This is a genomic window from Billgrantia gudaonensis (assembly GCF_900100195.1).
In the GTDB taxonomy this organism is placed as follows: Bacteria; Pseudomonadota; Gammaproteobacteria; order Pseudomonadales; family Halomonadaceae; genus Halomonas; species Halomonas gudaonensis.
The window spans coordinates 56,244-111,061 of the sequence record NZ_FNES01000014.1; the positions used below are offsets into that span (position 1 = coordinate 56,244).

The following is a 54,818-nucleotide window of genomic DNA, read 5'->3' on the forward strand; positions in this document are numbered from 1 at the left end:
ACCGCCGGTTCGACCGTTTCCCGGTGGGTCGAAGAGGCCGGCGGCACTCCGGTCAACGTGCCTTCCAGCGAGATGTACAGCGGCCTGGACCGTGGCTCCCTGGACTGCGCCTCCAATGCCGCCAACGACCTCATCGACCGCTCGCTGTGGGAAGTCGCCGAGCACACCACCCTGCTGCCCACCGGCATGTACTGGTCGGGTCCGCAGTGGGGCTTCAATGCCGACTTCTGGGCCGGCCTGAGCGATGCCCATCGCGATGTCTTCAAGGAAGCCACCGCCAAGGCCATGACGCGCATGATCGTCCAGTACCTGGGCACCGCGGAAGCCGCGCTGGAAGAAGCCAAGGCCAAGGGCAACAACGTCTACGAGCCCGCCGACGACCTGATGGGCTCGGTGGAGGCCTTCCGCGAGAAGGCGCTGGAGAGCGTCTATGACACCGCGCGTGACGAGTACGGCGTCGAGGACCCGGAAGCGTTGATCGACGATTTCCTGGCCACCCATGCCAAGTGGGAAGAGCTGCTCGCCGACGTCGACCGGCAGGACGAGGAAGCCCTGGCCGAACTGGCGATGCGCGAGATCTTCGATAAGCTGCCGGCAGACTACGGTATCTACTGATATCGGCGACATCCTGGCCGCCTCCCGGAGGCGGCCGCTGCCCGGAGAGCTCATCATGGCAAAGCGCCAGACGCAAGAAGAACGCTCACGCCAGACCCGACGGCGGGTCATGCAGGCGACCATCGAGTGCATCCTCCAGAAAGGCATCCGCGCCACCTCGACCGTGGACGTCGCCCGCCAGGCCGGCGTCTCGCGTGGTGCGCTCGTTCATCAGTTTCCCTCCAAGGAATCGCTGATGCAGGCGGCCCTGGAAGATCTCCTCAACCGCGAGGTCGACAGCGTCCGCGACATGGCGACACGCGTCCAGGCAGGCGAACTCGACTTCGATACCCTGCTGATGGCACTGCACGAACACTTCAAGGGCGACTTGTACATGGTCACCCTGGAGTATCTGACCACCGCGCGCACCGACCCCGCCATCATGGAGGTGCTGGTTCCGCTGGCGGCCAAGTTCAATGCCTCGCTGGAACGCATCTGGGAGCAGTTGCTGATCGGCGCCGAGCATACGTCCCACCAGAAGCGGGTCGCTCTCAACGCCACCCTGTGCATGATGCGCGGCATGGGCGCTCAGAGCATCTGGCGCGACGACCCCGAGCTCTACCGCGACATGCTGCTGTTCTGGAAGCGGACCCTGCTCGAACTGGGCTTCTCCGCTTCGGACCAAGACACGAGAGACCCCGCATGTATCCCACAACGATCGAGAGACTGAGTGGCTGGACGGCCAAGGGGGCCCTGGCGCTCTCTGCCCTGTTCCTGGTGCTCATGGCACTGCATGTCTCGCTGGACGTGGCGCTACGCTACGCCTTCGGCAGATCCTTTCCCGGCACCCTCGAGGTCGTTTCCTTCTATTACATGGTCGCCGTGGTTTTCCTGCCTCTGGCCTATGTCGAGCTTCAGCAGGAACACATCAGCGTCGACGTGCTGGTCGGGCGTTTTCCCGCCTCGGTGCAGCTGGCGCTTTACCTCTTCGCCGGGCTTCTGGGGCTGCTCTACTTCGGCATGCTCGGCTACCAGAGCTTCCTCGATGCGCTGAACGCCACCGCTCGGCTGGAAACCGCCATGGCCAACTTCCGCTTCTACCTGTGGCCCAGCCGCTGGGCGTTGCCGGTCGGTTTTGCCGCCATGTGCCTGGCCATCCTCGCCAACATGATCAAGGCGCTGCGTCTCCGCCAAGCGCTGTAGGAGTCCCGACATGAGTCACCTCGAGATCGGCATGGCAGGCATTGCCATTGCCCTGGCCCTGATCGCCCTGCGCGTGCCCATCGGCGTCGCCCTGGGTCTGGTATCGATCATCGGCATCAGCGAAATGACCAGCATGCGCGTGGCCTGGGGCATGATCTCGGCCACCCCGTTCGATTTCGCCGGCACCTGGGAGCTGACCGCCGCCCCGATGTTCTTGTTCATGGGCTATTTGTGCACCACCACTCACATGACGCAGGGACTGTTTCAGGCCATGCGCCTCTACCTGGCCAGACTTCCGGGCGGGCTGGCCGTGTCGAGCGTCATGGCGTCGGCATTCTTTGCCGCCGCCTCCGGTTCGAGCGTGGCCACCTCGGCGGCCATGTCTCGCATCGCCGTGCCCGAAATGCTCAAGCACAACTACGACAAAGGGCTGGCGACCGGCACCATCGCCGCTTCCGGCACCCTTGGCTCGCTGATACCGCCCAGCGTGCTGCTGGTGCTCTACGGCGTCTACGCTCAAGTCTCGGTGGGACAGCTGTTCATGGCCGGTTTCGTTCCCGGCGTGCTGTCGGCGCTGCTGTACATCGCCATGATCATGGTCCGCACCAAGCTCGACCCCAGCCTGGCCGGCAATGCCGACGTGCGTTCGAGCTGGGACGAGAAGTGGCAAGCCCTGAAGCACATCTGGCCACTGCCGTTGCTCATCGGAGCCGTCCTCGGCGGCATCTTCCTCGGCGTCTTCTCGCCCACCGAAGCCGGTGCCGTCGGCACCACCATCGCCGCCCTGATCGCACTGGCGCGCCGCTCCCTCACCGGTGACGCCATCCGCGAAGCCCTGCTGCGCACCGCCGTGAGCACCGCCAGCATCTTCATCATCTTGATCGGTTCGTTGTTCTTCACGCGCTTTCTGGCCATGAGCGGCGTACCGGCAGCCTTCTCCGAGATCATCCTCGGCGTGAGTACCGAAACCTGGTGGATTCTGCTCGCCGTGACGCTGATCTACCTGGTGTTGGGAATGTTCATCGACTCCATCGGCCTGCTGTTGCTGACCCTGCCGCTGATACTGCCGCTGGTTCAGGGTGCCGACCTCAACCTGGTGTGGTTCGGCATCATCGTCGTGAAGCTGCTCGAGGTCGGCCTGATCACGCCGCCCATCGGACTCAACGTCTATGTGATCAAGGGAGCGCTGGGCAAGAGCGTCACCCTGCCCGAAGTCTTCAAGGGCGTGAGCTGGTTCCTGGTAATGGACATCCTCGCCCTGCTGCTGATCGTGCTGATCCCGGCTCTCTCGCTCTACCTGCCGCAAAAGATGTTCTAGGACAATCACCAAGAGGAAAATTCATGACCACGACACGCCTGATCAATGCCCACGTCATCGACACTCGCCATGGCAAGGTGCTCCCCGACCGCCACGTCAGAATCCAGGATGGCCGCATCGTCGACGTCAGCGAGACACCGCTGTCGGGCAGCGACGACCAGGTGATCGACCTCCGGGGCCGCTATCTGATGCCCGGCATGGTCGACTCCCACGTTCACGTCACCGCGATCACCCCCAACTTCGCGCTGCTCGAGACGCTTTCGCCGTTCTACGTCGGCGCCAAATCCAGCGAACTTCTCGAGGCCATGCTGATGCGCGGCTTCACCACCGTTCGCGACGCCGGTGGCGCCGACTACGGCCTGGCCAAGGCGGTCGACGAGGAGAGTCTGGTCGGGCCGCGCATCCTGTTCGCCGGCAATGCCCTGTCGCAGACCGGAGGCCACGCCGACATGCGCGGCCCGGGGCAGCAGACCTTCGAAGGCTGCTTCTGCTGTGCGGGCCTGGGTCGCGTCTGCGACGGGGTCAGCGAGGTGCGTCGCGCTGCCCGTGACGAGATTCGCAAGGGCGCGACCCAGATCAAGATCATGGCGTCCGGCGGCGTCTCCTCGCCGACCGATCGCATCGATAGCACTCAGTTCTCCCTGGAAGAGATCGATGCCATCGTCGAAGAGGCCACCGCCGCCAACATCCACACCATGGCCCACGCCTACACGGCACGCGCCATCAATCGACTGATCCCACGTGGCGTCAAGACCATCGAGCACGGCAACCTGATGGACGAAGAGAGCTGCCGGCTGTTCCTCGAGCACGATGCCTACCTGACGCCGACGCTCGCCACCTACGACGCCCTCGCCAAGGAAGGCGTGGAAGCCGGCATGGCCGAGCACCTGCAACGCAAGGTCTTCGACGTGCTCGACGCCGGAGGCAAGGCCCTCGAAATGGCCCAGCGCCATGGCGTCAAGATGCTCTTCGGTACCGACCTGCTGGGACGCATGCAGCGCCATCAGCTCAACGAGTTCCACCTGCGCAAGGATGTCATCCCGGCCGACGACCTGCTTCGCGCCGCCACCTGCAACGCCGCCGACGCCTACGGCCATGGCGGCGACTTCGGCGAAGTCATCCCCGGCGCACGCGGCGATCTCATCGTCCTGGAGGACAACCCGCTCGACGACATCACCGTGCTGACCCGTCCCGACGAACAGCTATTGCTCATCATGAAAGCGGGAAAGCTGTACAAGAACCGGCTGTGACGACGAACCGCAACCCAGCGAGGAGACGTCAAAAAGAGAAGGAAGAGGGCGACGCTCTTCCTTCTCGTTCATGCTCATCGCGGCCGCTTGCCGCAGTCGGTCAGGCGAGACTCTCGGCGGTGACGTTGGCGGCCGGCGCCTGGGTGGAGAGCTTGCGGTTGATGGCGCTCATCACCGCGTTCATCGAGGCGGTGGTGATGCTCTCGTCGATGCCGGCGCCGAACACCGCCTCGCCGTCGATGCGTACCTCCACGTAGGCGACCGCCTCGGCGTCGGCGCCCTGGCCGCGGGAGTGCTCGTGGTAGTCGATGATCTCCACGTCCTGCCCCTCGGCAGCCAGCGCACGAACGAAGGCTGCCAGAGGCCCGTTGCCCTCGCCGCGGATGGTGCGTCGCTCACCGTTCTGGGCAATCTGCGCCTCGAGGTGCACGCGCGGGCTGTCGGGCTCCGACGAGAGGCGATGGCCGACCAGCGCAAAAGGCTCGTTCTGTTCGAGGTACTCGTCGGCAAAGGCCTGATAGATCATCCGTGAGGTGATTTCCTTGCCCGTGCGGTCGGCGACCTCCTGTACCACCTGACTGAACTCGATGGAAAGCCGGCGCGGCAGTTCGATGCCGTGCTCCTGCTCCAGCAGGTAGGAGACGCCTCCCTTTCCGGACTGGCTGTTGACGCGGATCACCGCCTCGTAGCTGCGACCCACGTCCATGGGATCGATCGGCAGGTAGGGAACTTCCCACATCGCCTCGGGGTTGGCGCGGCGCTCGGCCATGCCCTTCTTGATGGCATCCTGGTGAGAGCCGGAGAACGCGGTGAACACCAGGTCACCGACGTACGGGTGCCGCGGATGCACCGGCAGCTGATTGCAGTGCTCCACTTCGCGCATGATCGGCGTGATGTTGGAGAAGTCGAGTTCCGGGTGCACGCCCTGGGTATAGAGATTCATGGCCAGCGTCACGATGTCCACGTTGCCCGTACGCTCGCCGTTGCCGAACAGCGTGCCCTCCACGCGGTCGGCGCCGGCCATGATCCCCAGCTCGGCCGCCGCCACGCCGGTACCGCGATCATTGTGCGGGTGCAGGCTGACGATCAGGCTATCGCGATGCTTGACCTGGCGGCAGAACCACTCGATCTGATCGGCATAGTGGTTGGGCGTGGCGGCTTCGACGGTGGCCGGCAGGTTGACGATCATCGGTGCCTCGACGCTCGGCGCAAAGGTATCCATTACCGCCTCGACGATCTCCACCGCGAAGTTCAACTCGGTGGTGGAGAACAGCTCGGGCGAGTACTGGAAAGTCCAGTTGGTTTCCGGCGCGGCTTCCATGCGCTTGCGGATCTGCTCGGTGGCCTCCACGGCAATCTGCACGCACTCATCCTTGTCGACGTTGAACACCACCCGGCGGAACACCGGGTCGGTGGCGTTGTAGACGTGCACGATGGCGTTCTTGGCACCCTCGAGCGCCTCGAAGGTACGATCGATCAGATGCTCGCGCGCCTGGGTCAGTACCTGGATGCTGACGTCATCGGGAACCCTGTCCTGCTCGATCAACGAGCGCACGAAGTCGAAGTCGGTCTGCGATGCCGAGGGAAAGCCCACCTCGATCTGCTTGAAGCCGATCTTCACCAGCAGGTCGAAGAAGCGCTGCTTGCGCTCGAGATCCATGGGGTCGATCAGCGCCTGGTTGCCATCGCGCAGGTCGACGCTGCACCACTGCGGGGGCGTCTCGAGGCGTCGATTGGGCCATTGGCGGTCGGGCAGATCGACGGCAACGAAGGGGCGGTACTTGTCGGCAGGGTTATCGAGCATCATGGCGGCGGTCTCCCGGAACGCGAGTCGAGGGGGAATGGTCGGAAACGACTTCGCCCCGCCAGGCTTGGCCAGGCGGGGCGAAGTCGATGTCGGCATTGTTGCCCGCTACACGGCGCACGACAGGCGCAGTGACGAAAGCGGAATGGGACATGGGGTGATCGGTGCTGGCAGACATGGTACGACCTCGATGAAACCTGGACAGTGGGCAATGCGGTACGCATCGCCCGGCGCGCTCAGCGGCGGGCTAGTAGTCGTAGGTTTAGATCGAGGCGGTACGTTGTCTGGTTCATGTCTCTAGAGAATCAGCCCTGGCGAGATTTGTCAACTCCAGACGGGCCTTCACGCGAGGCGAGCGACGCCTCAATGCGGTCGAGCTGGCCGCGCAGCGAGCGCACGTCGTCCCGCAGCCCGTGCAGCTCGGCAGCCTCTCCCTCACCGCTCTCCAGTTCGATCGCCAGGTTCTCCTTCTGCATCACGTCGAGCACGATGCCGATCATCATGTTCAGAAAGATGAAAGCCGTCAGAAAGATGAAGGTGAGGTAGTAGATCCAGCTCCAGGCGTAGACCTCCTGAGTGGCGTACATGACGTCCGTCCAGTCCTCGAAGGTGGCGATGCGAAACAGGGTGAGCATGGAAATCGAGATGTTGCCCCACAGGAATTCATCGACATCCGAGAACAGGAAACTGCCGATGGCACCGTAGATGTAGAAGATGATGAACATCAGCAGCGCCACGTAGCCCATGCGCGGGATCGACTTGAACAGCGCCGCGATCAGCATCCGCAGTTCGGGAATCATCGACACCAGACGCAGTACCCGGAAAATGCGCAGCAGCCGCGCCAGCAGCACCATCTCGGAATCGTCCATGGGGATCAGGCTGGCCGTGACGATCAGGAAGTCGAAGACGTTCCAGCCCCGGCGGAAGAAATCGCGCAAGCGCGGCTCCGCCGCCATGCGGATGAGGATCTCCACCAGAAAGAATACGGTGATCGCCACGTCCAGCATCAGCAGCCACTGCTGGAAGGGACCGACTTCATCTTCGTAGGTCTTGGCACCGATCAGCAGTGCCGAAACGACGATGATGCCGATCACCGTCAACTCGAAGAGCTTGTTCGAGCGCAGCCGCTCGAAGCGCTCGCGCCAAGTGACGAAAGAGGTACTCATGGATGCGACAGTCTCACAGCGGGCGTGTATCCGAGGGTCGAATGGCGCCGCCGGCGCACGAAAACGATGCCACGCCGATGCGGCAGAAAACGGCGCGATAGTAGCATGCATGGGCGCCGCACGAACCCTCACCCCGGTTGGCGGGCGCCCCGGGAGACTCATGGATCGAATGGCATGGCCGACGGGCCGGATGACGAGCGAGAGAAGAGAAAAGCCGTTCGGATGATGCGAGAAGGAGAGACGACCATCCCTGGTCGATCATGACTCTGGTGGCCGGTCAGCCCATGAAGGCGACGATGGCCTCGTGAGCGGCCTGCTGAGCCTGGGCATGCGAAACCCAGTGACTGAAGATCTCATGATCCGGGTCGATGGCGTGCTGATGAATTGACATGGGGTTTCTCCCGTTTTTTGACGAACCCCGATCATGCCCCAGCGCGAAGCAGGGCGCAAATTACCGAAACCGGATGCAAAAAATCATGAAAAACCCTTTATTTCATGACATTGCATAACAAGAATCGACCTTCATCAAAGACTCGCCGGAGCACCGCCCCACTATCAGGCCTGACCTGAGTCACGCCCGAGGAGGCGAGCGACGATCAGGTAGTGAGCTCGGGCGCTGTGAGGATGCGCAGCAGGTCCTGAGCGTGGCGAGCCGCATCCACACCCAGCGATGTCAGATAGCCGCCGTCGGCCTGGGTCAGCAGCCCCTTGGCGTGCAGCCGCACCGCTGCATCGACGGCCTCTGCCGGAGCACTGCCGGCATGCACCTTGAGGCCTTCCTGGGTGGTATCGAGATTGAACAGACAGAGCAGGTTGAGTTCGTCGAGCCGCTCGGGGGTGAAGCGCGCTTGGGTCATGGCGACCTCCGGATCGGGTGGGCTTCTCCGAAGGTACGCCAGATGCCCTGGCCACGCCAGCGCGGCTAGCTCTCGCCTTCCTCCAGATCCCCCTGACGGTAGCCCATCAAGTAGAGCACGGCATCGATGCCCAGCGTCGAGATCGACTGACGCGCTTGGCTGCGCACCAGCGGCTTGGCACGGAAGGCGATGCCTAGCCCGGCGGCGGCAAGCATCTTGAGATCGTTGGCGCCGTCGCCAACCGCGATGGTCTGTTCCATGGCGAGCCCCTCGCGCTCGGCGATCTCGTGCAGCAGCTGCACCTTGCGCTCGGCATCCAGAATCGGCTCGGCCACCTCGCCGGTCACCTTGCCATTCTCGATGACCAGTTCGTTGGCGTGGACCTCATCGAACCCGAGCCTTTCCTGCAGGTGACGGGCGAAATAGGTGAAACCGCCGGAGAGAATCGCCGTGCGGTAGCCCAATCGCTTGAGGTGATGCATCAGTCGTTCGACGCCCTCCATCAGCGGCAGGTTCTCGGCGATCTCGGCCAACACCGATTCATCCAGCCCACGGAGCTTGGCCATGCGCTCACGGAAGCTTTGCTGGAAGTCGAGTTCGCCGCGCATGGCGCGCTCGGTGACCGCGGCCACTTCGTCGCCGACGCCATGCCGGCGCGCCAACTCGTCGATCACCTCGGTCTGGATCAGCGTGGAGTCCATGTCGAAGCAGACCAGGCGACGGTGGCGACGCCAGATGGAGTCCTCCTGGATGGCGATGTCGACACCGTGCATGGCGCCCAGAGCCAGCGCCTTCTCGCGCAGGGCGTCGAGGTCGACCTCCTCGCCGCGCAGCCAGCACTCCACGCAGGCGCCGCGCTGATGGGCATTCTCCTGGGCCACGCCGCCGTCCAGCGGCTCACGACCCGAGAGGCGATGGATCAGCTCCACGGTGAGGCCATGACCGGCGGTGAGCGCACCGACCTCGGCCAGGATGCCCGCCGGCAGGTGCGGAGCGAGCAGGGTGAGGATCAGCCGCGGCTGGCCGGCCTGCACGCTCCAGCGCTGGTACTCCTCGGCGCTCACCTGAATGGCCTGGATATCGAGCCCCAGCTCGTCTCCCGTCGCGGCCAGCGCAGCTTCCAGGTCACTGTCGTGATCGAGTCCCACCAGCGCTTCCAGCGACATCATGCCGAAGGTCACGCTCTGGTTGATGTCGAGCAGCCTCGCGCCGCTGCGCGCCATGGCCTGGCCCAGGCCGGCCAGTTGGCCGGGTCGTGCCGCGCCGGTGGCGCGAATCAGCAGTCGTCGTGTCATCATTGCCTCATTTCATGAGTCGCCACGAGATTCGGGCTGCGGGCCACGAGCAGCCCGAATCCCGAATCCCGAATCCCGAATCCCGAATCCCGAATCCCGAATCCCGAATCCCGAATCTCAAGAGTCTACCTCGAGTCGGTCGACTTTCTGCAGACCACGGGGCAGCTTGCTACCGCGCCGGCCGCGCTCGCCACGATAGTAGTCCAGATCGCCGGCCTTGAGGGTCAGATGGCGCTTGCCGGCATGCACCACCAGACTCGCACCGGCCGGCAGCACCACCAGGTCGCGCACGAACTCCTCGCGCCGCGCCGCTCGAGCCCCGGGGATGTCGATCATCTTGTTGCCCTTGCCCTTGGCCATCTCCGGCAACTGCTCGAGCGGGAAGACCAGCAACCGACCCTCGTTGGAGACCGCCGCCACGCTGACGCCTTCGCCCTCGGGGATCGCCTGGGGCGGCAGCACGTTGCAGCCCTTCGGCACGCTGAGCACTGCCTTGCCCGACTTGTTCTTGCCGGTGAGTTCCCCGAGACGCGCCACGAAGCCGTAACCGCCATCCGAAGCCAGCAGATAGCGGGTCTCGGGTGGCGAGAGCATCACCCCGGTCATGTGGGCACCGGCCACCACGTTGGCGCGCCCGGTGACCGGCTCGCCCTGGCTGCGCGCACTGGGCAGGTTGTGGGCCTGCAAGGTATAGGCGCGGCCGGTATCGTCCAGCAGCACCAGCGGCTGGTTGGTCTTGCCGCGAGCCGCGAGATGGAAACGGTCGCCGGCCTTGTAAGAGAGCCCTGCCGGGTCGATCTCGTGCCCCTTGGCGCTGCGAATCCAGCCCTTCTCGGAGAGCACCACGGTAATGGGGTCGGCACCGAGCAGCTCGACCTCGGAAAGCGCGCGCGCCTCCTCGCGCTCGACCAGCGGCGCACGCCGTGCATCGCCGTATTCCTCGGCGGCGGCGCGCAGCTCCTTCTCGATCAGGTCGGTGAGCTTGGCCTCGCTGCCGAGCAAGGCCTTCAGCCGCTTGCGTTCGGCCTCAAGAGCGTCCTGCTCACCGCGGATCTTCATCTCCTCGAGCTTGGCGAGGTGGCGCAAGCGCAGCTCGAGGATCGCCTCGGCCTGGCGGTCGGAGAGCCCGAAGGTGGCCATCAGCGCGGCCTTGGGTTCGTCCTCCTCGCGGATGATGCGGATCACCTCGTCGATGTTGAGGTAGGCGGCGAGCAGCCCTTCGAGGATGTGCAGGCGATCCTCGACCTTGCCCAGGCGGTGCTCCAGGCGGCGGCGTACCGTGGTGCGGCGGAAGGAGAGCCACTCACCGAGCATGTCCGGCAGCGGCATCACCCGCGGCCGGCCGTCGAGGCCGATGACGTTCAGGTTGACGCGAATGTTCTTCTCGAGGTCGGTGGTGGCGAACAGGTGCGCCATCAGTGCCTCGATGTCGACCCGGTTGGAGCGCGGTTCGATCACCAACCGGGTGGGGTCCTCGTGCGTCGACTCATCGCGCAGGTCCGCCACCATGGGCAGCTTCTTGGCCTGCATCTGGGCGGCGATCTGCTCGAGCACCTTGGCCCCGCTCACCTGGTAGGGCAGCGCGGTGATCACCACGTTGCCCTCTTCGAGGCCGTAGCGGGCGCGCAGCTTCACCGAGCCGCGACCGCTCTCGTAGACCTTGCGCAGGTCCGCGCGCGAGGTGATGATCTCCGCGGCCGTGGGGAAATCCGGTGCCGGCAGGAATTCCACGAGATCGGCGGTGGTGGCCTCGGGGTGGCGCAGCAGGTGGCAGGTCGCCTCGACCACCTCGCCCACGTTGTGAGGCGGAATGTCGGTGGCCATGCCCACGGCGATGCCGGTACCGCCGTTGAGCAGCACGTGAGGCAGCCGTGCCGGCAACACCACCGGCTCGTTCATGGTGCCGTCGAAGTTGGGGGTCCAGTCGACGGTGCCCTGGCCGAGTTCGCTGAGCAGCACCTCGCTGAACTTGGAAAGCCGCGCCTCGGTGTAGCGCATCGCCGCGAACGACTTGGGATCGTCGGGGCTGCCCCAGTTGCCCTGGCCGTCCACCAGCGGGTAGCGATACGAGAACGGCTGGGCCATCAGCACCATCGCCTCGTAGCAGGCGCTGTCGCCGTGGGGGTGGAACTTGCCCAGCACGTCGCCGACGGTACGCGCCGACTTCTTGTACTTGGCGTTGGCGTTCAGCGCCAGCTCGCGCATGGCGTAGACGATACGGCGCTGGACCGGTTTCATGCCGTCGCCGATGTGCGGCAAAGCCCGGTCGAGGATGACGTACATCGAGTAGTCGAGGTACGCCTTCTCGGTGTATTCGCGCAGCGAGAGACGCTCGACGTCGCCCTCCGCGACTTGGATATCCATGGTCATAGCACGGTGGCCTTGTTCACACTTGTGGAGTCATTGAGGACTGCGCCCCCTTCAACTGCTGTGATGAGCTGTAAGCTTTAAGCCGTAAGCTGTAAGAAAAACCTGTGCTCATGGGGTTACTTACAGCTTAAAGCTTACGGCTTACAGCTCCCCGAAGGGCTAGACTTCGATATCCGCGAGGTTGCCGTAGTCCTCCAGCCAGCTCTTGCGATCCGCGGCACGCTTCTTGGCCAGCAGCATGTCCATCATCTCCATGGTGCCGTCGCCGACCTCGCGGGTGAGCTGCACCAGGCGGCGGGTGTCGGCGGCCATGGTGGTCTCGCGCAGCTGCAGCGGGCTCATCTCGCCCAGGCCCTTGAAACGCTGGACGTTGGGCGTGCCGCGCTTGCCCTCGAGGCGACGCAGGATCGCCGCCTTCTCGCTCTCGTCCAGTGCATAATGCACCTCCTTGCCCAGGTCGATGCGGTAGAGCGGCGGCATGGCGACGAAGACGTGACCGGCATCCACCAGCGCCGGGAAGTGGCGCACGAAGAGCGCGCACAGCAGGGTAGCGATATGCAGGCCGTCGGAGTCGGCGTCGGCGAGAATGCAGATCTTGTGATAGCGCAGCTTGGAGAGATCGCCGCTGCCCGGGTCCATGCCGATGGCCACGGCGATGTCGTGCACCTCCTGGGAGCCGTAGATGTCGTGGGACTCCACCTCCCAGGTATTGAGTATCTTGCCGCGCAGCGGCAGGATCGCCTGGGTCTCGCGGTGGCGCGCCTGCTTGGCGCTGCCGCCGGCGCTGTCGCCCTCCACCAGGAACAGTTCGCTGGCCGCCGGATCCTGGCCCGAGCAGTCGGCGAGCTTGCCGGGCAGCGCCGGGCCCGAGGTGACCTTCTTGCGCGCCACCTTCTTGGCGCTCTTCTGGCGGCGCTGGGCGGCGCTGATGACCAGTTCGGCCAGCGCCTCGGCCTGATCGACGTGGTGGTTCAACCACAACGAAAAGGCATCCTTCACCACCCCGGAGACGAAGGCCGCCACGGTGCGCGACGAGAGCCGCTCCTTGGTCTGGCCGGCGAACTGCGGGTCGAGCATCTTCACCGAGAGCACGTAACTGACGCGCTCCCAGAGATCGTCTGCCGTGAGCTTGACGCCACGCGGCAGCAGGCTGCGGTACTCGCAGAACTCGCGCAGCGCCTCGAGCAGGCCCGAGCGCAGGCCGTTGACGTGGGTCCCGCCCTGAGGCGTGGGAATCAGGTTGACGTAGCTCTCGAGCAGCGGCTCGCCACCCTCGGGCAGCCATTGGATCGCCCAGTCCACGCCATGCTCGTCGTCGGCGAAGTGGCCCACCAGCGGCGAAGCCGGCAGCACCTCGAAACCGTCGGTGGCCTGAGCCAGGTAATCGCGCAAGCCGTCGGCGTATTGCCAGACGCTCTCGGTGCCGTCGGCCTCCACCAGAACCACCTTGAGGCCCGGGCAGAGCACCGCCTTGGCGCGCAGTAGGTGCTTGAGCCGGCCCATGGAGAGCTTGGGGCTGTCGAAGTAGCCGAGGTCGGGCCAGAAGCGCACCAGGGTGCCGGTGGCTCGCTTGGGCGCGCTGCCCACCACGCCGAGCTCGGCGACCTTCTCGCCGTGCTCGAAGGCCATGGCGTGGCGGCTACCGTCGCGCACCACCTCCACCTCCAGGCGGCTCGACAGCGCATTGACCACCGACACGCCGACGCCGTGCAGGCCGCCCGAAAAACGGTAGCTGGACTGGGAAAACTTGCCGCCGGCATGCAGCCGGGTGAGGATCAGCTCGATGCCCGATACGCCATGCTCGGGGTGGATGTCGATGGGCATGCCGCGACCGTCGTCGGCCACCTCGATGCCGCCATCCTCACGCAGCCGCACGGTGATCTTTCCCGCATGGCCGGCCAGCGCCTCGTCGACGCTGTTGTCGATCACCTCCTGGGCCAGGTGGTTCGGACGGCTGGTGTCGGTGTACATGCCCGGGCGCTTGCGCACCGGCTCGAGGCCGGAGAGAACCTCGATCGAGCTGGCACTGTATTGCGTCATGCGTCGTCTTCCTGATGGGTGATGCATCCGGCGGCCAGACCGTGGCCGCCGTGGGCGAGGATCGCCGGCAGGTAGGCCGCCAAGGCGGAGAAACCGTGATCGCCTCCGGGGTGTATCGCGCAGCGTGCCCCGCGATAGCAGGCGAAGGCCGCAGCCGGATCCAGCGTTTCGTCGGCGGTGCCCAGCAGCAGCAGATAGCGTCGCGGTTCCACCCGTGACGGCGTCAATGCCTGAAGCTCGTCGCGGTGGGTCTCGGTGACCGTGAAACGCTCGCCGGTATACTCGTTGACGAATGCCTGGCCGAGCCACTCCGCCACCAGTCCGGCCGGCTGCACCGCCGGATTGATCAACGCCGCCGGCAGGTCGTGGCGCTCGGCCAGGCAGGTGGCCAGAAAACCGCCCATGGAGCTGCCGACCAGCAACGGTGAAGGCCCCAGCTCGGCGAGCTGCGCTTCGGCCAGTGCGAGCGCCGCCCGCGGCCGATGCGGCAGCTGCGGCGTCGTGCACGGCAGCGCCAACTCGGCACAGGCGGCACGCACCAACGCCGCCTTGGGAGAACCATGGCCGCTGTTGAAGCCGTGAAGATAGAGCACGCCGGTGGCCCGCTTTGCCTGCAACGGCGCACTCAGCATACCCAACACCCTGTATGCATTGCCAGCTCGCTCTGCCATTCATTCATCGCCATCGGCCTCCGCTCGCCACACCGCCTCGACCAGAGCACGGGTAGAAGCATCCATCGCTTCGTGCCCGGCATGACTCGCCAGGATGCGCTCGGTCTCGCCGGCGATCTGCTTGCCGAGCTCGACGCCCCACTGGTCGAAGGGATTGGTGTTCCAGATCGTCGCCTGCACGAAGACCTTGTGTTCGTAGAGCGCGATCAGCGCGCCGAGCGTACCCGGGGTGAGGCGGTCGAGCAGCAAGGTGGTGGAGGGCTGGTTGCCACGGTAGCGCTTGTGGCCGGGGCGCGGACCTTCCTCGTCGATGGCCTCGTCGCCGAGCATCAGCAGGCGCGACTGGGCGAAGCAGTTGGCCAGCGTCAGGCGATGCTGCGACTTGAGATGTTCGCGGGTGGCCTCGTCGGCGACGTCATCGTAGCGGCGCAACGGGGCGATGAAATCGCATACCACCGGCTGGGTGCCCTGGTGCAGCAGCTGATAGAAGGCGTGCTGGGCATTGGGCCCGAGCTGGCCCCACAGCACCGGGCAGGTGGAGTAGTTCACCTGGCGCCCGCCGTGAGTCGCCGACTTGCCGTTGGATTCCATCTCCAACTGCTCGAGGTAGGCGGCGAAATACTCCAGGCGCCCGTCATAGGGCAGGATCGAGTGAGCGCGAATGTCGAGGAAGTTGACGTTCCAGATCCCCGCCAACGCCAGCAGAACCGGCAGGTTGTCGGCCAGCGGCGCCGTGGCGAAGTGCTCGTCCATGGCATGGGCTCCGGCGAGCAGCGCCCGGAAGTTCGTCATGCCCACCACCAGGGCGATGGGCAACCCGATGGCCCCCCACAGCGAGTAGCGCCCGCCGACCCACTCCCAGAATTCGAGCTGGTTGGCCGGCGCGATGCCCCACTCGGCCATCTTCTCGGGGCTGGCCGAGACGCCGATGAAATGCTGTCGCATCACCAGGTCGCCGTCCACTCCCTCCTGGCGTTCGAGTCGCGCCATCAGCCAGTCGCGAGCCGTACGTGCGTTGGAGAGCGTATCGATGGTGGTGAACGACTTCGAAGAGAGCACGAAGAGCGTCGTCTCGGGGTTGAAGCGGCTCAAGTAATCGACGAGTTGGGAGCCGTCCATGGTCGAGGCGAAGTGCACGTCGACGCGATGCACGTCCGCGAGCCGGTAGTCGGCCAGGGCGTGAGTGACCATCAGCGGCCCCAGATCGGAGCCGCCGACCCCGAGGTTGACCACGTCGCGGATGGGGCGCCCGGTGGCGCCGCGCCACTGACCGGCATGAAAGCGCGACACCATGGCGTCCATGCGCGAGAGCGTCGCCTGAACTGCAGGTACCAGATCCTCGCCGTCCACCTCCAGGCTGGCATCGACCGGCAAGCGCAGCGCGGTATGCAGCGCCGGGCGATTCTCGCTGACATTGACCCGCTCGCCGGCCAGCAGGGCACGAATCGCCTCCGGCACGCCCGCCCGTTCGGCGAGCGCCAGCAGGCGAGACAGCGTCTCTTCCGTCCAGCGCTGCTTCGAGAGATCGAGCGTCAGCCCCGCGGCACGGCGCGTGAAGCGCTCGCCGCGGCGCGGCGCCTCGGCAAACAGTTCGCGCAGGTGGCACCGGCCCATCGTCTCGCCGTGAGCCTCGAGCTCACGCCAGGCGGCGCTCTGGTCGATCATTCGCTCCTCCTCGAAACCGGCGGATGCAGCGGCAAGGCGGCACGCGTAGAATGGCGCCCGTTCCCGCTTTCGTGGCTCGATCATGAGTGATGCATCTTACCGTGACGCCATCTATTCGACACCCCTCGACCGGACGGCGCGCTTTTCCTTCGACGAACGCGTGGTGGCCTGCTTTCCCGACATGATCCGCCGCTCGGTACCCGGCTACGGGCAGATACTCGGCATGCTCGGTCTGATCGCACGCCGTCATCTGCGCCACGGCGCCCACGTCTACGACCTGGGTTGCTCGCTGGGAGCCGGCGGCCTGGCGCTGGCCGGCAGCCTCGCTCCCGACGCCTTTCGCTATACCGGCGTCGATCTCTCCCCGGCCATGGTCGCGCGCGCCCGGGAAATACTGGCCACCGAGTGCCCCGAATACGCCATGGAGATCGTCGAGGGCGATATTCGCCGCCTCGACTATCGCCCCGCGGGGATGATCCTGCTCAACTTCACCCTGCAGTTCCTCGAGCCCTCGGAGCGCGACGCCGTGCTCGTCGCGCTCTACGAGGCACTGGAGCCCGGGGGCGTACTGGTGCTTTCCGAGAAGATCGTCGACCCCGACGAAGCCGACAACGCCTGGCGAGTGGAGCGTTACCACGACTTCAAGCGCGCCAACGGCTACAGCGAGCTGGAGATCAGCCAGAAGCGCACGGCCCTGGAGAACGTGCTGGTGCCCGACACCCTCGACACGCATCACGCACGGCTGGCCCGCAGCGGTTTCACCCGCTCGCTGACCTGGTTCCAGTATCTCAATTTCGCCTCGCTGGTCGCCTTCAAGGAGCCCGGCATCGCGCGAGCGGAGGCCGAATGAGTCGACGCAGTCCGTTTCCGCACCGCTCGCTCTACCACGCCTTCGTCGACCAGGGCCTCGACCGCTGGCTGGCACGGCTCCCCGAGCAGCTCGCCGCCGGGCTCGACCGCCAACGCTACGGCGACCTGCCCGCCTGGGAAAAGGCCGTGGCCAAGCTGCCCCCCCTGCCCGCCGCCCGCCGGGTGAATCTCGACGCCGATACCGTCTCGGTCGCGTGCGAACTCACCGACGGCCGGCGCCGCCAGTGCGAGAACCTGCTCAAAAAACTCATGCCCTGGCGCAAGGGGCCCTACTCGCTTGCCGGCATTCACATCGATACCGAATGGCGCTCCGACTGGAAGTGGCAGCGCGTCGCGCCGCACCTGGCACCGCTGGCCGGCCGCCGCGTGCTCGACGTGGGCGGCGGCAACGGTTACCACGCCTGGCGCATGGCGGGTCAAGGCGCCGCCTTCGTACTGGTGATCGATCCCTCGCCGCGCTTCTTCTACCAGTTCCAGGCGCTGCGCCACTTCGTCGGCGACGCCGACGATGGGCGCACGCACTTCCTGCCGGTGGGCATCGAGGATGTGCCGGAACGGCTCGCCTTTTTCGACACGGTCTTCTCCATGGGCGTGCTCTACCACCGCCCCTCGCCACTGGAGCACCTCACGCAGCTCAAGGAAGCGCTGCAACCCGGTGGCGAACTCGTGCTGGAAACCCTGGTCGTGGCGGGCGACGAAACGACCGTGCTGCTGCCCGGCAGCCGCTACGCCGCCATGCCCAACGTCTACTTCCTGCCCTCCTCCGCTGCGCTGTGCCGCTGGCTCGAGCGCTGCGGTTTCGACAACGTGCGGGTGATCGACGAGGCAGCGACCACCACCGAGGAACAGCGCGCCACCGAGTGGATGACCTTCCAGTCGCTGGCCGACTTCCTCGACCCGGGCGACCCGACGAAGACCCGTGAAGGCTACCCCGCGCCGCGCCGTGCCGTGGTGATGGCCAATCGGCCGCGGTGAGATCGCCTAGCGCCGAAGGATCACCAGCCACCGCCCCAGGTTGAGGATGCTGGAAAGGGAAGCCGCGACGTAGGTGAAGGCGCAAGCCGTGAGCACGTGCCGCGCGCCGGGCATGTCGTAGGGCGGCACGTACTCCTTGAGCAGCGGCAGAGCGCGCTGAAAGCTGGCATCGAACTCCACCGGCAGGGTCACCAGGTGCACCAGCGCTGCGGTACCGAAGCTGATCACCGCCGCGACCACCACCAGGGCGAGCCCGCCCGGCAGGCGGGTGATGATGAACAGGAAGGGAGCGGCCATCATCAGCAGCGCGCCGATCTTCTCCGCACGCTGGGCCACCGCTACCAGGCGCGAGCGGGCGAGCAGCGGCGCATAGCCCTGATGATGCTGAATGGCGTGGCCCACCTCGTGGGCGGCCACGGTCACGGCAGTGAGCGAACGCCCGTCGTGGACCTCCGGCGAAAGGCGCACCCGGCGCGCCTCGGGATCGTAATGGTCGCCCTTGTCGCTACGCTCCACCTCGACCCCCTCGATGCCGAGGCGGCGCAGCAGATGGTCGGCCAGCTCCGCACCGGTGCCCGGATAGTCGTTGCGCCCACGAGCGTGGCGCTTGAGCACCCACTTCGCCCAGGCATTGGGCAGCAGGAACACGGCCAGCAGCAGGGCAACGCCCAAGACGATCATCGCAAGGCTCCTCGAACCGGGATTGTTTGCTTCGACAGCTTACCGCAATCGGCGCTCCCGGCGCTTGACCCTCATCACGAATTGAACAATAATTATTCTCGTTAAACCCGAACACCCTCTGACCCCAGGCAGGCCTCACCATGCCATCGTCACGACTCGACGCCTCTGCGCACGACACACCGCAACGCCGCCCGACGCTGCCCGAGCGGCGCATCGACAGTCGCGAGCTACTCGGCATACAAGGTCAATTGATCATCGAACACCAAGGCAAGACCTATCAGCTGCGCGAAACCCGCAACGGCAAGCTGATCCTCACTTCCTGAAGCCGGCCGCATCCCGATCCTGCGGCCTGCAACGGTAACCAGGAGATTACCATGAGCGATGCCACCCGCATTCCTGCCATCCTCGACGCCCTGGATGCCGCCCGTCGGGCCTCGCAGCGCCTTCCGGCTTTCGACATCGCCCAACGCCTGGAGATCAGCGAAGGCGAACTACAGGCCGCCCGCATCGGCCGCGACGTGATCAGCCTGGCACTGACGCCGAAGGCGCTGGCACGTCAGCTGCACGCTCTGGGCCACGTCAAGGCATTGACCCGCTCCGGCGGTGCAGTGCTCGAGCAGCACGGCCGCTACCCGAGCGCCGATGCCGCCGACCCCGGTCTGCTGCACGCCCCCGACGGACTCGACCTGCGCCTGCACCTGCAGCAGTGGCATTGGGCCTGTGCGATCCGCGACGTGCTGCCCAACGCACGAGGCGAGCCGATCACGCGCTACAGCGTGCAAGTCTTCGACCGCCATGGCCGTGCCGTACACAAGCTGTTCTGCCGGGAGTCCTCGCCCAATGCCGCCTGGCAAGCGCTGATGGCAAGGGCGAACGGCCGTTCGCCGGCCTTCACCCAGCTCGCCCCGCGCGGCCCGCGCGCACTGCCGCCAGCACCCGGCCTGACCAGGGAGTGGGCCCGCCTGCGCGACGTGCACCAGTTCTCCACCCTGCTGCGCCGCCATCGTCTGGAGCGCCACGAGGCCAACGCTCTCGTGGAAGGGCATTTTACCCGGCGCCTGGCCGTCGACAGCGTGGCCCAAGCACTGACGCAAGCCTCGTGCAGCGACGTACCGCTGATGCTCTTCGTGGCCAGCCCGGGATGCGTGCAGATACGCACCGGCAGGCTGCCCACGCCACAGCGCCGGTGCGGCTGGCTCGCCCTGTACGGCAACGACTTCACCCTGCAGCTCGACGAGACCGCCATCCATGCAGTGTGGGCGGTACACAAACCCAACCGCGACGGCGGCGTGACCAGCCTGGAAGCCTTCGGCGCCGACGGCGAACTGCTGCTGCAGATCCATGCCGAACGCCGGGAAGGGTGCCGCGAGCGCAATGCCTGGCGCCATCTGCTGGCCGGCCTCTCCAACCAGGAGGTCGCGGCATGACGCCAGCTCTGCACGACCAGCCATCGGCGCTGCGCCTGGTGACAGCGCGTATGGCTGCCGTTCTGCAATCGGCCACCGAGGCCGCCCAGTACGCAACGACCCCGGGACAGGCCCGGGGTCGCGATGCGTCGGGAATGGCCCGCGGCTACTTGGCGAGCAGCTCGCGCACGTCCTTCGCCTCCCAGTGCGGAAAGTACTTTCGCACCAGGGCATTGAGCTCGATCTCGAAGCCGACCCAGTCGATCTCGCCGCTGGCAGCGGCCTCGCCCGATACGACGTCGCGTACCATGCCGGCACCCACCGTGACGTTGGTCAGCCTGTCGATGACGATGAAGCTGCCGGTACCGGGGCTGCGCGAATAGCGATCCAGCGGCACCTCGGCGGTGAGCTCGACCCGGCAGCGGGCGATGGCGTTGAGTGTCAGCGCATCGACATCGTGACGCTCGAGGGTGTTGACGTCCACCTGATGGAGGATCTTGCTCACCCGCCCCGAGACGGCCCGGCCGGCCAGGCGAAAATCGACCTGGCGGCCCGGCTCGAGAGGCTCGTCATGCATCCACACGATGTCGGCCTCGAAGGCACTGGCCAGCGCCACCTCGTCGTCCGCGGCGACCAGCCAGTCGCCACGGGAAACGTCGATCTCGTCGTCGAGGGTCACGGTGATCGCCTGGCCCGGAAAGGCCGCTTCGAGATCGCCGTCGTAAGTCACGATGCGCTCGACATGGCTGATCTTGCCGGAGGGCAGCACCTTGATCGCCTGCCCCGGGCGCAGCACGCCCGCCTCCAGGGTGCCGGCGTAGCCGCGAAAGTCGAGGTTGGGCCGGTTGACGTACTGCACCGGCAGGCGCAAGTCGGAAAGGTTCTGGTCGCGCACCACCTCGACGGTCTCGAGCTGGGCGAGCAGCGGCGCTTCCTCGTACCAGGGCATGGCGGCGCTCGGTTCGACCACGTTGTCGCCCTCGAGCGCCGAGATCGGCACGAAGCGGATGTCACGCGCCGAGAGCTGCTCGGCGAAGGCGCGGTAGTCGGCGACGATCTCCTCGAAACGCGCCCGGGAGTAGTCCACCAGGTCCATCTTGTTGACCGCCACCACCAGGTGCTGGATGCCCAGCAGGTCGCAGATGAAGCTGTGCCGCCGGGTCTGGGTCTGCACGCCGTAGCGCGCGTCGATCAGGATGATCGCCAGGCTCGCCGTGGAGGCGCCGGTGGCCATGTTGCGGGTGTACTGTTCGTGGCCGGGCGTGTCGGCGATGATGAACTTGCGCTTGTCGGTGGAGAAGAAGCGGTAGGCCACGTCGATGGTGATGCCCTGCTCGCGCTCCGACTGCAACCCATCCACCAGCAGTGCCAGGTCCACCGCATCGCCGGTGGTACCGCTGGTCTTCGACGCCTGGGTGATCGCCGCCAACTGGTCGTCGAAGATCATCTTGGAATCGTGCAGCAACCGCCCGATCAGCGTCGACTTGCCGTCGTCGACGCTACCGCAGGTGATGAAGCGCAGCAGGTCCTTGTTCTCGTGTTCGTGCAGGTACTGCTCGATATTATCGGCAATCAAGCTGGATTGGTGTGACATGGCCAGAGTTCCTAGCTGTAAGCTGTAAGCCATAAGCTGTAAGTCACCCAACAGCCTCGACCTCCAGCTATAGATTCATTCGTCGTCCAAAGTGATGAGCAACCCAGGAAGCATCGGGGAAATATCGCGACTTTCCTGTACCCCCGCCGACCCTGCTGCTCACCGATGTAGCCGATACCCATGCCGATATAGACTTGAGTCCGCAATTCTGAACATGAGCCTCTGACAACCAGCAGAAATGGCTCTTGTCCTTTTTCATGCGTCTGGACATGCCCTCGGCAAGGTTCCTCCCGGTACTGCACGCTTGCCGCTCTTTCTTACAGCTTAAAGCTTACAGCTTACGGCTACCTGAGGCGCTTCGCGCCTCAGAAGTACCCCTCGCGTTTCTTCTTCTCCATCGATCCCGCCTGGTCGTGATCGATGGCGCGGCCGCTGCGTTCCGAGGTGCGGGTCAGCAGCATCTCCTGGATGATCTCGGGCAGCGTGGCGGCCTTCGACTCCACCGCGCCGGTGAGCGGGTAGCAGCCCAGGGTGCGGAAGCGTACCCAGCGCTGCTCGGGCACTTCGCCGGGCTCCAGCGGCATGCGCTCGTCGTCCACCATCACCAGCATGCCGTCGCGCTCCACCACCGGTCGCGGGGCGGCGTAGTAGAGCGGCACGATGGGAATCGATTCGAGGTAGATGTACTGCCAGATGTCGAGCTCGGTCCAGTTGGAGAGCGGGAAGGCGCGTATCGACTCGCCCTTCTTGACCCGCGCGTTGTAGAGGTTCCACAGCTCGGGGCGCTGGTTCTTGGGGTCCCAGCGATGGTGCTTGTCGCGGAACGAGAACACCCGCTCCTTGGCCCGGCTGGCTTCCTCGTCGCGTCGCGCTCCACCGAAGGCCGCATCGAAGCCGTACTGATCCAAAGCCTGCTTCAGCGCCTGGGTCTTCATCACGTCGGTATAAGCGCTCGAGCCATGGTCGAACGGGTTGACGCCCGCCTCGACGCCCTCCTGGTTGATGTGCTCGATCAGTTCCATGCCGCATTCCGCTGCCATGCGGTCGCGAAACTCGATCATCTCGCGAAACTTCCAGGTGGTGTTGATGTGCATCAGCGGAAACGGCGGCGGCCCGGGATAGAAGGCCTTGCGCGCCAGATGCAGCATCACCGAAGAATCCTTGCCGATGGAGTAGAGCATCACCGGATTGGCAAACTCGGCGGCCACCTCGCGGATGATGTGGATCGACTCGGCCTCGAGCTGCTGCAGATGGGTCATCCGCCGCGGGCTGATGGCGCTGGATTCGGCACTGGCCGTCCGAGCGGCCGTTTCACGAGTCGCGGCGTGTCGCGCAGGAGCGTGGAGACTGGTCATCGGCCCGTGTACCTCGCATGGCAGAAAGGAGAATCTGCGCACAGGGTACGCTGGAGCGGTAATAACATGAAAGAATGATTGCCTATCTTTTTAGGCGACAATCGAATAAAAATCGAAAGAAGCGACCGCCGTCGGTCGCGAGCGACGAGCCTGGCCATCACCGACCTTGACTACAGGTCGACGCGCTCCACCCAGGTCAGCCACTCATCGCCGCGCAAGTCGACGACGCGGTAGCCGGGGCGCGAAGCCTCGTCGATGGCGAACTCCGCCGAACCGGCGAGAAACTGATCCGTGGTGGAGGGGCAGCCGTAGACCGCCACCCGCCCCTCGCCACAGCGCCGCTGGCTGGCGAAGGCCTGGTGGATGTGGCCGCACAGTATCATCCGGACCTGGGGATGGGCAGCGAGGGTCTGCCACAGCGCCTCGCGATCCATGAGGCCGATGGCATCCAGCCACTGCGAACCAACGGCCAGCGGCGGATGGTGCATGGCGATCAGCGTCGGCCGGTCGTCCGCCGCCAGGCGCTCGTCCAGTCTCGCGAGCTGAACCTCGCCCAATTCTCCGTAGGGCTGGCCACGCACGCGGGTATCCAGCAGGAGCGCACGCCAAGCGCCCAGATCGATTTCCGGCGGACTCTCGTGCACCGCCGCCATCGGCTCGGGATCGTCGTGATTGCCGGCCAGCCACGTCCAGGGGCAGGCCAGCTGCGACAGGACACCCTCGGCCAGCCGGTAGGACGCCGCCGTCTCGTCCTGGCTGACATCGCCGGTGACCACGACGACATCGGGGCGCTCGAGAGCGACGGCTTCTACCACGCGCTCCAGTTGACGCAACGGAAAGCCCGCCCGGGAAGGGGCATCGGGATCGGCATGCAGGTGGCAATCGGTGATCTGGACCAGACGCATCGGGGCAACATCTCGTCAGGACGACTCATCCATGGGAAGGACGGTCAGGGTAGCTGGGGCAGGTCGGCGACATGGCCGTGAGCCAGGCCATGAGCCAGCCACTCGCCGAGAAAACGATTGAGCTGCAGCTTCTCGTCGGGCTGGTGCATGCGCACGTTGGGGTATCGGTAGCGGCCATGGAAATGGCGCTCGCGCTGAAAATCGGTGACCTCTGCCATGCGCACGTCATGATAGAGATGCACGCGCATGCACGGCGGCTCGATCAGGGCATCCATGATGCCGCGCTGAGTGACCCACACGATGGTCGTGTAGGGTGCCTGCTCCTGAACCGACAGACGCAGCATGCCGAAGCGACCGTGATCGCCGACGAGATCGAACTCCCGCGCCTCGCCGGCCGGCATATCGCCCAGCAGGCGCATCAGGCGCAGATAGTTGGCGCTGCATTCGCCCTGCAAGCCCTTAAGGTCGGTGACGTACGCACTTCTTGCCAAACTACCTCCTTGCTCTCAGGGATGCTCGCTGTCCGGCCAGCCAGTGGAAGGCGATCAGAGACATGGCATTGTCGAGTCGTCCTGCGTCGAGGAGTTCCCAAGCCTCGGCATACCCTAGCACATGCACGCGGATATCCTCGTGCTCCTCGTCGAGCCCATGCACGCCTCCCAGGCCGCGGCTGTCGACCAGAGCGCAGAACAGCGTCACTCGCTCGTTGCAGGCGCCGGGGCTGGGATAGTAAGTGTGCAGCTCGATCAGCTCGCCCACCGCACAGTCTGCCTCTTCGCGCGCCTCGCGGCGAGCGACGTCGGCGGGGTTCTCTCCCGGCTTCACCAGACCGGCCACCACTTCCAGCTTCCACGGCGAGGCGGGGTCGTCCAGCGCACCGGCACGAATCTGCTCGACCAGTACCACCGCATCGCGATCCACGTCGTAGAGCAGAACGCCCACGGCGTCGTGGCGGCGATGCACTTCGCGCACCACCTCTTCGCTCCAGCCGCCGTCGAACAAGCGATGGCGCAGGCGGACTTCCTCCAGGCCGAAAAAGCCCCGGTGCAGGCAACGCCGCTCCAACAGCTCCACATCGGTCGACGTGAAGCGAGCCACCGTCAGGTCCGGGGCGTCTCGCGAGTCGTTCATGGCGATCTCCGAGTCACGAAAAATGAAACCATTATCGTGACCGCGGCTCTCCCTGCCAACCGGCGACGCCGCCTGCCGGGCTCACAACCGCGACAGCAGCTCCCGCGCCCGCTCGCGCAGCGCCGCATCGGAGCCTTCACGGCCCTCGCGTACCTCGCCGGCCACGGCCCGCTCGGCCCGCTCGGCGTGCTCGCGGGCCGCTTCGCTACGCCCCTCCTCTGCCAGGAAGGCCGCGTAGTAGTAGTTGACGTCGATTCCCTCGGGGCGAATCGCCAGCGCTTTCTCGAACATCGCCTCGGCCGTCTCCTCGTCGCCGAAGCCCAACGGCCAGCCCGGCGCTCGGTCGTAGAGCGCACCCAGCGTCACGTAGGCCGAGCCGTCGTTGCCGTCCGCGTCCAACTCCACGGCCTCTTCCAGCGCCGCTCGCGCCTTCTTGGCGCTGTCCAGCGCGCCCAGACCGCTGCGCTCGCGGGCGTGGGACGCCTCGATGATGCCGTACCACACCCGCGGCTCGGCAGCCTGCGGATGCGCATCGACCAGCGCCGCCGCCTCTTCGGCCAGCCGCTCGAACGCCTCCCGGCGCTCGTCTTCGGGTCGCTCGGTGGTGATGCGTTCCCAGCGCCGCTCGAGGTCAGCGACCTCGCTCTCCCAGGCGACGGCAACGGTTGCCGTCAGCGATAGCAGGCCAGCGACGGCAGCGATCCATACAGGGTGTCGAATCATGCTGAGTCTCCTCGGTAACGTTGTCGTTGTTCCATCCAGGGAAAATGTAACGAACGTTTGAATGATTCGCCAGTCGCTGGCCTTGGCACGCCCCGAAGCGCGACAATGGCAGGCAATGGAACACTCGGACGGGAGGGCGAGAACACCATGAAAGGCCGCAACATGACCCGTTGGCGCGACCCCGCCAAGGACCCGCGCCAGGAGCCCAAGAGCAATCTGATCACCGCCGAGGGCGCAGCACGCCTGCGCGGCATCCTCGACCACCTGTCGCGCATCAAGCGCCCGGCGCTCTCCACCAAGGTGGGCGAGGCCGCGGCGCTCGGCGATCGCTCGGAGAACGCCGACTACACCTACAACAAGAAGGAGCTCAACCGGGTCATCGCCCGTATTCGCTACCTCACCAAGCGCCTCGACGAACTGCAGATCGTGGATCGGCTGCCGGCCGACACCGGAAAGGTCTATTTCGGCGCTTTCGTGACGCTGGAAGATGACGACGGCGAGGAGACGAAGATTCGCATCGTCGGCCACGACGAGACCGACACCGCCAAGCGCTGGATCAGCGTCGATGCGCCACTGGCCAAGGCGCTGCTCGGCAAGGCGCTGGACGACGAGGTCACGGTGGACGCCCCCGGCGGCGCGACGAACTACGTCATCACCGAGATCGATTACCGCGACCCGCAAGGGTAATCAGCGCTTCACCGCCCGATAGACCCGAAAGCGGCGGTCGTCGGCGAGTATCTCGAAGCCGCCGAAGGCGCGCTGCAGAGGCTCGGCATAGGGCAAAAAGGCGTTGGCCACCAGAATGAGCTGTCCACCGCGCTCGAGATGTTCGGGCGCTTCGCCGATCAGCCTTGCCGCCGGGCCGTAATCGATGGCGCGCTCCTGATGGAACGGCGGATTGCTGACGATGGCCGCAAAGCGGCGCCCGTCGAGCGCCGAGTAGACATCGCTCTCGAGCGCTTCGCCGACCAGACCGTTGGCGGCCAGGGTGCGCCGGGTCGCCTCCACCGCGAAGGCGCTGACGTCCACCGCCGTCACGCCATGGCCGCGCCGAGCCAGCCAGGCCGCGAGGATGCCGTCGCCGCAGCCCAGGTCGAGAACGTCGCCTGCGCCGCCCGGCAACGCCTCGGGCAGCGTCTCGAGCAGCAGCCGCGTGCCTGCGTCGAGCTTGTTGTGGCCGAAAACCCCGGGGTGGCTGACCAGCCGCAGCGGCTCATCGCCGAGGTCCGCCTCGAACGCCGTCCAGACGGCTTGCGGCGAGAGATCGACCGCGGCCAGGCGCGTGGCGAACAGCGAACAGCGCCGCGCGCTGTCCACCTTGCGGCAACCCAGCCCCAGCGCCGCCAGCACCTTGAGCACGCGCTTGATGCCGCCCTGGTTCTCACCGACGAGCTGCAGCGGCGTTCCCGCCGGCAGGGTGGCGCAGAGCCACAGCAGCCACCACTCGCCCAGCGCGTGGCTCTTGGGCCAGAACAGCACCGCCCCGCCCGGCGCTTCGGGCAGCGCATCCTCGAACGGTGAATGGGCCGGCCGGCCGCGGGCTCGCCATGCTTCGCGCACGGCGAGATCGGCGCTCAGCGCCGTGCCCTCGCCCGTTTCCAGCCAGGCATCGCGCGGCGGCGCCACCCACACCCAGCCGCGGTAATCGACTGCCTGACGCTCCAATAGCTGGCAGACCGGCGTTTCGGCGCTCATGGACGGGGCTCCTCTTCGCATGCCGTCTCGGTACGGGGCGCTTCGCTGCCGCCAGTCTCGGGACGCACCAGGGTATAGAGCAGGTAGCGCCCCAGTCGCCAGTGCGGCTCGGCACGGCAGTAGCGCCACTCCAGCTCGAGTAGCCGGTTGCGCTCGGTGTCGTCCCCCACGGGGCGGCACAGATAGTCGTGAAAGACGCGAATGCCCGCCACTGCGCGCATCTCGAGGCCACACTCGGCGCTCCATGCCACGACCTGAGCGTGGGTCAGCGGCGAGATGGGCGTCAGCCGCCGGCGGCGCCCTTGCCCTTCCAGCCGGTCGGCCAAGGCCTTTTCCAGGTTGCCCTTGACCACGTTGGAAAAGCGCAGCGCATCGCGATTGAACACCATCAGCGACAGCTGGCCGCCCGGTGCCAGCCGGTCGGCCAGCGTCGCCAGGGCGGCGCGTGGATCGGCCAGCCATTCCAGCACCGCATGGCAGGCGATCAGCGGCCAGGGCCCCGGTGCCTGCTCGGGCAGCGCCTGCAGCGGCGCCTCGACGAAGCGCACCGGCGCTCCCGCAAGCGCTCGGCGGGCACGCTCCAGCATCTCGCCGGAGGGCTCGACCAGCGTCACCGCATGGCCGCGCGCGGCGAACCAGCCGGCCAGCTGGCCCAGGCCACCGCCCACGTCGAGCAGCGGCTGGTCGTCGAGATCGAGCAACTCGGGCAGCAGCCGGTCGAGCAGCGCCAAACGCAGCTCGCCGCGCAGCGCCCCGTAGAGGCTATCGGCGAACTTGTCGGCCAGGCCGTCGAAATGGCGGTCCCCGGCTGGCGACAGCGGAGATGAGGAATCGGGCATGGGCGACTCATTGCGTGACTGATGCAAGGCTATGGCAGTCGGCCTGCTCCGTCGACAGGTCCCGGGGCGCCGGACCGTCGAGGAAGCGCTGTGAACCCTTCCATGGGCGCTACCTTTGTCATCCCTGACAAATGACCTCCTCTTCGACCTGTCCCCGGAGCCTTGTAATGCGAAACCGTGGTTGCCCTGCTGATTGGCACTCATTCTACCCGGACCACCCGGCGAACGGCAGCCGCTGCGCCCAGGGCGTGTCGGCCTTGAGCTGGGCGGCCAGCGCCAGCAGGCGGCGCTCGTCGCCCATGGCTCCCAGCACCTGCACGCCCACCGGCAGTCCCTCCGGGGTGACGTGCAGCGGCAGCGACATGGCCGGCTGGCCGGTGAGATTGGCGAGCTGCGTATAGGGCGTGCGCGCCAGTGCCTCGCGGGCCAGACGTTTGAGCGCCCCTGCCTCGAGCGCCAGATGAGCCGCGCCGGGAATCGCCAGCAGGCTCATCAGCCGTTCGCGGGACTGCGTCGGGTAGAGTTCGCCACGGCGTGGCGCCGGCGCGGCCGCCACCGGCATCAGCAGCGCATCGAAGCGCCGATGGAAGACGCCCATGGCCCGCGCCGCGCTGTTCCAGTCGCGCTTGGCGAGCTCGTAGTCGCGGGCCGGCAGGCAGCGTCCCAGTCGACCGATGGCGCGGGTGGCCGGCTCGATGGCCAGGCGCGACACGGGCACGCCGGTCTCGCGGGCGATCCACGCCAGGTCGGCAGCCAGGTGTCCCAGGTAGAGCGTCAGGTAGCTGTCGGCCAGCGCCGCGCCATCCACCGGCGGCTCGGCCCACTCTACGTCATGGCCCAGTCCTTCCAGCTGACGAGCGGTGCTTTCCACGGCCCGCCGCACCTCGGGATCGAGCCGGGTGCCGAGCGAACGACCCAGCGGCTCGCCCAGCGAGACGGCCACCCGCAGCCTCCCCGGCGGACGCTCCAGTGCGGCGAGAAAGCCATCCTCGCGGAGCAGCGGATAGGGGCCACCCTCGTCCATGCCGTTGGTGGCATCCAGCAGCGCCGCACTGTCGCGCACGCTGCGCGTCACGGCGTGCTCCACCACCGCGCCCTGCCACACCTCGGCGTGGCCGGGCCCCAACGGCACCCGCCCGCGCGAGGGCTTGAAGCCGAACAGCCCGCAGTAGCTGGCGGGAATGCGGATCGAACCGCCACCGTCGCCGGCCATGGCCAGCGGTACCAGCCCGCCGGCCACCGCCGCGGCCGCCCCGCCGCTGGAGCCGCCCGGCGAATGCTCGGGCTTCCAGGGGTTCACCGGGTGGGGAAAAGCACGCGGCTCGGTAATGCCCATTAGCCCCAGCTCGGGCGTAGCCGTCTGGCCGAGTATCGCCAGGCCCGCCCGGCGCAGGCGCGTCACCAGGGTCGAATCCTCGCCCGGCCGCCAGTCGGCCAGTGCGGCGCTGCCGAAGGCCAGCGGCTCGCCGGCCAGTGCCATCAGCAGATCCTTGGTGAGCGTCGGCACCCCGGCGAAGGGAGCATCGTCGGGCACCGCCCGGCACTCGACGCGAGCGCGTTCGAAGCGCGTGCGCACCACGGCGCCCAACCGTGGGTCGTCTGCCTCGATGGCACCGCGGGCGGCCTCGAACACCTCCTCTCGGCTCACCTCGCCGCGGCGAATCAGCGCCGCCAGCCCCAGGCCATCGTGATCGCGATAATCGTCCCGATGCATCATCCCCTCCCCGTTTCGCTCGCCGTCGCCTGGCCCCGGCGCCGCTCGGCCCAGCGCTCGCGCCCCTTCTCCAGCCAGGAGAGCAGCGCCGGAATCACCAGCAGCACCAGGAAGGTGGAGCCGGCCAGGCCGAAGGCGATGGAAGCCGCCATGGGAATCAGGAATTGCGCCTGCAACGAGGTCTCGAAAAGCAGCGGCAAGAGCCCGCCGATGGTGGTCAGGCCGGTGAGCAGCACCGCCCGCACCCGCTGCACCACCGCCTCGTTGAGCGCCTCGTCCACGGCCAGACCACGGTCGCGCTGCTGCCGATAGAAGCTCACCAGGATGATGGCGTTGTTGACCACGATTCCCGAGAGCCCGAACAGACCGAACAGCGACAGAATCGTGAGCTCCAGGCCCATCGCCCAGTGACCGAGCAGCGCCCCGATCAGCGAGAAGGGGATGATCGCCATGACGATCAGCGGCAGGCTCCAGGAGGCGAACACCCAGGCCAGCACGCCGTACATCAGCGCCAACCCCACCAGCAAGCCGACGCGCATGTCGGCCAGCGTCTCGCGCTGGTCGGCAGCGCGACCCTCGAAGCTGTAGCGCAGGTGATGCTCGCGGGCCAGCCGCGGCAGCGTCTCGGCATCCAGGCTCGCCAGCACCTCCTCGGCGTTGGTCACTCGGGTATCGAGCTCGGCGGTGACCTCCACCGCCAGCTGGCCATCGGCATGGCGCAGGGCCTCGAAGCCCTGACGGTAGTCCACCGACATCACCTGCTCCAGCGGCACCTGGCGGCCATCGTCCAGGGTGATCGCCAGACGGGAGAGCGTGGACAGACGCTCGCGCTGCTCGCGAGGCAGCTGCACGCGAACCTCCATCTCGTCGGGGCCCGACTGGTAGATCTGGGCGACCTGACCGTCGAAGGCAGTGCGCAGTTGGCGACCCAGGCTCTCGGTGGTCAGGCCCAGCGCTTCGCCGAAGGCGTTGACCCGGTAGATGAGCTGCTCGCGTCCCCAGGGCATGTCGTCCTGGGTGTCGAGCACGCCGGGCAGGCTCGACAGCGACTCGGACAACGAATCCGCCGCGCGGCGCAGTGCCACCGCATCCTCGCCGGTCAGGCGAATGTTGACGTCCTTGCCCGGCGGACCGGCGCTGCGCTCGTTGATGGTGAGATTCTCCAGACCCGCCGGTTCCGCGATGCGCTCGCGCCAGGCGCGGATGAAATCGGCGTTGCGCACCTCCCTGTGGTCGGGCGACACCAGCTCGATCATCAGCGAGCCCACTTCCTCGGCGCTGCGGCTCGGCGCTCCACCCTCCAGGGTGGCACCGTGGCGCGCCACCACGGTATCCACCAGCTCGCCGCCCAGCTCCCGCTCGGTGTCGTCCAGGGTCTGCTGCAGGTGGTCGAGAAAGCGGTCGACCCGTTCCTCGGGCGTACCGGCCACGAAGCTGGCGTTGGCGTACACCACGCTGGCCTCCGGCGTAGGAAAGAAGAGGAAGCCCAGGCGGCCGCCCGCCAGCAGCCCGGCGGTGAACAGCGCCACGGCCACCGCCATGGCCAGGGTGGCGCCGCGGTGGCGCAGCGTCAGCGCCGAGAAGCGCCGGAAGGGCCCCTCGCGAAACGCCTCGAAGCGCGTCTCGAAGCCGCTGCGCCATCGCGCCGGGCCGCGCAACGGCCGCCCTTCGTCCGCGCGCGGCACGAAGGCGTTGCGCAGGTGTGCCGGCAACACCACGAAGCACTCCAGCAGCGAGGCGATCAGCACGCAGATCATGATCACCGGAATGTCGCCAAGGATATTGCCGATCACCCCGCCCACCATCAGCAGCGGCATGAAGGCGGCGATGGTGGTCAGCGACGAGGCCACCACCGGCCACAGCATGCGCCGCGCCGCCCCGGCCGAGGCGTTGCGCGGCGCCTCGCCCAGGCGGTGGTGAGCGTCGGCATCCTCGCCCACCACGATGGCGTCGTCGACGATCACCCCCAGCGCCATGATCAGCGCGAACAGCGACATCATGTTGATGGAGCCGCCCAGCCCCCAGAACACGCCCAGCGAGGCCATGAAGGCCGTGGGGATGCCCACCGCCACCCACAACGCCACCCGCCCCGGCAGGAACAGATAGAGCAGCACCAGCACCAGCAGCAAACCGCCCAGGCCGTTGTCGATGAGCAGCGAGATGCGCTCCGCGATCAGCTGCCAGGTCTCGTCGTGCACTTCCAGCGTCACGCTGGGTGGCAGGGACGGGCGCGTCTCGGCCAGCCACGCCTCGAAGCGGCGCGCCGCCTCCAGCGAGTTGCCGTCCTCGGCGCGCTGCAGCATCAGCTCCACCGCCGGCGCCCCATGGCGGCTGAGCTGCACCGTTCCCTCGCGAGGCTCCTGGCGGATCGTGGCGATGTCGCCCAGCTGCAGCGTGAAGCGATCACCGCTCATCACCGGCAGGCTCTCGAAGCCCAGCGGGTCGCGGCGCTGCTCCAGCGAGCGCAGTTCGCGAGCGCTATCCTGCTGGCCGAGCACCCCGGCGGGCAGATCTCGCGACACGTTCGCCACGCGGGCGGCGATGTCATCCAGTGACAGCGACAGCGCCTGCAGCCGCTCCGCCGGCACCTCGATGCTGATCTGCTGCTCGGGCAGGCCGCTCATCTCCACGCGATCGATGCCGCGCGACAGCAGCTCGTCTTCGAAGCGGTGCGCCAGCTGGCGTAGCTCCCGTTCGTTCAGCTCGCCATGCACCAGCAGCCGCGCCACCGGCTCGTAGCGAGCCACGCGTTCGATGTCCGGCGTTTCGGCGTCCGCCGGCAGGTTGGTGAAACCGTCCACTGCCTGGCGCACGTCGTCCAGGGCGAGAATCGGGTCGCTCTGTTCGGTGAACTCCAGGGTGATGCTGGACACCCCCTGGGCCGAGGTGGAGGTCATGCGCTTGAGCCCCGAGAGGCTGCGCAGGCGCTGCTCCAGCGGGTCGGTGATGCCCGCCTCGACGTCTTCGGCGGAAGCGCCGCTCCACGCCACGCGCACGGTGACCACATCGAGGGCGAAGGTGGGAAAGAACTGGATGTTCATGCGGCTCAGCCCGAGCACGCCGCCCAGCAGCATGACCAGCATCACCAGGTTGGCCGCCACCCGGTGATGCACGAAGAAGCCGATGATTCCGCGCCGCCGGCTCATGCCCCGGGCTCCTCGTCGGCCGACTCGGCCACCTCCACGCGCAGCCCGGTCATGGCATTGGGCAGATGGGTCACCGCCACCCGGTCGCCGTCGGCCAGCTCGGCGGCGGAAACCAGCGCCCAGCGCGCACCGTCGGGCCCGGGCAGCTCGCCGTGGCGCTGCACCTGGACGCGCTCCAGGCGCGAATCGTCACTCACCCGATAGAGCACGTCGCTGCCGTGCAAGGCGCTGAACGGCACCGCCAGGGCATCGCTCACCGCGGGCCGCTGCAGCCACACCGGCACCAGGCTGCCCGGCCGCAGGCCCTCGGCGGGACCATCGAGCGCGAGGATCGCCTCGGTACCCGTGGGCTCGCTCTCGCCGGCCAGGCGCTCGAGCACGAAGCGCTGGCCGCCCTCCTGGGCCACCGCCTCGAGAGCCTCGCCGCGCTCCAGCCTGGCGGCCAGCTCCGCCTGATAGCGACGCGGCACGCGCGCGCGCAGTTCGAGCCCATCCTGCGGGTAGAGCGACAGTAGCGCCGCCCGCGCCGCGACCTGATCTCCCGGCGCCACCTGCACGCCGGTGACGACGCCATCGAAGGGCGCGGTGACACGGCTGCGCTGGGCATCGCGCCGGGCCGCATCGCGCACCGCCTCGGCGCGCGCCAGGCGCGCCTCCAGGCTCTTCATCCGCGAGGGGTACTCGGCCACGGTACTGGCGCGGGTGGTGACGTTGAGCCGTGCCCGCGCCAGGGTATCGCGCGCCTCGTCCAGCTCCGCCCGCGAGGCCAGGTTGCCCTCCACCAGCGACTCCACCCGCTCCAGCGACCGCTGCGCATTGGCCAGGATGTCGCGCTCGCGCGCCAGCGCCTCCTGTTCGTTCTCGTGGCGGATGCGTTCGCTGTCGATCTGCGCACGCAGATCCGCCACCTCGGCCTCGGCCTGGCGCAGCGGCGGCTGACTGTCCGCCTCGTCCAGTGCCACCAGCAGCTCGCCCGCCGCCACTCGCTGGCCCTCGCGCACCGGCCGCTCGGCGATGCGCCCCGCCAGCGGCGCCACCACTTCCAGGCGCTCCGGCGCCACGATCTCACCGAACAGGGGCAGCACCGGCGCATGCTCGGCCAGCTCGACGGTCAGCGTCTCGACCTGCCAGCTACGTTCCCGGGCGGAGACCTCCGCCGGCTCCGGTCGCGTCAGGCGCAAGGCCATGAACGCCGCCACGCCAAGGGCGAGAATCAGCAGAGGTATCAGGCGTTTGATCATCGAGGCATCTGTGAGTTAGCGGGGGTTATGGCACTGAAGGCTAAGCGGCGGGATTTGGCGGGATAAAACGGGCTTGCATGGGATGAGGCCCAGAGTGGCGGGGCTTTCAGCGGTGCGCATCCCGCCAGGGAGGCTGACAGCAGTGCCAAAGAAGCGCGAATACGAAAAAGGGCCGTCTCGGCATGAGGCGGCCCTTTTTGCTGGGTTTTTGACACCGGTCGGTCAAAGCCAGCCCGCCGCCCAGACGGCGCGGCCGATGATCTCCAGTTCCTGCAGTCGGTCGCGCGGCACCGTGATGCGCTCGTAGGACGGGTTCTCACTGATGACCGCCACGCCATCGAAGCTACGCTGCAGGCGCTTGGCGTAGAGGTGGTCGTCCAGGCGGATAATGTAGATGCCTTCGCCCTCGATGTGCGTTCTGGTGTGATCGATCAGCACGGTGTCCCCCGCCTCCAGCACCGGCTCCATCGAGTCGCCGTCCACGCGGATCGCCGAGAGGTGCTCGGGTGTCAGCCCCTGCTTGCGTAGGCTGTAGCGAGTGAATGCCAGGTGCGTGAGCACCCGACAGTTCTCGTTCCAGGCGCCATCCCCGGCGCTGCACTGGGCATCATAGAGAGGCACGAAAGCGTAGTCGCCGTTGGCATAACTGACAGCTGCTTCCCCGACGCTGCCGGCTGGGTGCGCCTGTGGCTCATCACCAAAGGCGAGCCATCCCGGCTCTACCTGTGCGGCTTGCGCGATTTGAAACAGGCGATCCAGCGTTGGGTACGTGTCACCTGACAGATAGCTGCGCAGCGTGGCCTCTGACAATCCGCAAAGCTTAGAAAATCCGCGCAGGCTATGCGCGGATTTCACCTCACTCAGCCGATCTTTGAAGCATCCGATTCTCTCGAGAGGAAACGGATGCTCTTCAACACGCGTGGGATTTGCATCCGAATCTCCGTAAGTCATTGATATTCCCTTCTAGTCAAAAAATATCCGCACGGCGCGAGGAAAAACCAATCGGATGCGAGGATTTCCTCTTGTAATGCGTATATATCCTCGCTATGTTTATGGGCAAGAACACGGTAGACAGCCCAAAAAAACGCCACCGAGGTGACGCCATGAAGCCCGACATTCCGATCAACCCCGAGCAGCGCTGGGAGTGGCTGAAGTTTCAGTTGCGCCTCCGCCAGACGTCGCTGGCCCAGGTCGCCGACGAGCTGCAGGTAACGCGCAATGCCGTGCTGAATGCCAAATATTCGCCGTACCCGCGGATGGAGCGCGCCATTGCCAAGCGACTCGGGCTGTCGCCCGTGGAGATCTGGCCCGAGCGCTGGAACGCCGATGGCACTCCCGTCCGGCAGCGGCCCAACCGCGCGGAAAAGTGCGCAACGCTGCAGCCGCGAAACAACTATCGATTACAGGATAGCGATTCTAACGCTATCGCGCATCGTCAAATGGCGCGGGAGGCCTAGCCATGCGCCGTGTTCGCGATGACGCCACGTTAGACATCTTCGAGGTCCCCGCCCCCGTGGTGCCAACACCGGGCAGCGGCAACTACGCCGCTCAGGTCAGCGAGCTGGTGGGTAGCGTGCTGAAGGACTGTCCCGTGGATCGCTACGAGGTCGCCGCTCAGATGAGCCGGCTCTCCGGCGACGACGTCTCCAAGCACATGCTCGATGCCTGGAGCTCGCCAGCGCGCACCGATCACAACATCCCGCTCTATCGCGTACCGCTGCTCGAGGAGGTGTGCCACAGCCACGCCTTTACCGACTGGCTGGTGCACCTGCGCGGCGGCCGGGTGGCCTACGGCCGCGAAGCGCTGGCGGCCGAGTACGGCAAGCGCCAGCGGATGCTGGAGAAGCTGAAGCATGACATGCGCGAGCTGAAGCGACTGATGGGAGAAGAGGAATGAGGTACTCAGAAACCACGGGGACTATTTCTCGTCGGGACGGTGTAGACCTCCATCTTCCGATCATTGGGGATGAGGGCCGTCGAGCCACACGCCGGGCAATTGTAGGTGTCGCGGTTAAAGTCGGTGTGCTTCACCTCCAGGATCTCTCGGCTGCCTTTCTCGAAGCAACGGGCACAAAAATACATCGGACCCTGCTGTTCCCCACTAGCCGGTTGCTTGAGCGTGCATACAACACTCCCGGTGGAAAGTGTTACCAGGGTGTAGTCCTCTCGCTCCATCTGAAACTCCAGCGCCTTGGCCAGCTGTTTCTCGACTTCTCGTTTTTCTTCAAGAAGCGTCGTTACCGCCTCGCGGGTCTCGAGGAGCTCTTCTCGCAGCGTCTGTATGTGCTCACGGAGCGTTATTACCAGAGCCTTGGCATCCCCTCCGTTTCTGGCGATGTCGAGGATGGTACGGCTGGAGCCCAGCAGGGCGTCGAGTCGTTCGAGCAGTGTCATGGGGGTTCCTCGGCTGAGTTGGGTTCGGTTGGTACCTCTCAACTTAACCGAGAACGGAACCCCCGCCCATGCGATGGAGGTCGGTCATGAACTGCCAGACCTCTCCAATGGCTCGCGGCTGGTATACCGCCAGAGAGCTGGCCGGATTGCCTGGACTTCCCGGCACCGAGCGCAATGTCCGCGAGTTCGCAAAGCGCCATGGCTGGGAAGCTCAGCGCCGGATCGGTAGCAAGGCGCTGGAATACAGCTTCGCCGTGCTGCCCACCGAGACCCAGAACGCGCTGATCGCCCGCACGGTGGGCGAGGCGGAGCCCCAACCGACCCCGGCCGAAGCGGAGCCCGAGCGCCAGCCCGCACCCGGCCACGAGCAGCTGACCGATGCCCAGCGGCGGGTGATGGCCGCCCGGGTGGCCTTCGTGCGCGAGATCGAACGCATGGCGCAGATGGTCAGCCAGCAGCGCGCCATCGAAACGTTAGTGGCCCTGGCTCAGAGCGGCGATCTAACGCCGTACCTCGCCGAGCGGGTGGTGATCGCCAACGACCGCAAGACCGACACCCGCACCCTCAGCGAGCGGACCCTGAAGCGCTGGGTATCCGCCTTCAAGAAACAGGGCGAGCGTGGCCTGGCACCCAAGCGCCGCAAGGCGGACATGAGCGTGCCGCCCTGGGCGGGAGAGTTCCTCAAGCGCTACCAGCGCCCGCAGAAGCCGTCGGTCGAGGCCGCCTATCAGCTGCTGGTCGAGCAGACCGAGCCGCCGCATCCCTCCATCCACCAGGTGCGCCGCTGGCTGGCCAAGCTCAGCCCGGAGGCGCGGGAGCGCGGTCGCATGGGCCCGCGAGAGCTCAAGGCGCTGCAGCCCTTCAAGCGGCGCAGCACCGACGGGCTGTGGCCCAACGATGTGTGGGTCGCCGATGGCCATACCTTCGATGCCGAGGTGATCAACCCGCTCACCGGCCAGGCCTTCCGCCCCGAGGTGACGATGATCATCGACTGGGCCACGCGCCGCATCGTGGGCTTCGCCATCAACCTGGCGGAGAGCACCTTGGCCACCCTGGATGCCCTGCGCGATGCCGTCAGCCGTGTCGGGATGTTCGCCCTGTTCTACGTCGACAATGGCAGCGGCTTCGACAACGCCAGCGTCTATGAAGTGGTCGACCGGCTCGGCGGCACCATCACCCACTCGCTGCCCTACAACTCGCAGGCCCGCGGCGTCATCGAGCGCCCGCACCAGTCGATTCTTGTGCGCCTGGCCAAGAGCCTGGACAGCTATATCGGCGCCGACATGGACCCCGAGGCCGCCAATCGCGTGCACAAGCTCTCGCGCAAGGCCATCAAGGAAGGTCTCAAGCCGGCACAGCTTCCCGACTTCCAGAGCTTCTTCGACCGGCTGAATGCCGCCCTGGATGCCTACAACTACCGGCCGCATTCCGCACTGCCCAAGATCCGCGACCTGGAGACCGGCAAACTGCGCCATCGGAGCCCCATGGAAGCGTGGAAGAGTGCCGAGGCCGAAGGCTTCGAGGCCATTACTGCCCCGGCCGACGTGGTCGCCTCGCTGGTGCGCCCCCAGGAGACCCGCAAGACCCACCGCGGCGAGGTGCGCTTTGCCGGCGGCATCTACTTCCTGGAGGCGCTGCGCGACTTCCACGGCGACGAGGTCAAGGTGGCCTGGGACTACCGCGATGCCAGCCGCGTGGGCGTCTACACCCTGGACGGCGAGTGGATCGGCGAGGCCATCCTCGACGGCAACGCCACCGCGGCCATGCCGCAGGCGATGATCCAGCGCGCCGCCGACAAGCGTCGGCAAGGCCAGCTCAACACCCTGGCGAAGAAGGCCAAGACCCTCACCGGCAAGGACGTCGAGATCCGCGCCATCGAGCCGGCCGCCCCCGCCACCCACCATCAAGAGCGTCGTATCGAGCAGGCTCGCGCCTATGCCAAGCGCCTGGAAGCCGACGAGATGCAGCGCTTCGAGATCCCGCAGAACAAGGTCGAGCGGTACCGGCTTTGGCACCGGCTGGATGCCCAGATTCAGGAAGGGAAAGAACTGCCTGCAGCGGCGATTCGCTGGCACGCGACCTATCAGAAGCACAACGATTTTCGCGCCATCGCGAAAGTGATGGATGCGGACGGGCAGCCACCCGCCCGCACCCGGCGGGCCATGTAAGGGCATGGCCCATGACACCCAAGCTCAGTAAAGAGGAACTCAGATGAGCGTCAACACCATTGTACCACTCACCAACGTCGCGCTGCTGGCCAGCGCCGTCGAGAGTGCGGCCAACCGGCCGCTGGAACTGCCCGGCCTGGTGGTGATGTACGGCCCCAGCGGCTACGGCAAGAGCCTGGCCGCCGCCCATGCCGCCAACCTGCACCGCGCCTACTACGTGGAATGCCGCGAGAGCTGGACGAAAAAAGCGTTCGTGATCGCGATCCTGCGCGAGATGGGCATCATCCCGATGCGCACGCTCTCCGAGATGGTCGACCAGATCGCCGAGCAGCTCAGCCGCTCCGGGCGTCCGCTGATCGTCGACGACGTGCAGTACGTCATCGACAAGGCCGCGGCCAACGTGCTCACCGACATCTACAACGCCAGCCAGGGAACGTTGATCCTGATCGGTGAAGAGCGCGTGCCCGCGTCGATGTCGCGCCTGGAACGCCTGCACAACCGGGTTCTGGAATGGGTGCCCGCTCAGGCCGCCAGCCTCGATGACGTCTCTGCCCTGGCCGAACGGTCCTATCCCGACATCGAGATCGCCGACGACCTGCTCGACGCCGTCAATCAGCGCGTGAAGGGATGCCTGCGCCGGGTAGCCGTCAACCTCTACCAGATTCACTCCGAAGCCCTAGCCAACGGCTGGGATCGCGTCGATCTGGCCGCGTGGGGAGACCGCGAGATCCACACCGGCCAGCCGCCGGCACGGAGGGGCTGAGCATGAGTCGCAAGCCCGTACACCTGAAAGCCCCCGGTCCCAAGGGCGACCGCCAGGCCATGTGGGAAGCCATCCGCGCCCTGCACGCCGACGGCCAGGACATCACCGTGCGTGACGTCTGGCTGGTGATCAGCCACGACGCCCCCAAGGGTCGCGTGCGCGACTACCTGATGGGGCTGGAAAAGGCCGGCTATCTCAAGCGCAGCGACGCGCCGCGCGTCTCCGGCACCTACGTGCACTACACCCTGGTGCGGGACATCGGCGTCGAGGCCCCGCGGGTGCGCCGCGACGGCAGCGAGCCCATGGCCGGCCGAGGCCGCGAGCAGCTGTGGCGCACGCTCAAGATCATCGGCGAGTTCACCGCCGCCCAGCTGGCCGATGCCGCCAGCACGCCGGCGGTGCCCATCGCCGAGCACACCGCCCGCGACTACTGCTACTTCCTGCGCGATGCCGGCTACCTGAGCGTGACGCGTGAGGCCAGCCCCGGGGTGCCGGAGCGCTACCGGCTAATGCCCAGCCGCTGGACCGGCCCGCTGGCGCCAATGATCCAGCGCACCAAGCAGCTCTACGACCCCAATACCGGAGAAGTCGTCTACACGCGGGTCACCCAGACCGAAGGGGGTGAGCCATGAGTGCTGCACGCCGCACCCGCCCGGTGGACCTCTCCGCCTGGGGCGACGAGCCCCCACGCTGGATACGTTTGCTCGCCGCCGAAGTGGAGGCCAGCAACCGCACCGAGGCCGGCAAGCGTATCGGCATGTCGCGCAGCGCGGTCTCTTTGGCACTGGCCAACCGCTACCCCAGCCCCAGCACGGGCGGCATCGAACAGCGCGTGATCGACGCCCTGGACGGCCGCGAGTGTCCCGCGCAGGGCAAGCGCATCAGCGCCGAAGCGTGCCACGAGTTCCGCCACCGCCCGGCACCGACCCATAACCCCATGGCGATGCGCGCCTGGCGGATCTGTCAGGGATGCCCACACAACCCGCAGGGAGGTGACCAATGACCATCCGCGGCATTTGCCCCGAGTGCGGCATGAGCGCCGACCTGGCCGCCTTCGTCACCCAGGGCGAGCACAACCAGGCGTTGGCCGCCGCACTGGAGATCCCCGCCATTCTCGGCCCCCGCGTGGTGCGCTACCTGGGCCTGCACCGGCCGCCCAGCCGGGCCCTGGCCGGTGCCAAGGCGGTGCGACTGCTCGCCGAGCTGCGCGACACGATCACCAGTGGGCGCATCGAGCGCAAGGGGGTGAGTCGGCCCGCGCCTCTGCAGGCGTGGATCGCCGCCTTCGATCAGATCCTCGAGCGCCCGCCGAGCAAGCTGCCCCTTTCCGGCCACGGCTACCTCTACGAGGTGGTGGCCACCGAAGCCGACCGGCTCGATGCCCAAGCGGAAAAGCAGCGTGAAGAGGCGGCCCGCAGCGGTGCCAAACCGGGCGTGAAACCGGCGGCAGCCGCCATTCGCGAGCGCTCCACCGAAGACGTTCTGGCCGAGCACCAACGTCTGGCCGCCCAGGGCAAGGGTGGCCAATCCAGCCATCCCGGGCCGGCGCAACGCCGCGGCCAACACTCCATCGGCCAACTGCTGAAAGGCGCCCCCGGCGCCGAGGACGGTGACGCATGACTCTCTACAGCGATGCCTATCTCGAACACTACGCCGACCGCTTCATCGCCCTGCGGCTCGCCCGCCACGGCGTGAACCTGGCGCAGTACCTGGCCCACCCCGAGCGCTACGAGGCGCGCGCCCTGGAGCCCGAGCCCCCGCTGGCCGCGCAGCGTGCCGTCGCCCTGCGCCTGTGGTGGGGATGGGATACCGGCCTCGCCCCACGCGGCGACGGCGGCGAGGCCACCGGCCTGCCCGAGAACTGGCAGGACTGGCGCGAGCTGCTCGCTCAGTGGCGGGCCGATGCCGAGGCCGCCGAGCGCGAGGTCGCCCACCTGCCGCGGCGCAACGGCGCCGTCATCGAGCCGCTGCACCACCACCGTTACGAGCGCCGCAACAACAGCAATTTCAGCAAGCGAGGTGCCTGAGATGGATACCGTCAACCCCGTCCTGCGGCTGATCGACACCGACGAGATCGGCGAGGCCAGCGTCAGCCAGCTGCTGCGCGACCTGGGCGCCGAGCAGTCGCCGAACGTGGCGGTGGCCATCACCCGCCGCCACCAGTTCGAGCCGTTCGCCGCCCTGGTCTGCCTGCACGGGCCGGATACCGCCCGCTACATGGCCGCCTTCGACGCCGTCACCAAAGAGATCCAGCAAGAGCAAACCGAGAGGACCGCATCATGACCGCTCAACAACAGCAGATTCCCGAAGGGTTCCGCCAGGACGCCAAGGGTCGCCTGGTACCCGAAGACCAGATCAAGGAGATCGACAAGGTCCGCGACGAGCTGGTACTCGCCATCGTCGACCGCGCCACCGAGCTGCGCGACCAGTTGCGCGACTTCAAGGCCGACACCTTCAGCGAGATCCAGGCCTTCGTGGAGACGAGCGCCCAGGAGTACGACGTCCAGCTCGGCGGTCGTAAGGGCAACGTCCAGCTGCTCAGCTTCGACGGCCAGTACAAGGTGGTGCGGGCGATGCAGGACCTGATCACCTTCGATGAGAGGCTGCAGGCCGCCAAGGCGCTGATCGACGAGTGCCTCACGGAGTGGGTCTCCGATGCCCGCCCGGAGCTTGTGCAGATCGTCCAGGACGCCTTCCGCGTCGACCAGGCCGGCAAGATCCGCACCGGCGAAGTTCTGGGCCTTCGCCGCCGTTTCAATATCCAGGACAAGCGCTGGCTAAAGGCCATGGACGCGATCAGCGACGCGGTCCAGGTGACCGGCAGCAAGAGCTACGTGCGCATCTACGAGCGCGACGCCAACGGCCACTACCGGCCCATCAGCCTCGACATCGCGGGGGTGTGAGATGAGCAAGCTACCAACCGAGATCCGCATTCGCCGTGCCAACGGCGACAGCTACGCCGCTAGCGGCGGCGGCCAACGCGCCACCTGCAGCTGGAGCCCGATGGAGGCCGCCCGCCGCTGCGCCGACAAGCTCGCCGGCGAGAACAAGCACCGCCTGGAGCGCCTCGAGGCGCAGCCCGGCGATAGCGAGGCCGGCGTGCTCTACCGCTTCCAGGTAGTGCCACTGGGAGGTGAGGCGTGAACTTCACCCGCGGCCTGTGCTGCGCCCTGCTGGGGCTCTTCGCCTGGCTGGGCGGCTATGGGCATGCCATGGACATGGCCCCGGAGTGGTTCGGCCTGCTGATCGCCATGACCCTCTACTTCGCCGCCGGCAGCGGCAGCTAAGCGAAACGCCCCCGCGCGGGGCGTCGTCCGGCGGTGGTGCGCCGGGCCTGATGAGCAGCCAACCAGGAGCCCATGATGGACCGCAAGATCCTCGACAAGATCAAGAAGTGCCTCGCCCTGGCCAAGTCCAGCGAGGCCCACGAGGCCGCCGCGGCGATGCGCCAGGCGCAGAAGCTGATGGCGCGCCACGGCATCACCAGCGAGACGCTCGCGATCAGCGACGTCGAGAGTCACAAGGCCAAGGCCGGCGCTGGCAAAACGCCGCCGACTCACGTGGCCATGCTGGCCAACATGGTCGCCGCGGCCTTCGGCGCCGAGCTGGTCTATTCGGCCAGGCCGCACGGTGATCGCTGGGTGGGTGCCGTCGAGTTCTACGGCCTGAACGGCGCCGCCGAAGTGGCCGGCTACGCCTTCGCGGTGCTCGGCCGCCAGCTCAAGCGCGACCGCAACGCCTACCTGGCCACCCTCAACAAGCGCCTCAAGCGCGCCACCAAGGTGCGCCGGGGCGACCTCTACGCCCAGGCCTGGGTGGATGCCGTGGCCCGCCAGGTGGTGCCGCACCAGCGCAGCGAAGCCGAGGACCAGGCCATCGCTGCCTACAAAGCCCATCGCTGGGAGACGCCGCTGGAGTCACGCCAGGCGCGCGACAACACCAAGGGCATGCGTAGCCACGACTATGACGCCTGGCACCAGGGGCGCGCCGACGGCAAGAAGGTCAGCTTCCACCAGGGCGTGACCGGCAGCCGCCAAGCCGCAATCGGGAGCGACTCATGATCTCCCGCGGCAAGCTCGCCCAGATCCACATCGCCAAGCAGCAGCTTGGCCTGAGCGACGAGGACTACCGCGCCATCCTGGCCCGCACCGCCGGGGTGAGCAGTGCCAAACAGCTCACCAACCGCAACGTCGGCAATGTGCTCGCCGAGTTCAAGCGCCTGGGCTGGGAGCCCAAGCCGGCGAAGAAGGCCGGGCGCAAGGCGCCGCGCCCGCCGGCCACTCGCCAGGTCGTCATGGGCAAGGTCGAGGCGCTGCTGGCCGATGCCGGCCGCCCTTGGGCCTATGCCGACGCCATGGCCCAACGCATGTTCCAGGTCGAGCGCGTCGACTGGCTCGACGATGCCCAGCTGCACAAGCTGTTGCAGGCGCTGATCATCGACAACAAGCGGCATGGAGGTGAAGGCTGATGGCAGACGACAACCTGGACATGGGCTTCGAGATCCCCGACGACGCCCTGGAGCGACTGCAGGATCCCGAGATCCTCAAGAAATGGCCCCAGGGGCTCACCGATATGCTGATGGTCATCGAGGCGGCCCACCGTCGCGCTGGCGATGATGAGGAGACCGCCCGGGCGCGCGCCTTCCGCGCCGTGCGTGCCCTGGCCCAGTTCGCCGGCGGGCGCAGCTTCTACGTGCCCAAGGGCGACCAGCTCGACCGTGCCCTGCGCGACCGCGAGATCTGGGAACGTCACGACGGCACCAATGTCTCGGACCTGGCCGGGCGCTACCACCTCACCGAGGTGCAGATCTATTCCATCCTCGCCGAGCAGCGCAAGCTCGCCCGCGCTCGCATGCAGCCGGATATGTTTGAGCGCCACAGCCGGCAGGGATAGACTGCCGGCCGTGGTGCTGTCCCGCTTTCCACCACTTCGCAACTTCCTAAACCGCTTGATTCCCGCCGAATAATCGCCCGCCTCTAGCCTGAAGGTCATTCATACGAATCCGACCTAATCATCAGCGCACGAGGCCTCCATGACCCGTCACTCCCTCTTCGACAAGCTCCGGCTCGGCCCCTGGTTGGTCGCTGCCCTGATCATGGCCGCCATCGTCGGCGTGCTCTATCCACACCAGCTTGGCGTTCTGCTCTGGTCGCTGACAAAGCTGAGCTTCGGCGCCTACCTGGGCTACTGGATCGACCGCTCGCTGTTCCCCTATGCCCGCCCGCATGAGCTTTTCAGCAAAGCGGTCCATGTCTCAGGCACGACCCGTGAAGAAGCTGCCCTATCCGCCAGCAGGTGGCGGCGTGAAGCATCGCTCGCCACCCTTCGTCGCGCCGTTATCATCGCTGCGGCGCTAATCGCCCTCGGGCTGGGGGTGTAACGTGGCCGCCTCTCGCCGCGCCATCCTGGGGGCAATCCAGGCAGAGAGCCGGGAGCGCCGCGGCCCTGTGCCCATCCATCTAGTCGCGATTGCCGTCAACGCAGGCAGCGAGCGCGACCAGCAGGATGTCGAACGCAAGTTGAAAGGCCTACGTTCCGCCGGCCTGATCGCCCTACGGCAGGATCTGCGCGGCAGCGGCCTGGTGCTCACCGATGCCGGCCGTGTCGAGCTCGAGCAGCCCGATGCCCCCGGCAGTGCCAAACCCGCCGCGACGCCAGCGCCCCCGCCCGATCCCGAGCCGACACACGAGCCTGAGCCGGAACCCGAACCGGAGCCGCCGCACGAGCCTGCTCGCTGCGACTGCGGCGCCACGCTCACCGCCGAAGAGGTCAACTACGCGACTCAGTGTGAGCGCTGCACACGCTGGGGGCACGACCCCGAGTGCTACGCACTGCTGTGCGATCTCGGCGGGCTGGTCGCCGAGAGGCTGGCCGCTGCCAGGGAGGCGGGGGATCTCGCGGAGGCATATCGCTTGAAGGGTCTCGCGGTGCGTGTACTCCAGGCGACAGGAGGGCCGCGGGCATGAACCGAGCGCGCGAGCGTGTCCTCGAGGACTTCAGTAACGGCCTGGCCATTGGCTGGGCGATCCTCATTGCCCTGGGCTGGGTGGTGTTCTGCGGGCTGCGTACCCGCACCGGCATCGCGCTGCTGTTGCTCGCTTTGTTGGCAGTCAGCGCCCAGGGCGCATTCGGTGGATCGATCCCCGCCACCGCCCAGCACTACCAGCGCGAGCTGACCCGCGTGGTGCAGCAAGAGTGGGGCCTGGATGGCCGGGTGGCGCTGCACGCCGCGCAGATCCACCAGGAGAGCGCCTGGCGGCCCGGCGTCGACAGCCCCGTGGGCGCCCAGGGCCTCAGCCAGTTCATGCCTTCGACCAGTGCCTGGATTGCCGAGCTCTACCCCGACCTCGGCCGGGCCGCGCCGTACTCCCCCGGCTGGGCCATGCGCGCCCAGGCTCGCTACAACCGGTTCCACTGGCGGCGCATCGACGCCGCGGACCCGTGCCAGCGCTGGGCCATGACGCTCTCGGCCTATAACGGCGGGCTCGGCTGGGTGAACCGCGACCGGCGCCTTGCCCGTGCCGCCGGCGACGATCCCCGCGTGTGGTTCGGCAGCGTGGAGCGTTACACCGCCCGGGCCAGTTGGGCCCAGCGAGAGAACCGCCACTACGTGCGCCACATCCTGCTCGAGCTGACCCCACGCTACGACCGAGCAGGCTGGCAGGGAGGGGCGCCATGTTCGTGAAGCTGCTCGGCAGAGTCGTGCCCGCCTGGGTATGGGCGGTCGTGATCGGCCTGGTCGCCGCCGGGGGGGTGGGCTGGTGGGGCGTAACCGCCTGGGAGGCTCGCATCGCCGAGCAAGAGGCGCTGGCCCAGGAGCTGGCGACGATGACCGCCAACCGCGACCGCTGGCAGCAGCGCACCCAGCAACTGCTCGAGCAGCAACGCGCCGCCCAGGAGCGCGCCCGCCAGGCCGAGGCCGCGGTGGCCGAGCTGCAGGCGGCACTGGCCGAGCGTGACGCCGACTACCGCGAGATCCAGCGCCGCATCCGCCAGGCCCCGGCCGAGGACGACGGCCCCGTGGCGCCGGTGCTACGCCAGGCCCTGGAGGCGCTGCCGTGAGACACCTGGTGCTGCTGACAGCCGCCATGGTGGCTGCGCTCGGACGGATCACCTGGCCTACCGTGCCCTCGGTTCGATGGGCGATGGTGCCGCTGCTGGCACTGTTGCTGACGGCCTGCTCGACACGCCCAGAGCCACCCCCCGAGCCGCCGCCGTCGCCCACCACGGTGATATGCGCCGCGCCGGTGGGGATGACCGAGCCCGAATCGGAGCCACGGCGACCCCAGGGCGACTACACCCAGCGCGATGTGGCCGGGTACGTGACCGAGCTGCACCGCTGGGGTAGCCGCGGATGGACCCGCCTTGAGCGCGTTAGACGGCATGGTGAGCGGTGCGCCGCTAACGCCAGAGATTCATCCACTGAAGGGGCCCCGCATGATTGAGGCCATCGACTGGAACGCCGCGCGCTTCTTCTTCGACATCACACAACTGATAGGCCTGGTACTGCTGGGCGTATATACCCACATCACCCAGCGCAGCAAGGCAAATTCACAGGCCATCACCAGCCTGGATCGGGAGGCGCAAAAACGCCTCGAGGAGGTGCGCAACCACATCGTCAGCATCGAGCGGCGGGTGGATGTCGTCGAAAACCAGATCGGTCAGGCGCCCACCCATCACGATCTGGCGATCCTGCACAAGCGGGTGACGCAAGCGGCCAGCCAAATGGAAAGCCTCGCCGGCGAGTTCCGCGCCACCAACCGTCAGCTGGGGCTGATCCATGAACACCTGTTGAATGATAAGCGAGGGGACTGATGAGCACATTTCGAGAGGTGACCGCCGCCGATCAGCGGCTGATCGTGCTGCAGGCGCTCGAAGAAGATCCGGGCTATAGCCACAACGAAGCCGTGCTGCGCAGCGTGCTGGGCAACTTCGGCCACCAGGTCTCGCGCGATGGCCTACGCACCGAGCTGGCCTGGCTCCAGGAGCAAGGGCTGATCACCCTGGCCGACGCCGGCGGCATCCAGGTCGCCCGCCTCACCGCCCGCGGGCAGGACGTGGCCACCGGGGCCGCCCGCGTGCCCGGCGTGGCGCGCCCGCGCCTGGAGGGCTGATGATGGCCCGCGTCAGCACCATCGAGCGCCTGCCCGACGATATCCGTAGCCAGCTGCAAGAGCTGCTGCGCGACCCGCGCGTCACCCAGCTGGAGACCACGGAGCGGATCAACGAGCTGCTCGAGGTCGAGGGTCACGACGAGCGCATCAGTAAGAGCGCCGTGAACCGTTACGCAGTCCGCATGAACGAAGTGGGCGAGAAGCTCAGGCAGTCCCGCGAAGTGGCGGAGATGTGGATCGCAAAGCTCGGTGCCCAGCCCCAGGGCCAACTCGGTCACCTGGTCAATGAGATGCTGCGCTCCATGGCGTTCGATTTGGCACTGAAGCTCCAGGAGGGCGAGCTCACCAAAGAGTCGATGCCCGCGGTGATCGAGATGGTCAAGGAGCTCTCGCTCTCGGTGACGCGCCTGGAGAAGGCCAGCAGCGAGAACGTCAAGCGCGAAGAGCTGATCCGCCAGCAGGAGCGTGCACGGGCGGCCGAGGAAGCCGCCGACAAGGCCGAGTCGGCCGGGCGCGCCCAGGGCCTGTCGAGCGAGGGTACGGCGGCACTGCGTGCAGCGATTCTGGAGGGCTTGGCATGACCCGCGATCCGCTCAGTTCCGGGGTGGAGGCTGGCAATGCCATCCTGCTCGGCTACCAGCAGCGCTGGGTGGCCGATACCAGCCCGGTCAAGCTGATCGAGAAAAGCCGACGCATTGGCCTTTCCTACGCCGAGGCGGCCGACGATGTGCTGTACGCGGCCTCTGAGGACGGCGCCAACGTGTATTACATCTCCTACAACAAGGAGATGACCCAGGGGTTCATCCAGGACTGCGCGGGGTGGGCCAAGGCCTACCAGATGGCCGCCAGCCAGATCGACGAATCGGTGATCGAGGTCGACGACCGCCAGGTGCTGACCTACACCATCAAGTTCGACAGCGGGAATGTCATCCAGGCGTTCACCTCCAACCCGCGCAACCTGCGCTCCAAGGGCCGGCCCGGCGAGCGGCTGGTGATCGACGAGGCGGCGTTCGTCGACGACATCCAGGAGCTGCTCAAGGCCGCCATGGCCATGACCATCTGGGGCGGCCAGATCCGCATCATCAGCACCCATAACGGCGAGGACAACCCGTTCAATGAGCTGATCAACGACGTGCGTGCGGGCCGCTACGACTACAGCCTGCACCACGTGGATTTCGACGAGGCCCTGGCCGATGGCCTCTATCGGCGCATCTGCCAGGTGACGGGCCAGGCGTGGAGTCGCGAGGGCGAGGCGCAGTGGCGCCAGCAGATGATCAACCGCTACAAGCCCAACCACGACGAGGAGCTGTTCTGCATCCCCGCGCAGGGCGGCGGCGCCTACCTCACCCGAACTCTGATCGAGGCCTGCATGGCCCCGGCCCCGGTGCTGCGCTTCGACGGCACCAAGGCGTTCAACGCCCTGCCGGAACCGGCCCGCGCCGCCGAGATGGAGGACTGGATACGCGACAACCTCACACCCCTGCTGCGCCAGCTCAACCCGCGCCGACGCCACGCTCTGGGCCAGGACTTCGCCCGCTCCGGCGACCTCTCAGTGATCGCCCCCATGGAGATTGGCGAGACCCTGCACCGCACCGTGCCCTTCCTGATGGAGATGCACAACGTGCCGTTCAAACAGCAGGAGCAGGTTCTGTTCGCGATCGGCAACAGTTTGCCGCGGCTCAGTGGCGTGGCGATCGATAGCCGGGGCAACGGCGCCTACATCGGCGAAACGGCCCACGACGAATGGGGCGGAATCGTCGACCAGGTGCAGGCCACCGAGAACTGGTATCGCGAGCGTATGCCGCGCTACAAGGCGCGTTTCGAGGACGCCACCATCACCCTGCCGCTCGACGATGACCTGGTGGAGGATCACCGTGCCTTTCAACTGGTGCGCGGCGTGGCGCGGCTGCCGGAAGGAAAGACCAGCGGCCAGCGCCACGGTGACGGCGCCATGGCCTGCGTATTGGCCGATCATGCCGCCGACCTGGACGTTACCGAGATCGACTTCATCCGCGTGCCCCAGGGCGCCACCGGCGCGTTCGATCCCGATGACGACGACGAACTGACAACCGACTGGGGAAGTGGCGCATGGTAAGCATCACACAACGGATCAAGCGCCTGCTGGGCGGCGACGCCGACGACATCCGGGCCCTCGATGAGCAGCAGACCGACGACGACACCGCCGGCGGCGCCCGCATTGGCCAGCTCAAGCGGGAGTTCGCCGAGCATCCCTCGAAAGGGCTGACCCCGGCGCGGCTCTACCGGATCCTCGAAGAGGCCGAGCAGGGCCACCTGAAGGCCCAGCACGAACTGTTCGACGACATGGAGGAGAAGGACAGCCAGATCGGCGCCGACCTGGGCAAGCGCCGCCAGCTCGCCGCGGAGCTCGAATGGCAGATCGTGCCGCCGGACGGGGCCAATCGCGCCGAGAAGAAGGCCACCGAGCAGGCCGCCGAGGTATTCAGCGCCCTCGAGGTCGAGGACCTGATCCTGGATCTCGGCAGCGGCGTCGGCCACGGCTGGGCCAACCTGGAGCTGCCCTGGGCACGCGACGGCGCCATCCGCTACATCGAGCAGCCCATCCTGCGGCCGCACAGCTGGTTCCGCCTGCACCCCGACGACCAGAACCGGATCACCCTGCGCGACCACAGCGCCACCGGCGACGCGCTGTGGCCGCTCGGCTGGGTCCAGCACCGCCACCGCGCCAAGGCGGGCTACATCGCCCGCATGGGGCTCCACCGCATGCTGGCGTGGCCGTACCTGTTCCAGAACTACGCCCTGGGCGACCTCGCCGAGCTGCTGGAGATCTACGGCCTGCCCACCGTGGTCGGCAAGTACCCGCGCAACGCCACCGACAAGGAAAAAGCCACCTTGCTGAAAGCGGTGGTCAGCATGGGCAAGGATGCCCGCGGCATCATCCCCGAAGGGATGAGCGTCGACTTCCTGGAAGCCGCCGGCAAAGGATCAAGCGCCGACGTCTACAAGACCATGATGGAGTGGTGCGAGCGCGCCAAAGCGAAAGCGATCTTGGGCGGCACCCTGACCAGTGGCACTGGCGAGGGCACCAACACCAATGCGCTCGGCAACGTGCACGAGCGCGGGCAGATGAGCCTGATCCGCTCCGACGTGCGCCAGTACGCCGGCAGCATCCGTCGCGACATCCTGTGGCCCATGGCCGCCTTGAACTTCGGCATCGAGCGGCCCCAGCGGGCGCCGCGCTTCTATTTGGATGTCGGCGAAACAGAGGACCTCAAGGTGCTCGCCGAGGTATTGCCGAAATACATCGACATGGGCGCCCAGATTCCCACCTGGTGGTTCCACGAGAAGAGTGGCATTCCCAAGGCGCAGGAGGGCGAGGAGGTGCTGACCAAGCCGGCCCAGCCCTCGCCCTTCGGCGCGCTGACGGCGGCAGCAGCCCAGCGACCGCGCCTGGCCGTGTTGCGCGAAGACGAGCCCACCCGCGACGGCGAGGAGCAGGCCGCCCAGCTGGCCACCCTGGAAGAGGCGGCCGCGCCGGCCATCGAGGCGCAGATCGACGCCATCCGCACCGCCGTGGACGAAGCCGAGAGCCTCGAGGATCTCCAGGCCCGCCTGGTCGAGCTCGCCGGCGAGCTGCCCCTGGACGACTTCGCCGAGATCATGGGCGATGCCCTGGCCGCCGCCCAGCTCGCCGGCCGCCATGACCTCCTCGAGGAGGTGCGCTGATGGCGGTGCGCTACGGCAACCTGCCGTTTCGCGAGCAGCTCGACTACCTGCGCGAGCAGGTGGCCGTGCCCACCCGCACCTGGACCGACATCTACGGCGCCGAGCACGACCAGGCGTTCATGGTCGCCGGGGCCAGCCGTCAGGCCATCGTCGAGGACTTCCAGCGCTCGATCCGCCGGGTGATCGAAGAGGGCGGCACCATCGCCGACTTCCGCCGCGACTTCGACGACATCGTCAAGCGCCATGGCTGGTCCTACCGCGGCAGCCGCGGCTGGCGCAGCCGGTTGATCTTCGAGACCAACCTGATGCAGAGCTACCACGCCGGGCGCGAGGCGCAGATGGCCGACCCCGAGCTGCGCCGCCTGCGCCCCTTCGGGCTCTACCGCCATGGCGGCAGCGACGACCCGCGCCCCGAGCACCTGGCCCACGACGGCAAGGTGGTGCCGCTGGACGACCCCTGGTGGGACGTCTGGAGCCCCAAGAACGGCTGGGGCTGCAGCTGCAAGAAGTACATGATCAGCCGCGAGCAGGCGGAGCGCGAAGGCTACACCGTCTCCGAGCAGGGGCCGGAGATCGACTGGGAAGAGCGCACGGTCGGCGAGAACGGCCCCAGCCCGCGCACCGTGCGCGTGCCTCGCGGCATCGACCCCGGCTTCGAGCACCGCCCCGGCAGCGGCCGCGGTCGAGCGCTCAGCCCCTCGCCCCTGGGAACGCCCGCCGGCCGCCCGGGGCGCAGCCTGCCCGCACGCCGGGCCGGCGATCCGCTGCCCGACTATCGCGACGACGAAACCGCGCCGTTCGGTGCGGACCAGGCGCCGGAGGCCTACGTCGATGACTTTCTCGCCGCCTTTGGCACCCGTCGCGGCGGTGACGCCGCGCGCTTCGAAGATGCCGTGGGCGAGCCGCTGGCCATCAGCGATGCCCTGTTCGACGACGGCCGGGGCGGGGTGACCCTGCCCGGTGTCGGCGGCCGGGAGCTGGCCATGCTGGCCGAGACGCTGCGCCGCCCCGACGAGATCTGGACGGCGCTGGACCTGGGCAGCGATGACGACCAGCGCCCGCGCCTGCGCCGCCGCTACCTGGCCCGCCTGGTGCTACCCGGCGGCGAGGAGGGCCTGGTGCTGGTCGACTGGGGGCGCGACGGCTGGAGCGGTCAGCGCCTCGAGGATCTCGACGCGCTCAACGAGTGGCGGCAAGGCGTGCGGCTCTACCGCCGTGGGGAGGAGGACTGATGGCAGGCGTCAGACTCGATGTCGAGATCAACGACGAGCGCGTCAAGCGCGCCCTGGGCGAGCTGATCGAGCGCGGGAGGGACGCCCAGGCGGCGTTCAAGGCGATCGGCGAGGATCTCGACCGCGCCCACCGCGACCGCTTCGACCAGCAGGTCTCCCCCGATGGCCAGCCCTGGGCGCCCCTCTCCGACGCCTATCGCGAGCACAAGCCGCGTCGCAAGGATGAGATCCTGGTCCTCAACGGCCACCTGCGCGACACCCTGCGCTACGATGCCGGCCCCGACTACCTTGAGTTCGGCACCGACCGCGTCTATGGCGCGATGATGCACTTCGGCGGCACCCAGGCGGATTTTCCTCACCTGTGGGGAGACATCCCGGCCCGCCCCTGGCTCGGTCTTTCGGAGGACGACGAAGCCCAGGCCGTGCGCACGCTGCTCGACTACCTGGAACAGCCGCTGAGCTGAGAAGCACCCGGCCGTCTGTGAGGCGCTGTGAGCCCCGAGAGGCGCCAAGCTACGCCAGCGGTCGGTATATCGAGGGGAGGCGGGTTAGACCCGCGTTAGATTTGCTCTGGCGGCAGCATTGGCCAAGCGGATAGGCTGTTAAATGTCTCATTGCTCTATCCCAGCGATAAGGAACATCCGATGCCAAGACGCCCAGCCACCAAGACGCTTCACTATCTGCGTGCCGTGTACAACGAAAATCAGGTGCCTCCGGACCCATTCGCTGACCTGGTCAGGCAGGCGCTACAGCGTCTACCGAACGTAGGAGACACCAAGGTGGGCATCAGTAGCCTGGGGGTGGTGGGTATCAGGCAGCGCCACCCCGATTGTGAGCATCCTGATCGGCCCTTGATGCTTGCCATCGGGGCCGGTGCGCCCGGGGAGCGAATAGGCACATTCGGCGCTGACGTGGAGGCAGACCATGACGATGACTTGCCAGAAGACCCACCGGAAGACAGGGCATTCAAGCTTGCCGATGCCTTCGTGCTGATTGAGGGCCAGGAACTGCTGGTATGTACGGATGGCGCGATGCGTGGATACGCCTCGGTGGAAAAGTACCTGCGAGGTCTATTCAACCGCGCCAACCTGGCTCCCGCCACCTCGGCATTCGAGCTGCAGCCCGCCTCGAATCAGGAGAAGCGCCAAACCCTGGAGCGAGAAGGCGTGAAGGAAATCACCATCAAGGGCACGATGTTCGCCGCCACCCAAGAGCTCGAAGGGCAGGACCCGGCCGGGTTCACAGAGTTTTTCAGACGTTTCCGCAAGCGTTGCCAGGACTACCTGGCCGAGGAGATCGAGGACGATCAGGAGCGTGAAGTCCTGGCTAGCCATTGGGGTGATATCAATGTCACCACAACGATCATGCCGAAGGGCGGGACTCGCGCGGAGGGTGTTGTCCTATCCTCGCTGGATGATGCTGGCCTCGATATGGTCGACGAGATCCCGGATGACTCCGAGGTGGTTATTACGACCCGTTCTGGCAACACCATTCGCACAGGGGATGTAGTGTTGAAGAAAAAGGTTCGACTGCTCCGCAAGGAACAGCAGAATGATCTGGACGCTTTCGAGGTGTGGGACGAGTTGAAGACCTTCCACCGGGAACTGAGGCAGAGAGGCGCATGGCAGCGATGAATGATGGGCCCAGGATAAGCAGCCGCAAGGTCGCCACGGAGATAATCAGCGTGGCTGTCGCGGTGCTCGCGGGCTGGCTGCTGCAGCCCTGGTATCATCGCAGCGAGGATGCGACCTCAGTGCTTGTTACGGTGTTCTCGATACTCGCAGGCTTTCTGGCGGCGGTAATGGCGATCGTCGCCAACGACAGGGTGCTGCGCGGACGCAACTGGAGGCAGGATACCTACTACTTAGGCCAAATCCGCCGCGAGCTGCTTCGGCACAGCATGACCTTCTATATCTATCTGGCAGTACTGGTAC

The 54,818-nt window shown here is 66.9% G+C and carries 60 protein-coding genes and 1 other RNA gene (2 of these 61 cut by a window edge); 39 read left to right on the plus strand and 22 right to left on the minus strand.

Features of this window, described 5'->3' with window-relative positions:
• The 5 genes in view from BLP96_RS15225 to BLP96_RS15245 are tightly spaced (at most 55 nt apart) and all read left to right on the plus strand, a layout consistent with a single transcriptional unit that may run on beyond the window.
• Positions 1–615, plus strand: partial view of a C4-dicarboxylate TRAP transporter substrate-binding protein gene (locus tag BLP96_RS15225; protein ID WP_089687812.1) — the 3' portion only. It extends 522 nt beyond the left edge of the window; 615 of the gene's 1,137 nt are visible here — the last part of the coding sequence; its start codon lies off the left edge, out of view; its stop codon occupies positions 613–615.
• A gap of 55 nt (positions 616–670) precedes the next feature.
• Entirely contained in the window at positions 671–1,324 is a 654-nt protein-coding gene (locus BLP96_RS15230) for a TetR/AcrR family transcriptional regulator (RefSeq protein WP_089687815.1), read from the plus strand.
• Positions 1,297–1,797, plus strand: a complete 501-nt coding sequence (locus BLP96_RS15235) for a TRAP transporter small permease subunit (protein ID WP_089687818.1) — start codon at positions 1,297–1,299, stop codon at positions 1,795–1,797. Before BLP96_RS15230 ends, BLP96_RS15235 begins: the two co-directional genes overlap by 28 nt.
• A 10-nt stretch (positions 1,798–1,807) precedes the next feature.
• A complete protein-coding gene (locus BLP96_RS15240) occupies positions 1,808–3,115 on the plus strand; it encodes a TRAP transporter large permease (protein WP_089687821.1) in 1,308 nt (435 codons plus the stop codon).
• 23 nt (positions 3,116–3,138) lie between these two features.
• The gene (locus BLP96_RS15245) at positions 3,139–4,365 is read left to right on the plus strand and encodes a metal-dependent hydrolase family protein (protein WP_089687824.1); all 1,227 of its coding nucleotides are present in this window, start codon (positions 3,139–3,141) and stop codon (positions 4,363–4,365) included.
• Between the two features lie 100 nt (positions 4,366–4,465).
• Here BLP96_RS15245 and leuA read toward each other — a convergent pair whose 3' ends face one another.
• The 8 genes from leuA to pgi all read right to left on the minus strand — a co-directional run bounded on the left by leuA (position 4,466) and on the right by pgi (position 16,233).
• Positions 4,466–6,172, minus strand: a complete 1,707-nt coding sequence (gene leuA / locus BLP96_RS15250; RefSeq protein ID WP_089687828.1) for a 2-isopropylmalate synthase — start codon at positions 6,170–6,172, stop codon at positions 4,466–4,468.
• A gap of 302 nt (positions 6,173–6,474) precedes the next feature.
• Complete coding sequence (locus tag BLP96_RS15255) at positions 6,475–7,335, minus strand: ion transporter (RefSeq protein ID WP_089687832.1); 861 nt, start codon at positions 7,333–7,335, stop codon at positions 6,475–6,477.
• 596 nt (positions 7,336–7,931) lie between these two features.
• Positions 7,932–8,192: a TIGR02647 family protein gene (locus tag BLP96_RS15260; protein ID WP_089687834.1), complete on the minus strand. Its 261-nt coding sequence runs from the start codon at positions 8,190–8,192 to the stop codon at positions 7,932–7,934.
• A gap of 65 nt (positions 8,193–8,257) precedes the next feature.
• Positions 8,258–9,487, minus strand: a complete 1,230-nt coding sequence (gene serB, locus BLP96_RS15265; RefSeq protein ID WP_089688029.1) for a phosphoserine phosphatase SerB — start codon at positions 9,485–9,487, stop codon at positions 8,258–8,260.
• A 117-nt stretch (positions 9,488–9,604) separates the two neighbouring features.
• Positions 9,605–11,857 (minus strand): DNA topoisomerase IV subunit A, encoded by a 2,253-nt coding sequence (gene parC / locus BLP96_RS15270; protein ID WP_089687838.1) that lies wholly within the window; start codon positions 11,855–11,857, stop codon positions 9,605–9,607.
• A 159-nt stretch (positions 11,858–12,016) separates the two neighbouring features.
• Positions 12,017–13,897, minus strand: a complete 1,881-nt coding sequence (gene parE / locus BLP96_RS15275; protein ID WP_089687842.1) for a DNA topoisomerase IV subunit B — start codon at positions 13,895–13,897, stop codon at positions 12,017–12,019.
• Positions 13,894–14,529: a YqiA/YcfP family alpha/beta fold hydrolase gene (locus tag BLP96_RS15280; RefSeq protein ID WP_089687845.1), complete on the minus strand. Its 636-nt coding sequence runs from the start codon at positions 14,527–14,529 to the stop codon at positions 13,894–13,896. Before BLP96_RS15280 ends, parE begins: the two co-directional genes overlap by 4 nt.
• Before the next feature lie 39 nt (positions 14,530–14,568).
• A complete protein-coding gene (pgi, locus tag BLP96_RS15285) occupies positions 14,569–16,233 on the minus strand; it encodes a glucose-6-phosphate isomerase (protein ID WP_089687848.1) in 1,665 nt (554 codons plus the stop codon).
• An 82-nt stretch (positions 16,234–16,315) separates the two neighbouring features.
• On the opposite strand from pgi, the gene cmoA reads away from it, so the two are divergent.
• On the plus strand, positions 16,316–17,083 hold the full coding sequence (gene cmoA / locus BLP96_RS15290; protein ID WP_089687851.1) for a carboxy-S-adenosyl-L-methionine synthase CmoA: 768 nt from the start codon (positions 16,316–16,318) through the stop codon (positions 17,081–17,083).
• Positions 17,080–18,078 (plus strand): tRNA 5-methoxyuridine(34)/uridine 5-oxyacetic acid(34) synthase CmoB, encoded by a 999-nt coding sequence (gene cmoB / locus BLP96_RS15295; RefSeq protein WP_089687854.1) that lies wholly within the window; start codon positions 17,080–17,082, stop codon positions 18,076–18,078. The genes cmoA and cmoB overlap by 4 nt, the downstream gene beginning before the upstream one ends.
• Before the next feature lie 6 nt (positions 18,079–18,084).
• On the opposite strand, the gene BLP96_RS15300 is transcribed toward cmoB, so the two are convergent.
• On the minus strand, positions 18,085–18,759 hold the full coding sequence (locus tag BLP96_RS15300; protein ID WP_089687857.1) for a zinc metallopeptidase: 675 nt from the start codon (positions 18,757–18,759) through the stop codon (positions 18,085–18,087).
• Between the two features lie 140 nt (positions 18,760–18,899).
• On the opposite strand from BLP96_RS15300, the gene hemP reads away from it, so the two are divergent.
• Both hemP and BLP96_RS15310 read left to right on the plus strand, forming a co-directional pair.
• Entirely contained in the window at positions 18,900–19,082 is a 183-nt protein-coding gene (gene hemP / locus BLP96_RS15305; RefSeq protein WP_089687860.1) for a hemin uptake protein HemP, read from the plus strand.
• A 51-nt stretch (positions 19,083–19,133) separates the two neighbouring features.
• Positions 19,134–20,186, plus strand: a complete 1,053-nt coding sequence (locus BLP96_RS15310; protein WP_089687863.1) for a ChuX/HutX family heme-like substrate-binding protein — start codon at positions 19,134–19,136, stop codon at positions 20,184–20,186.
• 145 nt (positions 20,187–20,331) lie between these two features.
• Here the strand turns inward: BLP96_RS15310 and cysN are convergent, their stop codons facing one another.
• The 6 genes from cysN to BLP96_RS15340 form a co-directional block, all read right to left on the minus strand.
• The gene (cysN, locus tag BLP96_RS15315) at positions 20,332–21,759 is read right to left on the minus strand and encodes a sulfate adenylyltransferase subunit CysN (protein ID WP_089687866.1); all 1,428 of its coding nucleotides are present in this window, start codon (positions 21,757–21,759) and stop codon (positions 20,332–20,334) included.
• A gap of 365 nt (positions 21,760–22,124) precedes the next feature.
• Complete coding sequence (cysD, locus tag BLP96_RS15320) at positions 22,125–23,114, minus strand: sulfate adenylyltransferase subunit CysD (protein WP_089687869.1); 990 nt, start codon at positions 23,112–23,114, stop codon at positions 22,125–22,127.
• A gap of 170 nt (positions 23,115–23,284) precedes the next feature.
• Positions 23,285–24,019 (minus strand): phosphodiesterase, encoded by a 735-nt coding sequence (locus tag BLP96_RS15325; protein ID WP_089687872.1) that lies wholly within the window; start codon positions 24,017–24,019, stop codon positions 23,285–23,287.
• A 44-nt stretch (positions 24,020–24,063) separates the two neighbouring features.
• Positions 24,064–24,510, minus strand: a complete 447-nt coding sequence (locus BLP96_RS15330) for a DUF1249 domain-containing protein (RefSeq protein ID WP_089687876.1) — start codon at positions 24,508–24,510, stop codon at positions 24,064–24,066.
• 1 nt (position 24,511) lies between these two features.
• Positions 24,512–25,150, minus strand: coding sequence for an NUDIX domain-containing protein (locus tag BLP96_RS15335; protein ID WP_089687879.1), 639 nt, complete (start codon positions 25,148–25,150; stop codon positions 24,512–24,514).
• Between the two features lie 81 nt (positions 25,151–25,231).
• A complete protein-coding gene (locus BLP96_RS15340) occupies positions 25,232–25,873 on the minus strand; it encodes a tetratricopeptide repeat protein (RefSeq protein ID WP_089687882.1) in 642 nt (213 codons plus the stop codon).
• Positions 25,874–26,020: 147 nt separating this feature from the next.
• Between BLP96_RS15340 and greB the strand changes: the two genes are divergently transcribed.
• The gene (greB, locus tag BLP96_RS15345; RefSeq protein ID WP_089687885.1) at positions 26,021–26,560 is read left to right on the plus strand and encodes a transcription elongation factor GreB; all 540 of its coding nucleotides are present in this window, start codon (positions 26,021–26,023) and stop codon (positions 26,558–26,560) included.
• Here the strand turns inward: greB and BLP96_RS15350 are convergent, their stop codons facing one another.
• From BLP96_RS15350 to BLP96_RS15375, 6 genes are all read right to left on the minus strand, one after another.
• Positions 26,561–27,568, minus strand: a complete 1,008-nt coding sequence (locus tag BLP96_RS15350; protein ID WP_089687888.1) for a class I SAM-dependent methyltransferase — start codon at positions 27,566–27,568, stop codon at positions 26,561–26,563. It abuts the gene before it with no gap.
• Positions 27,565–28,407, minus strand: a complete 843-nt coding sequence (locus BLP96_RS15355) for a methyltransferase domain-containing protein (RefSeq protein ID WP_089687891.1) — start codon at positions 28,405–28,407, stop codon at positions 27,565–27,567. Before BLP96_RS15355 ends, BLP96_RS15350 begins: the two co-directional genes overlap by 4 nt.
• Before the next feature lie 205 nt (positions 28,408–28,612).
• Positions 28,613–30,121 carry an amidase gene (locus BLP96_RS15360; protein ID WP_089687895.1) on the minus strand — a complete coding sequence of 503 codons (1,509 nt, stop codon included), beginning with the start codon at positions 30,119–30,121 and terminating at the stop codon, positions 28,613–28,615.
• A complete protein-coding gene (locus BLP96_RS15365) occupies positions 30,121–33,267 on the minus strand; it encodes an efflux RND transporter permease subunit (protein WP_089687897.1) in 3,147 nt (1,048 codons plus the stop codon). The genes BLP96_RS15360 and BLP96_RS15365 overlap by 1 nt, the downstream gene beginning before the upstream one ends.
• Positions 33,264–34,508, minus strand: coding sequence for an efflux RND transporter periplasmic adaptor subunit (locus BLP96_RS15370; protein WP_089687900.1), 1,245 nt, complete (start codon positions 34,506–34,508; stop codon positions 33,264–33,266). Before BLP96_RS15370 ends, BLP96_RS15365 begins: the two co-directional genes overlap by 4 nt.
• Positions 34,509–34,730: 222 nt before the next feature.
• Positions 34,731–35,459, minus strand: coding sequence for a S24 family peptidase (locus BLP96_RS15375; RefSeq protein WP_089687904.1), 729 nt, complete (start codon positions 35,457–35,459; stop codon positions 34,731–34,733).
• Between the two features lie 152 nt (positions 35,460–35,611).
• Here BLP96_RS15375 and BLP96_RS15380 point away from each other — a divergent pair, with 152 nt between their 5' ends.
• Together BLP96_RS15380 and BLP96_RS15385 are read left to right on the plus strand one after the other, a co-directional pair.
• Positions 35,612–35,965 carry a helix-turn-helix domain-containing protein gene (locus tag BLP96_RS15380; protein WP_176761538.1) on the plus strand — a complete coding sequence of 118 codons (354 nt, stop codon included), beginning with the start codon at positions 35,612–35,614 and terminating at the stop codon, positions 35,963–35,965.
• A gap of 2 nt (positions 35,966–35,967) precedes the next feature.
• Positions 35,968–36,405 (plus strand): hypothetical protein, encoded by a 438-nt coding sequence (locus BLP96_RS15385; RefSeq protein WP_089687910.1) that lies wholly within the window; start codon positions 35,968–35,970, stop codon positions 36,403–36,405.
• Positions 36,406–36,410: 5 nt separating this feature from the next.
• Here BLP96_RS15385 and BLP96_RS15390 read toward each other — a convergent pair whose 3' ends face one another.
• Entirely contained in the window at positions 36,411–36,902 is a 492-nt protein-coding gene (locus tag BLP96_RS15390) for a hypothetical protein (protein ID WP_089687913.1), read from the minus strand.
• Positions 36,903–36,988: 86 nt separating this feature from the next.
• Between BLP96_RS15390 and BLP96_RS15395 the strand changes: the two genes are divergently transcribed.
• From BLP96_RS15395 to BLP96_RS15520, 27 genes are all read left to right on the plus strand, one after another.
• Positions 36,989–39,070 carry a DNA-binding protein gene (locus BLP96_RS15395; protein WP_176761539.1) on the plus strand — a complete coding sequence of 694 codons (2,082 nt, stop codon included), beginning with the start codon at positions 36,989–36,991 and terminating at the stop codon, positions 39,068–39,070.
• 43 nt (positions 39,071–39,113) lie between these two features.
• Positions 39,114–39,833 (plus strand): AAA family ATPase, encoded by a 720-nt coding sequence (locus BLP96_RS15400; RefSeq protein ID WP_089687920.1) that lies wholly within the window; start codon positions 39,114–39,116, stop codon positions 39,831–39,833.
• A gap of 2 nt (positions 39,834–39,835) precedes the next feature.
• The gene (locus tag BLP96_RS15405; protein ID WP_089687923.1) at positions 39,836–40,465 is read left to right on the plus strand and encodes a hypothetical protein; all 630 of its coding nucleotides are present in this window, start codon (positions 39,836–39,838) and stop codon (positions 40,463–40,465) included.
• Positions 40,462–40,836, plus strand: coding sequence for a hypothetical protein (locus BLP96_RS15410; RefSeq protein ID WP_089687926.1), 375 nt, complete (start codon positions 40,462–40,464; stop codon positions 40,834–40,836). The genes BLP96_RS15405 and BLP96_RS15410 overlap by 4 nt, the downstream gene beginning before the upstream one ends.
• Positions 40,833–41,453, plus strand: a complete 621-nt coding sequence (locus BLP96_RS15415; protein WP_089687931.1) for a hypothetical protein — start codon at positions 40,833–40,835, stop codon at positions 41,451–41,453. Before BLP96_RS15410 ends, BLP96_RS15415 begins: the two co-directional genes overlap by 4 nt.
• A complete protein-coding gene (locus BLP96_RS15420; RefSeq protein ID WP_089687933.1) occupies positions 41,450–41,860 on the plus strand; it encodes a hypothetical protein in 411 nt (136 codons plus the stop codon). Before BLP96_RS15415 ends, BLP96_RS15420 begins: the two co-directional genes overlap by 4 nt.
• A 1-nt stretch (position 41,861) precedes the next feature.
• Complete coding sequence (locus BLP96_RS15425) at positions 41,862–42,116, plus strand: hypothetical protein (RefSeq protein WP_089687936.1); 255 nt, start codon at positions 41,862–41,864, stop codon at positions 42,114–42,116.
• Complete coding sequence (locus BLP96_RS15430) at positions 42,113–42,736, plus strand: DUF3164 family protein (protein ID WP_089687939.1); 624 nt, start codon at positions 42,113–42,115, stop codon at positions 42,734–42,736. The genes BLP96_RS15425 and BLP96_RS15430 overlap by 4 nt, the downstream gene beginning before the upstream one ends.
• A gap of 1 nt (position 42,737) precedes the next feature.
• Positions 42,738–42,977, plus strand: coding sequence for a hypothetical protein (locus tag BLP96_RS15435; RefSeq protein ID WP_089687942.1), 240 nt, complete (start codon positions 42,738–42,740; stop codon positions 42,975–42,977).
• Positions 42,974–43,120: a hypothetical protein gene (locus BLP96_RS20150; protein WP_176761540.1), complete on the plus strand. Its 147-nt coding sequence runs from the start codon at positions 42,974–42,976 to the stop codon at positions 43,118–43,120. Before BLP96_RS15435 ends, BLP96_RS20150 begins: the two co-directional genes overlap by 4 nt.
• Positions 43,119–43,184, plus strand: an RNA gene (locus tag BLP96_RS15440) — hammerhead ribozyme type II. The genes BLP96_RS20150 and BLP96_RS15440 overlap by 2 nt, the downstream gene beginning before the upstream one ends.
• 11 nt (positions 43,185–43,195) lie before the next feature.
• Positions 43,196–43,894 (plus strand): DUF2786 domain-containing protein, encoded by a 699-nt coding sequence (locus BLP96_RS15445; RefSeq protein ID WP_176761541.1) that lies wholly within the window; start codon positions 43,196–43,198, stop codon positions 43,892–43,894.
• A complete protein-coding gene (locus BLP96_RS15450; protein WP_089687948.1) occupies positions 43,891–44,301 on the plus strand; it encodes a gp16 family protein in 411 nt (136 codons plus the stop codon). The genes BLP96_RS15445 and BLP96_RS15450 overlap by 4 nt, the downstream gene beginning before the upstream one ends.
• Entirely contained in the window at positions 44,301–44,726 is a 426-nt protein-coding gene (locus BLP96_RS15455) for a Mor transcription activator family protein (RefSeq protein WP_089687951.1), read from the plus strand. Before BLP96_RS15450 ends, BLP96_RS15455 begins: the two co-directional genes overlap by 1 nt.
• Before the next feature lie 139 nt (positions 44,727–44,865).
• A complete protein-coding gene (locus BLP96_RS15460; RefSeq protein WP_089687954.1) occupies positions 44,866–45,213 on the plus strand; it encodes a putative holin in 348 nt (115 codons plus the stop codon).
• A 1-nt stretch (position 45,214) separates the two neighbouring features.
• Complete coding sequence (locus tag BLP96_RS15465) at positions 45,215–45,799, plus strand: hypothetical protein (RefSeq protein ID WP_143005121.1); 585 nt, start codon at positions 45,215–45,217, stop codon at positions 45,797–45,799.
• Positions 45,796–46,518 (plus strand): transglycosylase SLT domain-containing protein, encoded by a 723-nt coding sequence (locus tag BLP96_RS15470; protein WP_089687961.1) that lies wholly within the window; start codon positions 45,796–45,798, stop codon positions 46,516–46,518. Before BLP96_RS15465 ends, BLP96_RS15470 begins: the two co-directional genes overlap by 4 nt.
• Positions 46,509–46,895 (plus strand): hypothetical protein, encoded by a 387-nt coding sequence (locus BLP96_RS15475; protein WP_089687965.1) that lies wholly within the window; start codon positions 46,509–46,511, stop codon positions 46,893–46,895. Before BLP96_RS15470 ends, BLP96_RS15475 begins: the two co-directional genes overlap by 10 nt.
• A gap of 375 nt (positions 46,896–47,270) precedes the next feature.
• Positions 47,271–47,648 (plus strand): DUF2730 family protein, encoded by a 378-nt coding sequence (locus tag BLP96_RS15480; protein WP_089687968.1) that lies wholly within the window; start codon positions 47,271–47,273, stop codon positions 47,646–47,648.
• Positions 47,648–47,947: a VpaChn25_0724 family phage protein gene (locus BLP96_RS15485; protein ID WP_089687970.1), complete on the plus strand. Its 300-nt coding sequence runs from the start codon at positions 47,648–47,650 to the stop codon at positions 47,945–47,947. The genes BLP96_RS15480 and BLP96_RS15485 overlap by 1 nt, the downstream gene beginning before the upstream one ends.
• Complete coding sequence (locus BLP96_RS15490; RefSeq protein WP_245682281.1) at positions 47,947–48,528, plus strand: DUF3486 family protein; 582 nt, start codon at positions 47,947–47,949, stop codon at positions 48,526–48,528. Before BLP96_RS15485 ends, BLP96_RS15490 begins: the two co-directional genes overlap by 1 nt.
• Positions 48,525–50,042 (plus strand): terminase large subunit domain-containing protein, encoded by a 1,518-nt coding sequence (locus BLP96_RS15495; RefSeq protein ID WP_089687973.1) that lies wholly within the window; start codon positions 48,525–48,527, stop codon positions 50,040–50,042. Before BLP96_RS15490 ends, BLP96_RS15495 begins: the two co-directional genes overlap by 4 nt.
• Positions 50,036–51,652 (plus strand): DUF935 domain-containing protein, encoded by a 1,617-nt coding sequence (locus BLP96_RS15500; protein WP_089687975.1) that lies wholly within the window; start codon positions 50,036–50,038, stop codon positions 51,650–51,652. The genes BLP96_RS15495 and BLP96_RS15500 overlap by 7 nt, the downstream gene beginning before the upstream one ends.
• Entirely contained in the window at positions 51,652–52,884 is a 1,233-nt protein-coding gene (locus tag BLP96_RS15505) for a PBECR2 nuclease fold domain-containing protein (RefSeq protein ID WP_089687977.1), read from the plus strand. The genes BLP96_RS15500 and BLP96_RS15505 overlap by 1 nt, the downstream gene beginning before the upstream one ends.
• The gene (locus BLP96_RS15510) at positions 52,884–53,348 is read left to right on the plus strand and encodes a phage virion morphogenesis protein (protein ID WP_089687979.1); all 465 of its coding nucleotides are present in this window, start codon (positions 52,884–52,886) and stop codon (positions 53,346–53,348) included. The genes BLP96_RS15505 and BLP96_RS15510 overlap by 1 nt, the downstream gene beginning before the upstream one ends.
• Before the next feature lie 315 nt (positions 53,349–53,663).
• Positions 53,664–54,518: a hypothetical protein gene (locus BLP96_RS15515; protein WP_143005123.1), complete on the plus strand. Its 855-nt coding sequence runs from the start codon at positions 53,664–53,666 to the stop codon at positions 54,516–54,518.
• Positions 54,506–54,818, plus strand: the 5' portion of a protein-coding gene (locus BLP96_RS15520; protein ID WP_089687984.1) for a hypothetical protein. Its footprint extends 203 nt past the window's final position; only the first 313 of its 516 coding nucleotides appear in the window; its start codon is at positions 54,506–54,508; its stop codon lies off the right edge, out of view. Before BLP96_RS15515 ends, BLP96_RS15520 begins: the two co-directional genes overlap by 13 nt.

Bases quoted from the DNA above. Each gene is read 5' to 3' on its own strand.
- parC (WP_089687838.1), bottom strand. From the start codon at position 11,857: ATGACCATGGATATCCAAGTCGCGGAGGGCGACGTCGAGCGTCTCTCG.
- BLP96_RS15365 (WP_089687897.1), bottom strand. From the start codon at position 33,267: ATGAGCCGGCGGCGCGGAATCATCGGCTTCTTCGTGCATCACCGGGTG.
- BLP96_RS15380 (WP_176761538.1), top strand. From the start codon at position 35,612: ATGAAGCCCGACATTCCGATCAACCCCGAGCAGCGCTGGGAGTGGCTG.
- BLP96_RS15360 (WP_089687895.1), bottom strand. From the start codon at position 30,121: ATGCATCGGGACGATTATCGCGATCACGATGGCCTGGGGCTGGCGGCG.
- greB (WP_089687885.1), top strand. From the start codon at position 26,021: ATGAAAGGCCGCAACATGACCCGTTGGCGCGACCCCGCCAAGGACCCG.
- BLP96_RS15480 (WP_089687968.1), top strand. From the start codon at position 47,271: ATGATTGAGGCCATCGACTGGAACGCCGCGCGCTTCTTCTTCGACATC.
- parE (WP_089687842.1), bottom strand. From the start codon at position 13,897: ATGACGCAATACAGTGCCAGCTCGATCGAGGTTCTCTCCGGCCTCGAG.
- BLP96_RS15240 (WP_089687821.1), top strand. From the start codon at position 1,808: ATGAGTCACCTCGAGATCGGCATGGCAGGCATTGCCATTGCCCTGGCC.
- BLP96_RS15490 (WP_245682281.1), top strand. From the start codon at position 47,947: ATGATGGCCCGCGTCAGCACCATCGAGCGCCTGCCCGACGATATCCGT.
- BLP96_RS15455 (WP_089687951.1), top strand. From the start codon at position 44,301: ATGGCAGACGACAACCTGGACATGGGCTTCGAGATCCCCGACGACGCC.
- BLP96_RS15505 (WP_089687977.1), top strand. From the start codon at position 51,652: ATGGCGGTGCGCTACGGCAACCTGCCGTTTCGCGAGCAGCTCGACTAC.
- BLP96_RS15300 (WP_089687857.1), bottom strand. From the start codon at position 18,759: ATGATCGTCTTGGGCGTTGCCCTGCTGCTGGCCGTGTTCCTGCTGCCC.
- BLP96_RS15430 (WP_089687939.1), top strand. From the start codon at position 42,113: ATGACCGCTCAACAACAGCAGATTCCCGAAGGGTTCCGCCAGGACGCC.
- BLP96_RS15445 (WP_176761541.1), top strand. From the start codon at position 43,196: ATGGACCGCAAGATCCTCGACAAGATCAAGAAGTGCCTCGCCCTGGCC.
- BLP96_RS15245 (WP_089687824.1), top strand. From the start codon at position 3,139: ATGACCACGACACGCCTGATCAATGCCCACGTCATCGACACTCGCCAT.
- BLP96_RS15405 (WP_089687923.1), top strand. From the start codon at position 39,836: ATGAGTCGCAAGCCCGTACACCTGAAAGCCCCCGGTCCCAAGGGCGAC.
- BLP96_RS15415 (WP_089687931.1), top strand. From the start codon at position 40,833: ATGACCATCCGCGGCATTTGCCCCGAGTGCGGCATGAGCGCCGACCTG.
- BLP96_RS15280 (WP_089687845.1), bottom strand. From the start codon at position 14,529: ATGCTGAGTGCGCCGTTGCAGGCAAAGCGGGCCACCGGCGTGCTCTAT.
- BLP96_RS15500 (WP_089687975.1), top strand. From the start codon at position 50,036: ATGGTAAGCATCACACAACGGATCAAGCGCCTGCTGGGCGGCGACGCC.
- BLP96_RS15420 (WP_089687933.1), top strand. From the start codon at position 41,450: ATGACTCTCTACAGCGATGCCTATCTCGAACACTACGCCGACCGCTTC.
- BLP96_RS15370 (WP_089687900.1), bottom strand. From the start codon at position 34,508: ATGATCAAACGCCTGATACCTCTGCTGATTCTCGCCCTTGGCGTGGCG.
- BLP96_RS15395 (WP_176761539.1), top strand. From the start codon at position 36,989: ATGAACTGCCAGACCTCTCCAATGGCTCGCGGCTGGTATACCGCCAGA.
- BLP96_RS15375 (WP_089687904.1), bottom strand. From the start codon at position 35,459: ATGACTTACGGAGATTCGGATGCAAATCCCACGCGTGTTGAAGAGCAT.
- BLP96_RS15385 (WP_089687910.1), top strand. From the start codon at position 35,968: ATGCGCCGTGTTCGCGATGACGCCACGTTAGACATCTTCGAGGTCCCC.
- cmoA (WP_089687851.1), top strand. From the start codon at position 16,316: ATGAGTGATGCATCTTACCGTGACGCCATCTATTCGACACCCCTCGAC.
- BLP96_RS15325 (WP_089687872.1), bottom strand. From the start codon at position 24,019: ATGCGTCTGGTCCAGATCACCGATTGCCACCTGCATGCCGATCCCGAT.
- cysN (WP_089687866.1), bottom strand. From the start codon at position 21,759: ATGTCACACCAATCCAGCTTGATTGCCGATAATATCGAGCAGTACCTG.
- pgi (WP_089687848.1), bottom strand. From the start codon at position 16,233: ATGATCGACCAGAGCGCCGCCTGGCGTGAGCTCGAGGCTCACGGCGAG.
- BLP96_RS15340 (WP_089687882.1), bottom strand. From the start codon at position 25,873: ATGATTCGACACCCTGTATGGATCGCTGCCGTCGCTGGCCTGCTATCG.
- BLP96_RS15475 (WP_089687965.1), top strand. From the start codon at position 46,509: ATGTTCGTGAAGCTGCTCGGCAGAGTCGTGCCCGCCTGGGTATGGGCG.
- BLP96_RS15495 (WP_089687973.1), top strand. From the start codon at position 48,525: ATGACCCGCGATCCGCTCAGTTCCGGGGTGGAGGCTGGCAATGCCATC.
- BLP96_RS15470 (WP_089687961.1), top strand. From the start codon at position 45,796: ATGAACCGAGCGCGCGAGCGTGTCCTCGAGGACTTCAGTAACGGCCTG.
- BLP96_RS15390 (WP_089687913.1), bottom strand. From the start codon at position 36,902: ATGACACTGCTCGAACGACTCGACGCCCTGCTGGGCTCCAGCCGTACC.
- BLP96_RS15450 (WP_089687948.1), top strand. From the start codon at position 43,891: ATGATCTCCCGCGGCAAGCTCGCCCAGATCCACATCGCCAAGCAGCAG.
- BLP96_RS15400 (WP_089687920.1), top strand. From the start codon at position 39,114: ATGAGCGTCAACACCATTGTACCACTCACCAACGTCGCGCTGCTGGCC.
- hemP (WP_089687860.1), top strand. From the start codon at position 18,900: ATGCCATCGTCACGACTCGACGCCTCTGCGCACGACACACCGCAACGC.
- BLP96_RS15230 (WP_089687815.1), top strand. From the start codon at position 671: ATGGCAAAGCGCCAGACGCAAGAAGAACGCTCACGCCAGACCCGACGG.
- BLP96_RS15410 (WP_089687926.1), top strand. From the start codon at position 40,462: ATGAGTGCTGCACGCCGCACCCGCCCGGTGGACCTCTCCGCCTGGGGC.
- BLP96_RS15425 (WP_089687936.1), top strand. From the start codon at position 41,862: ATGGATACCGTCAACCCCGTCCTGCGGCTGATCGACACCGACGAGATC.
- cysD (WP_089687869.1), bottom strand. From the start codon at position 23,114: ATGACCAGTCTCCACGCTCCTGCGCGACACGCCGCGACTCGTGAAACG.
- leuA (WP_089687828.1), bottom strand. From the start codon at position 6,172: ATGATGCTCGATAACCCTGCCGACAAGTACCGCCCCTTCGTTGCCGTC.
- BLP96_RS15335 (WP_089687879.1), bottom strand. From the start codon at position 25,150: ATGAACGACTCGCGAGACGCCCCGGACCTGACGGTGGCTCGCTTCACG.
- serB (WP_089688029.1), bottom strand. From the start codon at position 9,487: ATGACACGACGACTGCTGATTCGCGCCACCGGCGCGGCACGACCCGGC.
- BLP96_RS15460 (WP_089687954.1), top strand. From the start codon at position 44,866: ATGACCCGTCACTCCCTCTTCGACAAGCTCCGGCTCGGCCCCTGGTTG.
- BLP96_RS15485 (WP_089687970.1), top strand. From the start codon at position 47,648: ATGAGCACATTTCGAGAGGTGACCGCCGCCGATCAGCGGCTGATCGTG.
- BLP96_RS15235 (WP_089687818.1), top strand. From the start codon at position 1,297: ATGTATCCCACAACGATCGAGAGACTGAGTGGCTGGACGGCCAAGGGG.
- BLP96_RS15510 (WP_089687979.1), top strand. From the start codon at position 52,884: ATGGCAGGCGTCAGACTCGATGTCGAGATCAACGACGAGCGCGTCAAG.
- BLP96_RS15350 (WP_089687888.1), bottom strand. From the start codon at position 27,568: ATGAGCGCCGAAACGCCGGTCTGCCAGCTATTGGAGCGTCAGGCAGTC.
- BLP96_RS15260 (WP_089687834.1), bottom strand. From the start codon at position 8,192: ATGACCCAAGCGCGCTTCACCCCCGAGCGGCTCGACGAACTCAACCTG.
- cmoB (WP_089687854.1), top strand. From the start codon at position 17,080: ATGAGTCGACGCAGTCCGTTTCCGCACCGCTCGCTCTACCACGCCTTC.
- BLP96_RS15435 (WP_089687942.1), top strand. From the start codon at position 42,738: ATGAGCAAGCTACCAACCGAGATCCGCATTCGCCGTGCCAACGGCGAC.
- BLP96_RS15310 (WP_089687863.1), top strand. From the start codon at position 19,134: ATGAGCGATGCCACCCGCATTCCTGCCATCCTCGACGCCCTGGATGCC.
- BLP96_RS15355 (WP_089687891.1), bottom strand. From the start codon at position 28,407: ATGCCCGATTCCTCATCTCCGCTGTCGCCAGCCGGGGACCGCCATTTC.
- BLP96_RS15255 (WP_089687832.1), bottom strand. From the start codon at position 7,335: ATGAGTACCTCTTTCGTCACTTGGCGCGAGCGCTTCGAGCGGCTGCGC.